A 55,852-nucleotide genomic window follows, 5' to 3' on the forward strand; every position below is an offset into this window, starting at 1 on the left:
AAGTGTATGAAATAAAAAGATAATTGATGTCTGTGGTCGTTTCCGTATAGTACGCGCGACAAGGCGGAGCCCTAAATGACACCGATAGACGACCATCCCCTGCGCTATGCGCTGGCCAATGAACTGCATGCACGACCCTTCCCGGTCGCGTCGATGCCCTGCACGGTTGTCTTTCTGGCGATCAAGAAACCCGAGGCGGCGGTCGCCCGAGATCGCAATGAGGATCTGGCCCACTTGATCAATCTGCTTGATCGACATGGCGCGCAACACCCTCAGCCGGATGCCACGCATTACGCCGGGCAGATCGGGCGCCACTGGTTGAAGTGGGAGCAGCACACCGAGTTCGTGACCTATACGGCAATCGCTCAGAATGTGAGCGATCGTGCCTTCGACCCGGCTGATTTCGAAGTTTTTCCACCTGATTGGCTGATGGCCAGCCCCGGCCAAAGGGTAACGTCTGCAACGGTTCGTGTTGTCGAACGCGACACCGACGACGTGATAAAATCGAAACTGCTGGATTGGTTCGAACCCGAAAGTCTGGCCGTCGCCCGAGTTCTGGACGATGCCGCCATTTGCGCCAGTGATTTTCGCATCGATCCGGCAGGTCATATGCGCTTTGCGTTGTTTGTGGCCGAAGGAACCGGGCGGCGTCGGACGGGGCGGATTGTCCAGCGCCTGTGCGAGATCGAGACCTACAAGGCGATGTCCATGCTGGGTTTTGCCCGCGTCAAGCAGTTGATGCCGCGGATCGGGGAACTGGACGGAAAACTGACCCGGTTGATGGGACAGATGACCGACAACTCGGCTCAGCCCGACGCGCTCTTGCAGGATTTGTTGTCGACGTCGATCGAACTTGAAACTTTGTCGGCCCAGTGTTCGTTCCGGTTCGGAGCAACGGGCGCTTATGAAGCTATTGTGAACCAGCGGATCGAAGTGTTGCGGGAAGAGCGCTTCCAGGGCGGCCAGAATTTTGCTGACTTCATGATGCGCCGGTATGACCCTGCGATCCGGACCGTGAAATCCACCGAACGCCGTCTTCTGGCGCTGTCGGATCGGGCGATCCGGGCCGGAGATCTGCTGAGAACACGTGTAGACGTCGAACGCAGCGCACAGAACCAGGCGCTGCTTGAAAGCATGGACCGTCGTGCCGATCTGGCGCTGCGGTTGCAACACACTGTCGAGGGGCTTTCCGTGGTCGCCATTAGCTATTACGCGGTGTCACTGGTCAGTTATCTTCTCTACCCGCTGACCGCTGCGGGGATCAGCAAGGGGATGCTGACAACTCTCGTGACGGTTCCGGTCGTGCTGGCGGTTTGGTTCGCAATACGAAGAATCCGCAAGCGTCTGGGATAGAGCACATTTGCCAATCGCGAGTTCTCCTGCGATACACGGCTGGTTTGGCAGGCTTCGCAAGAGGGTCACGTGATCAGTGTGTTTTCCGCATGGCGCGCGGTCGCCGCCATGTTCATCCTCAACGGGGCCCTGTTTGGCATCTGGGCCTCGCGCATTCCAGCGGTCCGGGACCATCTCGGCCTTAGCCACGAAGATCTGGGATATGGCCTTTTGTTCATGGCGGCAGGCGCTGTTTGTTCGTTCCCGATTACCGGACGATTGACGGATCGGTTTGGCGCCGTGGCGGTAACCCGGGTGATCGCGGTGCTTTATACGCTGTCGCTGATCCTGCTTGCCTTTGCGGGCAGCTTCTGGGCGTTGGCTGCGTACCTGTTCGTTTTCGGTGCCTTTCACGGGTCGATGGACGTGGCGATGAATGCCTGGGCCGCCGAGGTTGAGCAGTCCTATGAGAAACCTCTGATGTCATCCTTCCACGCGATGTGGAGTTTCGGCGCTGGGGTCGGGGCGCTGAGTGGGTTCGGCGCGGTGCAGTTTGAGTTTACTGTGATGCAGCACTTTCTGCTGGCCGGAGGAGTCGTCGTTGCTCTTGCGCTTGTTTGTTCGTGGGTGCGCTGGACGTCCAGGCGATCTGATCAGAGCGCGGGCAAAGTCTTTGCGTTGCCATCCGGAGCATTGGTTCTGGTTGGGTTCACCGCCCTGTGCGGGGCATTGGGCGAAGGGGCTGTCGCGGATTGGAGTGCGATTTTCCTGCGGGATGTAACAGGTGCCGCCGAAAGCGTGGCGGCTTTGGGATATGCCGTCTTTTCGGTGACGATGGTGGCTTTCCGGCTGGCAGGCGGTGTGGTGATCGCCCGGTTCGGTCCGGTCGCGACGGCGCGGTTTGGGGGCGTTTGTGCCGCACTTGGTGTCTTCGCTGTAGTCTCGGCAGGGCAACCCACGTTGGCGCTGGCGGGCTTTGCGTTGATGGGGGTTGGCTATGCGGTGATCATGCCGCTTGCTTTCAGCCGCGCAGCAAATGATCCAAATGTGCCGCCGGGTCAGGCCATCGCCAGTGTCGCAACCTTGGGATACGGAGGGTTGCTGATCGGACCACCCCTGATCGGGTTTCTGGCCGAGTTGATGACGCTGCGCCTTGCCTTTGCGGTGCTTCTGCCTCTGGCGGTTTTGATCGTCATATGCGCCGGCGCGCTCAAGCGCGCCGACTAAGGTGTTTCAGCGTCCGCGAATGCGCGGATCAAGCGCATCGCGCAAGCCGTCGCCCAGATAGTTGACGCTAAGGACGGTCAACGAAATCGCGAGTCCAGGCCAGAACACGCGTTCGGGGTATTGCTGCAGGTAATCGACACCATCAAACAACAACCGGCCCCATGTCGGGAAATCCGGTGGGAAGCCAAGACCAAGGAACGACAATGCGCTTTCCGTAATGATCGCCGTTGCGATGCCGAGCGTGGCCGACACCATGATTGGCGACAGCACGTTTGGCAGGATGTGTCGCGTGATGATCTGACTGTTGCTGGTGCCGATGGAACGTGCTGCCAGAACGAACTCGCGCTCTTTGATCGCCAGCACATCGCCGCGGACAATCCGAGCGGTGGGCATCCACGAGGTGATGCCGATGGCACAGACGATCAGGATGAATATCCCGCGCTCCAACCCGAACGCAGCCGACAAGGGCTCGCGGAATAGCAGCATCATGACCAGCAGCAGGGGCAGCAGAGGCAAAGCCAGGAACAGGTCCGTCAGGCGCATCAGTGGGCCGTCGAGGCGTTTGAAGAACCCGGCCAGAACGCCAATGAAGGAACCCAGAAACAGCGCCAGCAGCATCGCGGTGATGCCAACCGAAACCGAGGTCTGACCCCCGGACATCATGCGAGCAAGGATGTCGCGGCCCAATTGGTCGGTGCCGAACGGGTGGGCAAGGCTTGGTCCCTGGTTGCGCGATCTGATGTCAATCTGCGTCGGATCAATGGTCCAGATGTATGGCCCAAGGTACACCGCTGCGACGATGAAGATGAACAGGATAGCTCCGATCATCGCGCCTTTGTGAGTCTTAAACTGATCCCAGACATCGCGCCATTGACTGCGAGGCGGGGTTGCCAGTTCTTCCATCACATCGGTGGTGGGCAGAGCTGTCGAAGCGGGTGCAAGGCCTTCGTCAGGGACCAAGGTATCGGTACGATCATGATCAGTCATAGCGAATCCTCGGGTCCAGAATGCCGTAAAGCACGTCTGCAATCAGATTGAACACCACGATCAGCACCGCAAAGATGAAGGTCAGCGTCTGCACCATCGGCAGGTCGTTGGCCTGAATGGCCCCGATCAGCAACTGACCGATGCCGTTCACCTTGAACACCTGCTCGGTGATGATGGCCCCACCGAAGATGGCCGGAATACCCAGCGCAATAACGGTGACCACGGGGATCATCGAGTTGCGCAGGACGTGGACCATCACGACTGTGTATTCGCTCAGCCCCTTGGCGCGCGCGGTGCGGACGTAGTCCTGATTGAGGTTGTCCAGCATTGAGGCGCGCATGAAGCGGCTCAGCTGCGCGGTGATCTGCAACGCCAGAACCATGACCGGCATGATCATCTGCTTGAGCTGTACGACGAAGCTGTCCCAACTGTTGACCACATGGGTGGTGTCATAGATCGACGGGAACCAGCCCAGTTGGACCGAGAAGATCACGATCACCAGCACGCCCGAGAAGAACGGCGGAACCGAGAAGCCGACCATCGACACAAACGTGCCCATCTGGTCGAACCAGGAATACTGGCGATAGGCCGAATAGATGCCGATGGGCAGGGCGATCAGGATGGCGACCACATAGGCGGTGCCGACAACCCACAGGGTCTGCGGGATACGCTGAACGACGATGTCCATGACGGGTGAACGGGTCTGCCACGAAATCACACGCAGGTCACCTTCGGAAAAGGTTGTGCCGAACATGTGGTCGATCAGAACCTGTGGTTCGATCCAGAAGAACTGCACGATCCATTTCCAGAACCGGATATGCATCGGCTGGCCGAGGCCAAGCGCCTCGCGCATCTTCTCTTTGACTTCGGGCGGGACAGTAAGCGGAACCTGCGCCATCGGGTCGCCGGGTGCGAGCTCGAGCAGCAGGAATATGACGAGGCTGATGAACAGCAGTGTTGGAACGGCCAGCACCAGTCGTCTGATGGTAAAGTTGAGCATTAAGAGGCGCCTTTATATGCGTCTTCTTGTTGGAGTGGTGTGCAATTGACCGCGCCCCGATATGGATCGGGGCGCGGCTTTGCAAGATTAAAGCTTAGGAACCGGTCTTGCGGTGCCAGTCCGCAATGTTCCACAGCTCGCTGTCCCAAACGTTCAGGACAACTCCACCCAGAGAGTTTGCGTGCGCCGACAGACGACCACGGTGAACCAGCGGGATCATACCGCCGTTTTCTACCATGATGTCGTTCAGCTTTTTCGCGATTTCAGCACGCGCTTCCAGACCGGCGGTTTCGGCCAGCTGACCATGCAGCTTGTCGAACTCTTCGTTGCAGAAGCGGCTGATGTTCTCACCCTGCCACTGCGTGTCCGGACGCGGGGCCTTGTCGCACAAACCGTTGCCCAGATAGGACTGCGGGTCGGTGCCGTTGAAGGTGTTGGCGTACATCTCAACGTCTGCATAGAACTTCTGGAACGTGTCAGGCGAGCCCGGATCACCACCGAAGAAGACCGAAGCGTTGAGGTTGCGCAGTTCGGATTCGATACCGATCTGGCTCCACCATTCCTTGATCAGCGCCTGAAAGTCCTGACGGACGGCATTTGTCGATGTCTGGTAGACAACTTTCAGCGGTACACCATCTTTTTCGCGCACACCGTCGCCGTCGGTGTCAACGATGCCTGCCTCGTCGAGCAGCGCGTTGGCGCCGTCGATATCCTGCGTGTCACAGGTCATTGAGGTCGAGTTGAACGCAGCGGGGGCGGGAACCCAGTTACAGGTCACTTTGCCTGCCTGGCCATAGCCGATTTCAACCAGCAACGGGCGATCGATGGCCATGGACATCGCTTTGTAAACCGCCGGGTCCTGCAGGAACGGGTGCGGATGGGCAGCTGTCGACCGCTCGCCTTCCGGCAGGTCGGGCGACGGGTTGGTCTGGTTTAGCATGATGCGCTCGACCAGTGGGCCAAAGCCTGCAACCGGCGTACCTTTGCCGCCTTCCTGCATCTGCGCAATCACTTCGGGCGCCAGCTGCAGGTTCCAGGCATAATCGAACTCGCCTGTTTCCATGACAGCACGGCCAGCCGCGGTCGCATCACCACCGCCTTTGAAGGTCACAGTCGCGAATGCAGGCTTGTCCGGATCACGATAGTTGTCGTTGGCCTTGAAGGTGATCACGTCATTCGGCTTGAATTCGGTGACGACAAACGGGCCAGTGCCGATCGGGTTAAAGTTCTGATCGGTGCATTCAGGGGCTTTCGCGCCCACACAATCCGCGAACTGAGCAGCCTGAATGATCGGGCTTTCACCGCCTACAAAGGGTCCGTAGGGGAACGGGGTCGGGGCGTCGAATGTGACCTTGACGGTCAGATCGTCCAACGCCTCAACCGATGTGACACCTTCGAACTTGGTGACCTGTGCGCAGCCGCCTTCGGGGTGCATGCAGTAGTCAGCGGTGAATTTCACATCCGCCGAGGTGAACGGCGTTCCGTCCGACCAGGTGATTCCCGGTGCGATTTTCCAGGTGATCGAGGTCAGATCTTCGCTGACGCCACCATTTTCAACAGTAGGAATCTCTGAGGCCAGATACGGCACCATATTGCCGTCTTGGTCATAGCGGGCGAGGGGCTCGATCACCAGAGACGCTGATTCTACGTCTTTGGTGCCGCCGGACAAGAAGGGGTTCAGGATCGATGGGGCCTGCCAGTAAATGATGCTGACATTGCCGTCCGATCCGCGCTCGGCAAAGGCCATCGGGGCCATCGCCGTGCTTGCAATCGCACCGAGCAAAAGTGTTTTGATCTTCATTATACACTCCCAAATTGGACACGAACGTGTCTCGATTATTTCCGCAATGCCTGCGGACTTGGCGTTGCCGCACTGTGGGTAAATCTCTGACATGCAAAGACAAAGCGGTTCACGTTTCGTGAAACTCGCCCTCTCCCAAAGGCGGTTACGTCGGGTATCGAAACAGAACTTCAAAAAAAAGCAAGTGGTGCCGTCGCGAAATTCAGCAATGGGTTTGACTTTTCCGGCGCTGCCGCCTTAGCGTTTGGCATTCAGAACAAAAAGACGCCAAGGGGAGCGCGCGCGTGCTGGATCAGCCTATTGCCCAGATCAAGAAACTGCGGGTCGAATTTCAGACAAAGGACGGACCGGTTGTCGGCGTCGAGGATGTTTCGTTCGAGGTAAATCCCGGCGAAACCGTTTGTATCGTTGGGGAATCAGGGTCGGGCAAGTCCGTTTCGTCGCTGTCCTTGATGCGTCTGGTCGAGTTCGGCGGGGGCGAGATCGCGGGCGGTGAATTGCTGTTTGATCGTCGCGACGGCGACGAGATGGACCTGTCGAATGCCGATCAGGATCTGATGAAACAGATTCGCGGCAACGAGATCGGAATGATATTTCAGGAGCCGATGACCGCCCTGAACCCCGTTTTCACCGTGGGCCGGCAGCTGACCGAAGGTCTGCGCATTCACAAGAACATGACCAAAGGAGAGGCCGAAGAACGTGCGCTGGAATTGCTGCGTCAGGTCCGCATCCCCGAACCCGAGCGCCGGCTGAAGCAATATCCGCATGAACTGTCAGGCGGTATGCGCCAGCGTGTGGTCATCGCCATGGCGATGGCCTGCGAGCCGCGCCTGCTGATCGCCGATGAACCGACCACTGCTCTGGACGTGACCATTCAGGCCGAGATTTTGGCCTTGATGGACCGGCTCAAGCGGGAAACCGGGACTGCGGTGATGTTCATCACCCATGACATGGCGGTCGTCGCGCAGATGGCCGACCGGGTTGTCGTCATGTTCCGTGGCAACAAGGTCGAAGAGGGCACGGTCAACGAGATCTTCGAGAACCCTCAGCATGACTACACCAAAGCTCTGTTGGCCGCTGTGCCGAAGCTGGGCGAGATGCAGGGTAAATCCGCGCCCGAGCCAATGAAACTGCTGGGTGTCGACGGCCAGACCATCGCTCCGATTCCGGGCACCGAAGAGGTGTTGCTGACGGTCAAGAACCTGACAACGCGGTTCCCGGTCAAAGGTGGGTTGCTACGGCGAACGATTTCGAACGTTCACGCGGTCGAGGATGTGTCTTTCACGCTGAACAAAGGCCAGACGCTAAGTCTTGTGGGCGAATCCGGCTGCGGTAAATCCTCGGCAGGGCGGTCGATCCTGCGACTGGTCGAGCCGCTATTTGGTGAAATCGATCTGGACGGCGTCGATATCATGAAGCTGGACCCTGGCGGTTTGCGTAAGGCGCGGCTGGACATGCAGATGATCTTTCAAGATCCGTTTGCGTCCTTGAACCCGCAGATGCAACTGGTCGATCAGGTTGCGGAGCCGATGCGCAACTACGGCGTGGCGTCCGGGTCCGAGATGCAGGACCGTGTTGCACAACTGTTCGACAAAGTGCAGTTGCCGCGCAGCTTCATGCGCCGGTTCCCGCATGAGATGTCGGGCGGTCAGCGCCAACGCATCGCCATCGCGCGCGCTCTGGCCCTCAATCCCAAACTGATTGTCGCGGATGAGGCGGTCTCGGCGCTGGATGTTTCGGTTCAGGCGCAGGTGCTGAACCTGATGATGGAACTGCAATCCGAACTGGGCCTGTCCTATCTGTTCATCAGCCATGACATGGCCGTGGTCGAACGCGTTAGCCACTATGTCGGTGTCATGTATCTGGGCCGGATTGTCGAGATGGGTCCCCGCGCGCGCGTTTTTGAGAACCCTCAGCACCCCTATACTCAGGCGCTGATGAAGGCGGTGCCGATTGCCGACCCGAACAAGCGCAAATCGGAAAAAGACCTGAATTTCAAGCCAATTCCGTCGCCCATCCACCCGATCGGATATGAGCCCGAGCCGTCAATCTATCGCGAGGTCGAACCGCGCCACTTTGTGCTCGAGACCGATAGCGGTTACTAGGGCGCTATGAAAAAGCAAATTATCTGTATCAACTGGGGCACCAAGTACGGGCCGAATTATATCAACCGGTTGTATGGCATGGTGGCGCGCAACATCACGCCGCCTTTTTCCTTCACCTGCTTCACGGATTCGCGCGAAGGCGTCCGGCCAGAAGTACAGTGCGAGGATTTGCCTGAGGTCGATTATGACATGCCGGTCGGCGTCATCGGAAAATGGCCTAAATCCCGGTTGTGGAGCGAAAAGCTGGGCTCGCTCAGTGGTCCGGTTCTGTTTCTGGATCTCGATATTGTCATCACCGGGTCGCTGGATTTGTTCTTTGAAATCGGTGAAGAAGACGATGTGGTTATGGCCAGAAACCCTACAACCCCGTTCGAGCGTCTGGGCCAGACCTCGTTGTTTCGGTTTCCGGTTGGCAAGCTTGCACCAATGCAGCAGGCCTTTCGCAAGGACCCTCAGAAAATCGCCGAGAAATTCCGGTTCGAACAGCGGTATGTCACCCGGAACGCGCCGGGTGGCGTCAAGTTCTTTCCGCGCTGGGCAGTGCAGCAGTTCAGTCACGACTGCGTCTGGACCTTTCCGCTGAACCTTGTGATGACGCCGCGGCTGCCGAAACGGGCGCGTGTTGTTATCTTCGCTGGTGCCAATGATCCCGAGAACGCCATATTGGGGCGATGGACTCGTCGGCATACCGCTGGTTCGCTCGGCACCTATTGGGCGGCACGACATGAGCGAAAATCGAAGGAAAAGAATGAGTTACGGTATCTTCGCCACTTTATCAAACCGGCGAAGTGGATCGAACAGCATTGGGTGGGCTAGGCCGGAACATGAGATTGTCGCCAAAGGAAATTCTGGATCAGCTTGTTTCGTTTCCAACCGTCAGTCGCGACACCAATCTGCCGTTGGTTGAATGGGTTGCGACCTACCTGAAATCTCACGGGATCGAGCCCCATGTCTGGCCGGACCCCGATCAGCCGCACAAGGCGGCGGTTTTCGCCCATGTCGGACCATGGGAAGAGGGCGCGGTCGTGCTGTCCGGGCACACGGATGTGGTCCCGATAGATGGGCAACCCTGGGACACTGACCCGTTCACCGTTACGCAACGAGACGGCAAATATTTCGGCCGTGGCACTTGCGACATGAAGGGCTTTGACGCCATGGCCATCTGGGCCTTGGTCGAGGCGCAATACGCGAATGTAAAACGCCCTCTGCAGCTGGCGCTGAGCTTCGATGAAGAGGTCGGTTGCACCGGTGCGCCACCGATGATCGAGGCGATGCAAAAAGTGCTGCCAAAGGGGGCCGCCGTCATCGTGGGCGAGCCGTCGATGATGCAGGCAGTCACAGGCCACAAGGGCGGGTTCGGCTACGACACGCATATCGTCGGGTTCGAGGTTCACAGCTCGATCATGCACACCGGCGTCAATGCCGTGATGGAAGCAGCGCCGCTGATCAACTGGGCGAACGAACAGAACGCCCACAACATGGCGGCCAAGCCCAGCGACGTCGCGTCGATGTTCGATCCACCCTGGACCACCGTTCATGTGGGCATGATCGAAGGCGGTACCGCCCACAATATCACCGCGAAAGATTGCCGGTTCATGATGGATTTTCGGACTGTCCCCGGCGAGCAGCAAGCCGATTGGCGCGACGCCTATTTCCAGCAGGTCCGCGACGCTGAGGCGCGCATGCAGGCGGTTCATCCGGAGGCGCGGATCGAGCTTTCCGAACATTTCGCGATCCCGGGTTTGGTACCGGAACAGGATGGCGAGGCCGAGGCGCTTGTACGGGCGCTGACCGGCGACAACGCCACACACGTGGTCAGCTACGGCACCGAAGCAGGCCAGTTTCAGGAGGCCGGGTATTCGGCAGTTATCTGCGGCCCGGGAGATATCGCGCAGGCCCATCAGCCAAACGAATTCATCACGATCGAACAATTCAACGCGGGTCACGCGTTCATGGGGCGATTGGTCGAGCGATTGAAAGTCTGATCGTTCGCCGCGCAGCAAGGGAGATTGCAAATGCCAGTCAAGAACCGTCTTGCGGAAATGCATGAAGAAATCACCAAGTGGCGCCGCCATCTGCATGCCCATCCCGAACTGATGTATGACGTCCACGAAACCGCTGCTTTTGTTCAGGATCGCCTGAAGGCTTTTGGCGTGGACGAGATTACTCCGGGCATTGGCAAGACCGGTGTCGTCGGTGTCATCAAGGGGCGTGAGGATACGCAAGGCCGGGTTATCGGCCTGCGCGCGGATATGGACGCGTTGCCGATTGAAGAGGCAACGGGGCTCGACTATGCCTCGACGGTTTCGGGCAAGATGCATGCTTGCGGGCATGACGGGCATACCTCGATGCTGTTGGGGGCGGCGCAGTACCTTGCTGAGACGCGGAATTTCGATGGCACCGTGGTGCTGATTTTCCAACCGGCTGAAGAAGGCGGCGCGGGTGGGCTTGCCATGTGCCAGGACGGGTTGATGGAGCGTTGGGGCATTCAGGAAGTCTATGGAATGCACAACATGCCCGGAATACCACTCGGCGAATTTGCGATCCGTCCCGGTGCGTTGTTGGCTTCGTCCGATGAGTTCGAAATTCTGGTGACCGGTAAGGGCGGGCATGCGGCCACGCCCCACGACGCGGTCGACACGACGCTGGTCGCATCTCATATTGTTGTTGCCTTGCAGTCGGTTGTGGCGCGTACTGTGGACCCGATCAAACGTGTCGTGCTGACGGTTGGAACATTTGAGACCGACAGCGCCGCCTCGAATGTCATTGCGCACACCGTGCGGATGCAGGGAACAGTTCGGACACTCGACCCCGAATACCGCGGAATCGCCGAAGAACGCGTCCGGCGGATTGCGGAAGATACCGCATCTGCATTTGGGGCGTCGGCGCAGGTCACCTGGAAGCCGGGCTATCCGGTCACCGTGAACTCCGAGGCTGAAACCGGCTATGCGGCCGAGGCTGCGCAAGCAGTGGCAGGCAAGGTTCACGACAACACCGATCCGATCATGCCCTCGGAAGATTTTGCTTACATGCTTGAAGAACGGCCCGGAGCCTACATCTTTATCGGGAACGGGGACACGGCGATGTGCCACCACCCGGAATACAATTTCGACGACGACGCGATTCCCGCCGGGTGCAGCTGGTTTGCTGAACTGGTCGAGCGAAGACTGCCCGTCGGCTGACACACTGCGGAGGACCACATGCCGATCAAGAACCGTCTTGCGGAAATGCATCAAGAGATCACCGCTTGGCGGCGTGATATCCATGCGAATCCTGAAATCCTCTATGACACTCATCGCACCAGCGCGCTGGTTGCGGAAAAGCTGTCCGAGTTTGGTTGCGACGAGGTGGTGACCGGAATTGGCCGAACCGGCGTTGTCGGTGTCATCAAGGGCAAGACCGATACACAGGGGCGTGTGATTGGGCTGCGTGCGGATATGGACGCGTTGCCGATGCAGGAACAGACCGGTCTGGAGTATGCGTCCAAGACCGATGGTGCGATGCATGCCTGCGGACATGATGGCCACACCGCGATGGTTCTGGGGGCTGCCAAATATCTGACCGAGACGCGAAATTTCGACGGCACCGCCATCGTGATCTTCCAGCCTGCCGAAGAAGGCGGCAATGGGGCCGAGGCGATGTGCAAGGACGGGTTGATGGACCGTTTCGGTATTCAGGAAGTTTACGCCATGCACAACGTGCCCGGTGTGCCCGCCGGGCAGTTTGCCATCCGATCTGGCCCGTTGCTGGCGGCGGCGGACGAGTTCGATATCCAGCTCGAAGGTCGCGGTGGGCATGCGGCCAAGCCGCATGAAACTGTCGATACCACGGTGTTGTTGTCGCAAGTTATCGTGGCGTTGCAAACCATCGTATCGCGCAATGCCGATCCGATCTTGCAGGCCGTTCTGTCTGTCACCTCGGTCGAGACCTCTTCGAACGCGTTCAACGTGATCCCTCAGTCGGCGCGGGTGCGTGGAACCGTACGGACCCATGCAAATGAGATGCGGACGCTTATCGAAACACGACTGAATGAGGTCGTGCAGGGCATCGCGCAGACATTCGGGGGCACGGCTTCGGTCAGTTACAAGCGCGGGGTGCCGGTCACGATCAACGCCGAAGAGCAGACCGGATATGCCGCTGACGCTGCCATTTCGGTTGGTGGCAGTTGCGACGAGGCACCGATGGTGATGGGGGGCGAGGATTTCTCGTTCATGCTGGAGGAACGCCCGGGCGCTTTCATCGTTCTGGGCAATGGTGACAGCGCCGGATTGCACCATCCCGAATACAATTTCAACGACGAGATCATCCCGATGGGATGCTCGTGGTTTGCCGAAATGGTCGAGCGCCGGATGCCGGCGGCTTGAGATAGGAGAGAGAAGAGATGCCAGTCAAAAACCGCTTTGCCGAATTGCAGGACGAGATCACCGCGTGGCGACGGGATATTCACGAAAATCCCGAGATCCTGTTCGAAACCCATCGCACAAGCGCGCTGGTTGCGGACAAGCTGAAAGAGTTCGGTTGCGATGAGGTCGTGACCGGAATTGGCCGCACAGGCGTTGTTGGCGTGATCAAGGGCAAGTCCGACAGCAAAGGCAAAGTGATCGGATTGCGCGCCGACATGGACGCCTTGCCGATCCACGAAGCAACCGGGCTGGACTATGCCTCAAAAACCGATGGCGCAATGCATGCATGCGGACATGATGGACACACGGCGATGCTGTTGGGTGCGGCCAAATATCTGTCTGAGACGCGCAATTTCGATGGAACGGTTGTGGTGATCTTCCAGCCGGCCGAAGAAGGCGGTGGCGGCGGCAAGGAGATGTGTGATGACGGTATGATGGATCGCTGGAATATTCAGGAGGTCTATGGGATGCACAATTGGCCGGGCAACCCGGTCGGCAGCTTCTCGATACGTCCGGGATCGTTCTTTGCGGCGACCGACCAGTTCGACATCACCTTTGAAGGGCGCGGCGGGCATGCGGCGAAACCGCACGAGACCGTGGACACGACCGTGATGACGGCGCAGGCGGTTCTGGCATTGCAGACCATCGCCTCGCGCAATGCTGACCCGATCGACCAGATTGTGGTTTCGGTGACGTCGTTCGAAACTTCGTCCAAAGCGTTCAACGTGATCCCGCAAACGGTGCAGATCAAAGGCACGGTACGTACCATGAGCAAGGAAATGCGCGATCTGGCCGAGCAGCGGATCAACGAAATCTGCACCGGTGTCGCTGCGACCTTCGGTGGTACAGCGGTCGTGACTTACATGCGCGGATACCCGGTGATGGTGAACAGCGACGAGCAGACCGATTTCGCTGCCGAAGTTGCCCGTTCGGTATCCGGGGCCTGCGAAGAGGCGCCGCTGGTTATGGGAGGCGAGGATTTTGCCTTTATGCTGAACGAGCGTCCCGGCGCCTATATTCTGGTCGGCAATGGTGATACCGCAAGGGTTCATCATCCCGAGTATAATTTCAACGATGAGGCCATCCCTGCCGGGTGCAGCTGGTGGGCCGAGATCGTGGAACAACGGATGCCGGCGGCTTGAACTAAGTGTTCGTGGGGGCTCTGCCCCCACACCACCGAGATGCTTTTAGCCAGATGAAGCTGGATTCGGGGACGGGTCGAGCCTCAGATGCGTGCACAATGTGTCGATGACAGCTTCAAGAGCACTGTCTTGCTTGTTCACACTCGACCGGATCGCGGCGCGCGCGCCGTCGAGAGCGGTCGCGTCAGACAACCAATTGGCGACCGCACCAGTCAGTTCCGAGGCGCTTCTGATTTCTATCGCAGCGCCGGACCTGATCAGCGGGGCGAAGGTTTCGGCAAAGTTGAAATAGCCCGGGCCGGTGATCACCGCTGCGCCAGCCTGTGCCGGTTCGAACGGATTGTGTCCACCGATTTCCTTGAGCGAGCCGCCCAGAAACACGATTGGACAGAGCGCATACCAGGTTCCGGTTTCGCCCAGCGTGTCTGCAATATAGACCTGCGTTTCGGCAGCGATGGCTTGCCCAGCGCTTCGCAAAGCGTAAGCCAGGCCAGCTTTACTGGCGCATTCTGCAACGTCTCTGCGGCGTTCCGGGTGCCGAGGGATCAACAGCAGCAGCAAGTTGGGCCATTGTTTCAACAACTCAGAATGCGCGGCCAGAACAGTCTCTTCTTCACCTGCATGGGTCGAACTCGCGATCCAGACTGGACGATTTTCCGTCTGTGCCCGAATGTCGTTCAACGTTGCCGTGTCGACCGGCAGCGGGTCTGACATGGCTTTGAGATTGGTGCCCGGTTGTACCCGGTCCCGAGCCGCGCCCATGGCGATCAGATTGGCTGCGGTTTGGTCATTCTGAGTCAGAAACAGGCGAAAGTGATCGAGAATGAAGGCGGCCGTTTTGGGGCGCCTCTTCCAACCGGCGACCGATTTCTCGGACAGCCGTGCGTTGAGCAATGCAAGCGGCGTGCCGCGCCGGGCCGTTTCGACGATCAGCCGCGGCCAGATTTCGCTTTCGACAAAGACCCCCGCATCGGGTTGCCAGTGATCCAGGAACCGCCGGACCGGGCGGGCTGTATCCAGCGGGGGATATTGATGGCGCGTGCGCGGTGGCATACGTTTTTCGATCAGCGCCGCAGAGGTCGGCGTGCCCGAAGTGATCAGAAACTCGGCATCCGGCAGGCGGTTCCCCAACCGTTTGATCAGGCTGAGAACGGACAGGCTTTCGCCGACACTGGCGGCGTGGAACCAAATCAGGCGTCCTTCGGGACGGGGTAGGCTGGCGCGGCCCAGCCTTTCCCGCTGTCTTTCAGGTGCAACACCTGCAGCTTCAAGCTTTTTGCGAACGGTTCGCCAAGCGATTGGAGCCGCGACCGCCGTCAACCCGCAATACAGCCGATAAAGCAGCGTCGGGCGCTCATTCTGCAAGGGCATGTCAGCCGCCTGTATGGCTCATGTGGCGGCTCATCTGACCATCCACAGCCTGACGGGAATAGTCAAAGTCGTGACCCTTGGGCTTGTGGCTGATGGCGGCACGAATGGCGTCTTCCAGCGGTTGATCGGTATCAGGGTGATCACGCAGAGCGCCGCGCAGGTCGGCCATGTCCTCTTGCCCGAGGCACATGTACAACTCACCGGTGCAGGTCAGCCGCACACGGTTGCAGCTTTCGCAGAAATTGTGGCTGAGCGGCGTGATGAATCCGATTTTCTGCCCAGTTTCCTCAAGCCTGACATAGCGCGCGGGACCGCCGGAGCGCTCGGCCAGATCGGTCACGGCGTAGTGGTTTTCGTATTCCCGGCGCACATCCTTTAGGGACCAGTACTGATCCAGCCGGTCTTCGTTGCCGATATCGCCCATCGGCATGACCTCGATCCAGGTCAGATCCATATCGCGTTCGGCGCACCATTCGGTGATCCGTGGCAGTTCCGGTTCGTTGAACCCCTTCAACGCGACGGCGTTGATCTTGATCCGCAAACCGGCCTTTTGTGCCGCATCTATGCCGTTTAGCACCTGTTTCAGCCGACCCCAGCGCGTGACCTTGGCGAACTTGTCATCGTCGAGCGTATCCAATGAGATGTTCACCCGGCGAACCCCGGCCGCATAAAGATCATCGGCAAAGCGATGCAGCTGCGAGCCATTCGTGGTCAACGTCAATTCCTTGAGCGCGCCGCTTTCCAGATGCCGGGTCATGCTGTTGAAGAAGGTCATGATGTTGCGACGGACCAACGGCTCGCCACCAGTGATCCGAAGCTTTTCGACCCCCATGCCCACGAAGGTCGAGCACATGCGGTCCAACTCTTCCAGCGTCAGCAGGTCTTTCTTGGGCAGAAAAGTCATGTTTTCCGACATGCAATAGACGCAGCGGAAATCGCACCGGTCCGTGACGGAAACGCGGAGATAGGTGATGGCGCGGGCAAACGGGTCGATGAGCGGTGCTGTCATGGCCCATAGGTAAAGCGGCAGCAGGGGACCGGCAAGGGTGAACTGCGCTTTGGGCTGGTACTGCCCGGTTTGGCGGGGTAAATTTCCTGTATGAGACTAGCGTTGCTGGGAATTTGCGTTCTTGTCGCCGGGTGCGAAACCGTTCGGTCTACGTCAGACCGGCTTTTTGGCGGTGCCGAGTCGCAGCCGCAGACACAGCCGACAGCGACAGAAGTAGCTCCCGATGCTCCTCCCGTCGCGACACCCGTTGCAGCGGCGGGATGGAACGGTCCACGAAAGACCATTGCGGGATTGGGTGACCCCAGCACGCCCGGTCGCTGGCTTGAAACACCTTTGGTCGATGTCGAAATGACCTGTCGGGTTGTCGTGCCCAGAACGGGGGCGCAAGCTTACATCACTCTGGTTCCGGGTCCCGGGCCCGCAGGCGGCGGCAGTCGGTTGTCGCTGGACGCGATGCGGGCTTTGTTACTGCCTTTTGACGAATTGGTGGAACTGGAGGTCTACTCCAACTAATCGCGCAGGTACTTGCCGGCTTCTTTGCGGGCAAATGGTTTCATATTGTCGCCATGCTGTTCAAGGAAGGCGATGACCCGTTGCGGATCGTGCTTGGACAGCTCTCGCAGCCACCAGGCGATGGCTTTCTGAATGAACCAGGTGCGATCAGGTACATAGCTGGCGGCCCAGCCCAGAATTCGGTCGCGGCGTTGCAAATCATCCGGTTTGGGGTGGTTTTGCTTGGTCCAGGGCAGCGTCGCGACCAACGCCGCGCGGCGGGTCCACATATGGTCAGACCGTGTCCAAAGGGCGACCTGATCCAAGCGGTCGGGATCGGCCGTCAGCCGTTTCTGCATCGCCATGCAGGCATGATCAGCAACTGCCCAGGCATCAAAATCGGGCAGCCAGCTGTACAACAGGTCCCAGACGGCCTGATCCGGTCGGATGCGTGCCTGTGTCAGCAGTTTTGCCGCAGCCAAGCGACCCTCGTGGATGTTGGTTTGCCACAGCGCATCGGCCAGCGCGACACGCTCATCCACGCCCAGCTGCTGCCGCCAGGATTTTGTCAGATCGTTCAGAATCGGGTTCGCAACGCCCAGATGCGGGCGGGCGGCCTTGTGATAAGCCGCCGCCTGTTCGGCGCGGGCGGGGTCGGCATGGGCTCTGATCTGATCCAGATAGAAATCCAGCTCGACCGCGTCGCTCATTCCACCGTCACCGATTTGGCCAGATTGCGCGGTTGATCCACGTCGGTGCCTTTGGCAACCGCCGTGTGATAGGCCAGTAATTGTGCCGGAAGCGCGTACAGGATCGGTGTCAAACTGGGATGCACATGAGGCATTCGGATCATGTTCCAGACCCCGTCCTGTGCCTCGTCAATGCCGTCGTCGTCAGAGACCAGGATGACCTTGCCCTTGCGCGCCATGACCTCTTGCATATTGGATACGGTCTTGTCGAATACAGCATCCTTGGGCGCCATCACAACGACTGGCATATGCTTGTCGATCAGGGCGATCGGACCGTGTTTCAACTCGCCCGAAGCATAGCCTTCGGCATGTATATAGCTGATTTCCTTGAGTTTCAGTGCCCCTTCCATCGCCAGCGGGTACATCAAGCCACGGCCCAGAAACAGCACGTCACGCGCCTCGGACAGGCGCTGCGCCGATGTTCTGATGGCCGGGTTCTGATCCAGCGCGGCATTCAGAACAGAAGGTAGACCGCGCAGCGCGGCGGCGTGGTCGGATATCGCTTCGGCGCTCAGCGTGCCGCGATCGGTTGCGGCCTTCAGTGCCAGCATCAGAAGAACGCTCAACTGGCACGTGAACGCCTTGGTCGAGGCGACGCCGATTTCCACCCCGGCATGGATCGGCAGAGCCACATCGCTTTCGCGCGCGATCGAGCTTTCGGGGACATTGACGACCGAGACAATCTTGTCCGCCTTGCCTTCGCAATAGCGCAGCGCGGCGAGCGTGTCGGCGGTTTCACCCGATTGGCTGACGAACAGGGCCAGTGTCCGATCCGAAATGGGCGGTTCGCGATAGCGGAACTCGCTGGCGATATCGACCTCTACCGGCATTCCTGCCAGTTGCTCGAACCAGTATTTGGCCGTCAGACAGGCATAAAATGCCGTGCCGCAGGCGACCATGGTCAGACGGTCCAGCTTGGTGAAGTCGATGCCTGCGCCGGGCAGAACCACCTGATCACCCCCGCTGGGCAGGTATGACCTGATCGCTTCGGCCACCACTACGGGTTGCTCGGCGATTTCCTTGGCCATGAAATGCTTGTGCTCGCCCTTGTCGGCACGCGCATGGTCCAGCTTGATCTGGCGGGTTTCGCGGTTGGCAAGCTCACCAGCCTCGTTGCGGATTTCAAGCGATGTGCGGGTCAGGACTGCCCGGTCGCCTTCTTCCAGATAGGTTATCCGATCGGTCAGCGGGGCCAGCGCGATGGCGTCCGAGCCCACATACATCTCGCCATCCCCGTGCCCGATAGCAAGAGGAGAACCCTTGCGCGCAGCAACAATCAGATCGTTTTCGCCGTCGAACAGAAAGGCCAGCGCAAAAGCACCTTCGAGCCGGTCGATGGTCTTGAAAGCGGCTTCGGTCGGGGTCATGCCGCTATTCATGTGGTGCTCGGTCAAAAGCGCGACAGTTTCGGTGTCGGTCTCGGTTTCGAACCCAACACCATGTTCGGCAAGTTCGGCCCTCAGGTCGCGGTAATTCTCGACGATGCCGTTGTGCACAACAGCGACGGGCCCGGCCTTGTGAGGGTGCGCGTTTGTAATCGTAGGCGCACCGTGGGTGGCCCAGCGAGTATGACCGATCCCGGATTTGCCGGGCAGGGGTTCATGCACCAGTAGATCGCTGAGATTGACCAGCTTGCCAACCGCGCGGCGACGGCCCAATGTGCCGTCGTTGACGGTCGCGATCCCGGCGCTGTCATAGCCGCGATATTCAAGGCGTTTCAGCGCCTCGACCAGAATGGGGGCGGCTTCATGCGAGCCCAGAACACCAACAATTCCACACATAAATCAGGCTCCTTTGTCGCGGCGAGCCTTTTTCGCCTTCAGCATCTCAAAAAGTTTGCGCGCATGACCGGGCTTGTTTTCCTGTCGTGCGCGAGCAACGGCAAGCGCGTCGGGTTCTACATCCTTGGTCACAACAGTACCGGTCGCCGTCATCGCGTTGTCGCCCACTGTGACCGGGGCAACCAGCATGGTATTCGATCCGACAAACACGTTTTCACCAATAGTGGTCTTGTGTTTCATAACCCCGTCATAGTTGCAGGTGATCGTACCTGCGCCGATGTTCGAGGCCGCACCCACAGATGCATCACCGATATAGCTAAGATGATTGACCTTGGCGCCCTCGGCAATCTCGGCGTTCTTGATTTCTACGAAATTGCCGATCCGCGTATTCTCGGCCAGTTCGGCCCCTGGGCGCAGACGGGCATAGGGGCCGACTACGGAGCCGCGACTGACATGACAGCCCTCCAGATGCGAAAACGCCCGGATTGTCGCACCAGTTTCGACGGTGACGCCGGGGCCGAAAACGACGTTGGGCTCGATCACCGTGTCGCGGCCAATCACCGTATCCGCGGACAGATAGACCGTGTCGGGAGCCATCAGTGTCACCCCGTCCTGCAATAGCGCGTCGCGCGCACGGGCCTGATATTCGGCATCCGCAGCGGCCAGATCGGCGCGCGAATCCACACCCAGCGTTTCGGCCTCGTCACATTTGATCGCGGTGGCTTTCAGCCCGCGCGCATTGGCCAGCGCCGCCAGTTCCGTCAGATAATACTCGCCCGATGCGTTTTCGTTACTGACCTGATCGATCAGGTCGAACAGCAGTTCGGCATCACAGGCCAACAATCCGCTGTTGGTAAAGCGGATGGCGCGCTGTTCTTCCGTGGCGTCCTTGTATTCGACAATCTCGACCAGCCGGTCCCCATCCATGATCAGCCGCCCATAGCGGGGCTGAACTTCGGCAATGTCAAAGCCCAACATGACCAGATCAAAAGATTTGCGGGCTTCGATCATCCGTTCAAGGGTGGCAGGGTCGATAAAGGGCGTGTCGCCGTAAAGGACGATGACGTCGCCTTTGAAATCGGCCAATGCCTCGCGCGCCTGCGCAACCGCGTGTGCGGTGCCCAGCTGTTCTTTCTGAACGGCGATCCGGGCAGTTTCATCTTCTGCCCTGGCCGCTTTTTCAACGGCTTCGGAACCGTGCCCGGTGACAATCACGGTGCGCTCGGGGGATAGAACGGCACCGGCGCGCATGGCATGAACCAACATTGGGGTCTGTGCAATTGGGTGCAGGACTTTGGGAGTGTCTGAATTCATCCTCGTGCCTTTTCCGGCGGCAAGGATGACAAGGGCGGTGCTCATAAAATCGTTTTCTCTTTTGTTTTGTCGCGGTCCGTTTTATCCGCTGAGGGCAAAGGCGCAAGCGGTTCGGCCATCAAAGAAGATTGCCGATTGCAACACGGTATGGCGGAAAACTGCCGAACGAGGGGATAAAATGCGGACGGTGATCTTTGATCTGGATGGAACTTTGGCGGATACATCCGGCGATTTGCTGGCGGCTGCCAACCATTGTTTTCGCCAGATGGGACATGGGGATGTGCTGGTCCAGGACCAGGACGCGGCGGTTGCATTGCGTGGCGGGCGGATGATGTTGACGCATGGTTTGAAACGGGTCGGAGCCTATCAGGACGACACCGTCGCCGCCTATTACCCTGTTCTGCTCGAGGCATATGAGCAGGCCATCGACAACCATACGCTATTCTATCCCGGCGCGCTCGAGGCGGTGGATGCGCTGAGAACCGCAGGTTATGGTGTCGGCATCTGCACCAACAAGCCCGAAGCTCTGGCCGATCTGTTGTTGACCCGTCTTGGCGTGCGCGACCAGTTCGCGTCTTTGGTGGGGGCCGACACGCTGCCGGTTCGTAAGCCTGACCCCGAACCCCTGCGCGAAGCAGCGCGGCGGGCAGGCGGGCATCCTGACCTGTGCGTGCTGATCGGGGATTCGGATACCGACCGGAACACCGCGCGCGCGGCGGGGGTGCCTTCGGTTCTGGTAACGTTCGGCCCCGCTGGCGACGACATGGCCGCGCTCGAACCCGAGGCGCTGCTGCATCATTTCAATGACTTGCCCGGTTTGGTGCCCGATCTGATCGGTGCGGTGACCTGATACCTTGACGCAAGGCGATTGCGGCACCAGAACAAACCCATGAGAGAAATTTTTACTGGCAGCTTTACGCAGCAGGAACCCATCCCCGAAGACGCGATTGACGCCGCTCTGGCGGTGCTGCGCCATGGCCGGTTGCATCGCTACAATGTAGCACCCGGCGAATTGGGCGAGACAGCGTTGCTGGAACAGGAATTCGCCGCACAGACAGGAGCGAAGTTCTGTTTGGCGGTGTCCTCCGGGGGTTACGCTTTGGCAACGGCCCTGCGGGCGGTTGGGGTCCGGCCCGGAGATCCTGTGCTGACAAACGCCTTCACCCTTGCCCCGGTTCCAGGCGCAATCGCATCGGTCGGAGCGGTGCCTGTGTTTGTTGGTGTGACCGAAGATTTGACCATTGATCTGGACGATCTGGCAGCGAAACTCGACAGAGCGCGGGTACTGATGCTGAGCCATATGCGCGGTCATCTGTGTGATATGGATCGGCTGATGCAAATGTGCGATGCCGCAGGTGTCATCGTCATCGAAGATTGCGCGCACACGATGGGGGCCGCTTGGCGCGGGCAGCTTTCGGGTCGGCAAGGTGCAATTGGGTGCTATTCCTGCCAGACCTACAAGCATGTGAACTCGGGCGAGGGCGGCCTATTGGTCACCGATGACGAAGAGCTTGCGGCCAAAGCGACGATGCTTTCGGGTTCGTATATGCTCTATGAGCGTCATCTGGCGGCGCCGGGGCCGGAGGTGTTCGAGCGGATCAAGTACACGACCCCTAATGTTTCGGGACGGATGGACAATCTGCGCGCCGCGATCCTGCGCCCGCAGCTGCGCGATCTCGACCGGCAGGTCGAACGGTGGAACGTCCGATACAAAGTCATCGAAGATAGGCTGCGCGGAACGCCCGGTTTGACGGTTGTCGACCGGCCGGAAGCAGAGACATTTGTCGGGTCTTCCATCCAGTTCCTGCTGCTCGACTGGCATCCCGAGCGCATAGCCGAAGTGATCCGGCGTTGCGCGGACCGAGGGGTGGAGTTGAAATGGTTCGGTGGTTCTGAACCGACCGGCTTTACCTCGCGCTACGACAGTTGGCGCTATGCAGAAAGTGAACGGATGCCCGAGACGGACCGGATTCTGACCGGGATCATGGACATGCGGGTGCCGCTGACCTTCTCGCTGGAGGATTGTGCTTTGATCGCGCGCATCATCCGGGCCGAGGTTGGTGCTGTCTATCAGTCCTGATCCAGCGGAGTGCGCCAAAGGCGCACGCTTGATCCTTTGAAAACGCCGCCTGTTGGGCGGCGTTTTGCGTGCGGTCGCTGGCGTGCGTCTGAAGATTGACCGCATGGGAAATCGCTGCTATCCATTTATTGAACATTTGTTCATTAACGCGAGGAGAGGAGCGCGCATGTTCACGGCCACGATGAAATTTGATCTGGGAGAAGACGTGAATGCCCTGCGCGAAATGGTGCATCGCTGGGCGCAGGATCGGGTCAAACCGATGGCGGCCGAGATCGATGCATCCAACAGTTTTCCGAACGACCTGTGGAAAGAGATGGGCGATCTTGGGCTTTTGGGCGTGACCGTGCCCGAGGAATATGGCGGCGCGGGCATGTCATATTTGGCGCATACGGTTGCGGTCGAGGAGATTGCGCGGGCCTCAGCCTCGGTTTCCTTGTCTTACGGCGCACATTCCAACCTGTGCGTGAACCAGATCAAACTGAACGGGAGCGGCGAGCAAAAGCAGAAATATCTGCCCCGCCTGATCTCGGGCGATCATGTGGGGGCTTTGGCGATGTCGGAGCCCTCGGCTGGATCGGATGTTGTGTCGATGAAACTGCGCGCCGAAAAGCGCAACGACCATTATCGGCTGAATGGCAACAAATATTGGATCACCAACGGACCGGATGCGGATACGCTGGTGGTGTATGCCAAAACCGACCCGGATGCCGGATCAAAAGGCATCACCGCTTTTCTGATTGAAAAAGAAATGACGGGATTTTCAACCTCGCCCCATTTCGACAAGCTGGGTATGCGGGGGTCGAACACGGCCGAGCTGATCTTTGAGGACGTTGAGGTTCCCTTTGAAAATGTGCTGGGCGAAGAGGGCAGAGGTGTCGCCGTTCTGATGTCAGGCTTGGATTACGAACGCGTGGTTCTGGCAGGGATCGGAACCGGGATCATGGCCTCCTGTCTGGACGAAGTTATGCCCTATCTGGCCGAGCGCAAGCAATTCGGCCAACCCATCGGCAGCTTTCAACTGATGCAGGGCAAAATCGCGGATATGTATACCGCAATGAACTCGGCCCGGGCTTACGTGTACGAAGTTGCAAAAGCCTGTGACCGGGGCGATGTAACCCGACAGGATGCGGCGGCGTGCTGTCTCTATGCCTCGGAGCAGGCGATGGTTCAGGCGCATCAGGCGGTGCAGGCCATGGGCGGCGCCGGGTTCCTGTCGGATGCGCCAGTCAGCCGAATTTTCCGTGATGCCAAGTTGATGGAGATCGGCGCGGGAACCAGCGAAATTCGCCGGATGCTGATCGGGCGCGAAATGATGAGCGAGATGGTCTGAAAAGCGCCTTGCAGATGCGGCTCTGCAAGGCGCGCGTGATCAAAGGATCAGAAGCGATGAACGTAGGACAGGCCAACCAGAATGGGGTCGATCTCGGCTTTGCCGATCTTCGTTCCATCCAGCTTGACGTCCGAGTCGATGTCGAACCAGCGCACGTTCAATCGCACCGCACCCCGTTCCGTGACCATATAGTCCAGACCGGCCTGCACCGAGATGCCGAACGAGTTGTCGACCTTCAGATCGCCCAGCGGCGAGTCCTCGTCGAAGAAGATCGTGTAGTTCAAACCAGCGCCGACATAGGGTTTCCACGCGCTGTTGGTGGGGAAGTGGTAGTTCAGCGACAGGGTCGGCGGCAGGTGTTTGACGCTGCCAGCGTCGACCGAGCCACCAAGCGTGACATCGTGTCTGAACGGCGTCGCCGCCAGAAGTTCGATGCCCAGATTGTCGCGGATAAAATACTCGGCGGTGAAGATCGGCCGCGTGTCCGAGTCGATATCGGCGTCGAGCCCGGCCAGCGTTCCGTTGTCGGATTTGGGGTTCAGGTAACCGACACCAAAGCCGACGGTCCAATCCCCCTGCGATTGAGCGAGGGCGGGTCCAGCCAGCGCGGCAAGTGCGGTCGAAAGGGTCAAAGCGGCGAGTTTGTTGGTCATTTTCGTGCCTTTGGTTTTGTTGACCTCGCAGCAATGGCAACACCTGCGGCGACTGCCTCTGATCTGCATCAAATTGCTGCGAGGAATTCCCTGCGGTTGAGGGGTTCAAGCGGCAGTAAAATAAGGGAAAAACACCTTGTCAGACGCTAGGCGCATACCGGGTTTGCGCCCTGCGGGAGGCTGGGATTTGCCCGAACGGTTGAACATGGCCCAGCAGTGTCTGAGCCATGCGCCGCAGAAGGTCGCGCTGATCGACCTGAGCGGGCAGCAAGAGGCCCGGATAACCTTCGGGCAACTGGCCAACATGGTGGACGGCCTGGCACGCGCGCTTTTGAAGAAGGTGCAGCCGGGCGACCGGGTGGGGGTTCTGTTGGGTCAGTCGCCCTGGTGCGCAGCGGCGCATCTGGCGATCTGGAAGATCGGCGCGGTCTCGGTGCCGCTATTCAAGCTGTTCAAGCACGACGCGTTGCGGTCTCGGATCGACGATGCCGGCGCGCAGCTTGTTCTGACTGATGCGGAAGGGGCAAGGTTGCTTGCCGCTCTGGCCAAACCGCTGCTGGTGGATCAGATCGGGCAGGCAGGCGGTCCGGTCAGCTTTGCCGATACCGGCCCCGAAGACCCCGCGGTACTGATTTACACTTCAGGGACCACGGGCAGCCCCAAAGGCGCGCTGCATGGGCACCGGCTTTTGACCGGCCATCTGCCCGGCGTATCGATCAGCCACAACCATCTGCGTGACGGAGATTGTTTGTGGACACCCGCCGATTGGGCGTGGATCGGCGGCCTGTTCGATGTGCTGATGCCGGGGCTTGCACTGGGCATCCCGGTGGTCGCGGCGAGATCGGAAAAGTTCGCGCCCGACGCATGTGCCGACGTGATCGCCCGCGCAGGGGTTCGGAACGTGTTTTTCCCTCCCACGGCGCTGCGGATGCTGAAGGCGGCAGGTCAAGCCATTCCGGGCCTGCGCTCGGTTGCATCGGGTGGCGAGCCGCTGGGCCCTGAGATGCTGGCCTGGGGGCAGCAGGCGTTTGGCCTGACGATCAACGAATTCTATGGCCAGACCGAGTGCAACATGGTCGTATCTTCCTGCGCCGAGGATTTTCCTGTGCGACCCGGCTGTATCGGCAAGCCGGTGCCCGGGCATGAGGTGGCAGTGATTGATGAGGATGGCACCCCCACAAGCGAAGAGGGTGACGTGGCCATCAGGCGCGGCTCGGCTTCAATGCTGCTTGAGTACTGGAACAATCCTCAAGCAACCGCCGAGAAATTTCGCGGCAACTGGCTGATCACCGGAGACCGCGGCGTGTCGGAGGGCGACTATCTGCGCTTTGTCGGCCGTGAGGATGACGTGATCACCTCGGCCGGATACCGTATTGGCCCGGCGGAAATCGAGGATTGCCTGCTGACCCACCCGGCGGTGGCGACGGTGGGTGTTGTCGGCAAGCCCGATCCTTTGCGGACCGAGATCGTAAAGGCTTATGTGGTCTTGAAACCGGGGGTTGAGGCCTCGCAGGACGAGTTACAGGAATGGGTCAAGTCCCGTCTGGCGCAGTATTCTTATCCGCGTGAGGTGGCGTTTCTGGCGGAATTGCCGATGACTGTAACCGGAAAGGTGATCCGTAAGGAGTTGAAGGCGCGGGCCGTGCAGGAGTTGATCGAATGATGCGAATGACCATTGCCGCAATGCTGTTCCCGTCACTTGTATCCGCTCAAAACGCTTGGGTGGACCAAAACTATATTCAATGGTGCTTCTCTCAAGCGCTGCCGGGTGGCGCGCTGTCGTCCTGTCTGGGCAAAGCTGCGGGCGCGTGCCAAACCGCACCGGGGAACGGTACCACGATCGGGATATCCCAGTGCATTCAGGCTGAGGCGCAGGTTTGGGACAATTTGCTGAATGAGCAGTATCAGCTTCGCAGGGCCGATTTCGCCGAACGCCCCAAACTAGCGGATCAATTGCGCGACGCTCAGCGTGCCTGGATTGGTTTTCGCGACGCTGAGTGTGGATTGGCTTACAGCATCTGGTCCGATGGGACCATACGCACGATCGTCGCAGCAAATTGCATACTGACCGAAACCGCTGAACGTGCTGTGGAATTGCGCGACTTGGGGAAACTGGAATGAAACTGAAGTCCAAAGCTATAACAACCTCCGAGGGTTTCAACGCAAACCGCACGGCCCATCTTGACGCGCTTGCCCAGATCTCTGTCGTTGCCGAAGCGGCGCGTATGGGCGGTGGCGAGAAGTCCCGCGCGCGGCACATCTCGCGGGGCAAGATGCTCCCCCGCCGTCGGGTGGCGAACCTGCTGGATGCGGGGTCTTCGTTTCTGGAGATCGGCGCAACCGCCGCACATGGGATGTATGGCGATGCCGCGCCCTGCGCCGGGGTCATTGCCGGGATTGGCCGGGTGCAGGGGCGCGAGGTTATGGTGGTGTGCAATGATGCCACGGTGAAGGGCGGCACCTACTATCCGATGTCGGTCAAAAAGCACCTGCGCGCACAGGAAATTGCCGAGGAAAACCACCTCCCTTGCATCTATCTGGTCGACAGTGGCGGAGCGAACCTGCCCAATCAGGATGAGGTTTTTCCCGATCGCGATCATTTTGGTCGCATCTTCTACAATCAGGCGCGGATGAGTGCGAAAGGGATCCCTCAGATCGCCGTCGTGATGGGGTCTTGTACCGCAGGAGGGGCATACGTGCCCGCGATGTCGGATGTGACGATCATCGTGCGCGATCAGGGCACGATATTTCTGGCCGGGCCACCTCTGGTCAAGGCGGCAACAGGCGAGGTCGTCAGCGCCGAGGATCTGGGTGGCGGCGATGTTCATACGCGGCTGTCCGGTGTCGCGGACTATCTGGCCGAGGATGATTCGCATGCGCTGGCCCTGGCACGGCGGGCCGTGGGATCGCTGGGAGGTGCCGGGCTGAAGCCCGGACTACAGTATGAAGCGCCCGAAGAACCTGCTTACGACCCCGAGGAAATTCTGGGCGTAGTCCCCGCTGATCTGCGCACACCCTATGACATCCGCGAGGTGATTGCGCGTCTGGTCGACGGCTCTCGGTTCGATGAGTTCAAGCCCCGGTTCGGTGAGACGCTGGTCACGGGTTTTGCCCATGTCAAAGGCTGCCCGGTTGGCATCATCGCCAACAATGGCGTGCTTTTTTCCGAAGCCGCACAGAAAGGCGCGCATTTTGTCGAGCTGTGTTCGCAGCGCAAAACGCCGCTGGTCTTCCTGCAGAACATCACCGGGTTTATGGTCGGTCGGAAATACGAGAACGAGGGCATCGCGCGGCACGGCGCCAAGATGGTGACGGCGGTTGCGACAACCTCGGTGCCCAAGATCACGATGCTGGTGGGTGGCTCATTCGGGGCCGGGAATTACGGCATGGCGGGCCGCGCCTATCAGCCTCGGTTCCTGTGGACATGGCCAAACTCGCGCATTTCCGTGATGGGTGGCGAGCAGGCGGCGGGTGTTCTGGCCACCGTCAAGCGCGACGGGATCGAACGGCAAGGCGGAACCTGGTCAGCCGAGGAAGAGGTCGACTTCAAGCGCCCGACGCTGGAGATGTTCGAGGAACAATCGCACCCGCTCTATGCCTCGGCGCGCCTGTGGGATGACGGCATCATCGACCCCCGTAAAAGCCGCGATGTGCTGGCGCTGTCACTGAGCGCCGCGCTGAACGCCCCGATTGAGGAGACACGCTTCGGCGTGTTCAGGATGTAGACATGGGCGGTCTAGTGAGGTCTGTTTCCAGAAAAACGAATGGCGCTTCCGTGGACATAAATTCTTGTTTCCATGTTAAGCCCCACGGTTGCCAAAGCATCCGCAACCGTGTCGCCGCGGCCAAAGTTGCGGGTGTAGGCACCTATCATGGAGAAATCTTGGGCGCCGTTCAAAAAGAGCCTCTCAATCTGAGGCAAGACGCCGTCCAGATAAAGGCGGTAGAGCGGCCGCAACGACCACCCCACCGGGTCGGTGGCTTCAATCAAAGAAAACGGTGCGCCGGGTTTGAGTATGCGGCGCAATTGTTGGGCAAAAATCAAATGCTGCTCTGCGTTGAACGTCTTGAGGCCAAATGTGGAGATTGCAAAATCGGCGCTTTCGCTGGGAAGATCGGTCGTCAGCATATTAGCGCAAAGATGTGCGACCCGGTCCTCTCGACCCTTATGCAGCCGATCCATGGCCTGACGATGCATTTCGGGACTTATGTCGATGGCAGTAACTTTCGTGATCTTCGGGAATTGGGCAAACAAATGTGGCCAAGCCTCTCCCGTTCCGGCCATCAGATCGACGCCGGAAGCAAGCGTGTCAGGGGGCAGAGCGAGGCCATTGATACATGCCTTTCGCCAAGCTCGTACAAAACCAAAGGACGCTACAGCGCTCCAGTTTCGATACGCACCGGAACATCTGTCGAATACACCTGCCACAAACTCGGGATCGTAAATGTCTTGAGCCATGTTGCGCACCCTGAGGTTGTGATGCGAGAAAAGCAAGGATTTGCCGATGTTCAATAAAATCCTGATTGCCAATCGTGGCGAGATTGCCTGCCGGGTCATCGAGACCGCTCAGAAGATGGGCGTGTCCTGCGTGGCTGTCTATTCCGATGCGGATGCCTCGGCCAAGCATGTGCAGATGGCAGATGAGGCAGTGCATATCGGTGGAGCGGCCCCTGCAGAGAGTTATCTGAAAGGTGATGTGATCATCCAGGCAGCAATGGACACCGGCGCTCAGGCAATTCATCCGGGCTATGGATTTTTATCCGAAAACCCTGATTTCGTGGATGCGGTCGAGGCTGCAGGGCTGACCTTCATCGGGCCATCTGCGGATGCGATCCGCAAAATGGGCCTCAAGGATGCGGCCAAGGCGCTTATGGAACAGGCTGGGGTGCCGGTCGTGCCGGGCTATCACGGTGACAATCAGGACCCCGAGCACCTGTCGGGGGCAGCCGATACGATCGGCTATCCGGTTCTGATCAAGGCGGTCGCGGGTGGCGGTGGCAAGGGCATGCGCCTTGTCGAACGGCCCGAAGAATTCGCCGCCGCGCTGGACAGTGCGCGCGGTGAGGCCCGGACCGCCTTTGGCAACGATGCGGTCCTGATCGAAAAATTCGTCACTAAGCCCCGCCATATCGAGGTGCAGGTTTTTGGCGACGGCACCCGTGCGGTACATTTGTTCGAACGCGACTGTTCGTTACAGCGGCGGCATCAGAAGGTAATCGAAGAGGCACCAGCGCCCGGAATGACGCCCGAGATGCGCAAGGCGATGGGGCAGGCAGCCGTGCGCGCGGCCGAAGCCATAGGGTACAAGGGGGCCGGGACGGTCGAGTTCATCGTAGATGCCTCGGACGGGCTGCGCCCCGATCGGTTCTGGTTCATGGAGATGAACACGCGCCTGCAGGTGGAACATCCCGTGACCGAGGCGATCACCGGCGTCGATCTGGTCGAGTGGCAATTGCGTGTGGCTGCAGGGGAGGCTTTGCCAAAACAGCAGGCCGAACTGTCGATCAGCGGCCACGCTTTTGAGGCGCGTCTCTATGCTGAAGACGTCCCAAAGGGGTTCCTGCCAGCGACCGGAACACTGACCCACCTGTCATTCCCGGACACCTGCCGGGCCGACAGCGGCGTCCGCGCCGGGGACACGATCAGCCCGTGGTACGATCCGATGATTGCCAAGATCATCACCTATGGCCCGACACGCGCTGTCGCTTTGCAATCGCTGAGCCGTGCGCTTGAACGCACCGAAGTTGCAGGAACCGTGACCAATCTGGCGTTTCTGGGGGCGCTGGCGCGTCATTCCGGCTTCGCGGCAGGCGACGTCGATACGGGCCTGATCGGGCGAGAGATTGACGCGCTGGTTCAGGAAACCGCCTCTGCTGCTCCGACCTACGTTGCAGCCGCCATGACCGCGCTGGATCTGGTCGATCCCGAGGCGGAGGCTGGCTTTACCTTGTGGGCACCTCTGCACAGGGCTGTGCAACTGAAGGCGGATGACGAACAGATCGATCTGGATGTTCAGGTTCTCGGCCCGAACCGGCAACTTTGGCAATTGGGCGACCAGGTAATTGAGGCGCAGCGCATTTCAGGCAAGTGGCTGATCGCGGGGCAACCGATGCCGCAGGTCTCGGCCGCCGGTTCCCGCATCACCGTGTTTCAGGACTATGGCCGCGGTTTTGATTTGGTCGACCCGCTTGACCGCGATTCTGGTGCCGCGGGTGACACGAACGTGGTCGAAGCGCCGATGCCCGGGTTGGTCAAGGCGGTCTTTGCCGAACCGGGGCAGGTTGTGCAGGAAGGTGACCGGCTGGCCATACTCGAGGCCATGAAGATGGAGCATTCTCTGCTGGCGGCGCGTGACGGCGTGGTGGCCGAAGTTCTGGTGGGCGCGGGTGCTCAGGTCGAGGCTGGCGCGGCGCTGGTCCGGCTGGAAGAGACGTGATCTGTCCCGCCGAAGCTGATTGTGGCAGGGTCGGGTGGTCCGCAGCTGAAACTAAAAGAAATTGGAAGGGGTGTTGAGATGGGCGAACGGGTCGAGATTTTCGAGGTTGGTCCGCGCGACGGTTTGCAAAGCGAGGCGCGCGATATTCCGGTGTCGGAAAAGATCGCTTTGATCGACTGTTTGTCTCGCGCGGGTTTCAACCGGATCGAGGTGGCGAGTTTCGTATCCCCGAAACGAGTGCCGCAGATGGCAGGCAGCGCCGAAGTTCTGGCCGGAATCACACGCGCGGACAACCTGCGATACGCCGCTCTGACGCCGAATATGCGCGGGTACGAGGATGCGCTGGCAGCCAAAGCGGACGAGATCGCGGTGTTTGCCTCGGCCTCGGAAGGGTTTTCGCAGGCAAACGTCAATGCCTCGATCTCTGAATCCATCGCGCGGTTTCAGCCCATCCTCGAAGCCGCGCGCCACATTGATCTGCCGGTTCGCGGATATGTTTCATGCGTCACGGATTGCCCTTATGACGGCCCGACCGATCCTCAAAAGGTGGCCGAGGTCGCCGACGAGCTGTTTGCTCTGGGCTGCTATGAGATTTCGTTGGGCGATACGATCGGTCAGGGCACTCCGGATACGATTGCGCATATGTTGCTTGCAGTACGCGAGAGAGTGCCAGCGACGCGATTGGCGGGACACTTTCACAACACCAACGACAAGGCGTTGGACAACATTGATGTCGCGCTGTCGTTGGGCGTGCGCGTGTTCGACGCGGCAGTGGGCGGTTTGGGCGGATGCCCGTTTGCGCCCGGTGCCGCAGGTAACGTCGCGACCGAAGACGTCGCCGCACATCTTGAGCGTCTGGGGTATGACACCGGGCTGGATGCCACGGTTCTGGCAGAAGCCGCGCAGATGGCCCGTGCCATGCGTGGCGAATGAGGGCTTCGACATGTTCGACACGATCTCACTGACCACGGACGAACGCGGTGTCGCCACACTGACGCTCAACCGCCCCGAGAAACACAATGCCATGTCGGCGCAGATGATCGCAGAGCTGACAAAGGCGGCGGATCGGTTGGCTTCAGACCCGAAGGTGCGCGTGGTGGTTCTGACCGGCGCGGGCAAGAGTTTTTGCGCTGGTGCTGATCTGGGGTGGATGCAGGCCCAGATGGCGGCTGATCAGCAAACAAGATTTGTCGAGGCGCGCAAGCTGGCCGAGATGTTGTCGGCGCTGAATGCGCTTCCGAAACCTCTGATCGGGGTTTTGCAGGGCAACGCCTTTGGCGGTGGGGTCGGGCTGGCCGCAGTCTGCGATGTGGCGATTGGCGTGGGCACCATGAAAATGGCGCTGACCGAAACCCGGCTTGGACTTATCCCTGCGACCATCGGTCCCTATGTGATTGCGCGCATGGGTGCGGCGAGGGCACGGCGGGTGTTCATGTCGGCACGCCCGTTTGATGCGGCAGAGGCTGTCGATCTGGGCCTGCTGTCGCGTGTTGTCGCTGCCGAAGCTGTTCCTGATGCGGTTGAGGCCGAGGTTCTGCCTTACCTCTCGTGCGCGCCGGGGGCCGTCGCCTCTGCCAAGGCATTGGTTCATTCTCTGGGGCCGCAAATTGACGATGATGTGATCGATAACACAATCTCGGAATTGGTCGCCCGTTGGCAGACAGCCGAGGCGCAGGAGGGGATCGCGGCATTCTTTGAAAAGCGAATACCTGATTGGAATAATACGGTTTAGCGAAGGCGACCGAATTCGGTGCCGCACAACCGCCTAGGGCGTTGTTTGGTCTGATCAAACGCAGATTCCATCACCTGCGCGCTTGTGTTCGGTTGACCCTCTGACGCGGCGCGGATACAGAATGTCCCGTCAACACGCCAATTGACGGCGCATCCTTTTCGGGGCTTGCGCGGGAAAGGAGCTATACGTGGAAGACCTGCTGCGGGAGTACCTCCCGATTCTGGTGTTTCTGGCTGTTGCCGTGGGGCTTGGAATCGTTCTGATTCTGGCTGCTGTGGTGCTTGCGGTACGCAATCCCGACCCGGAAAAGGTCAGCGCATATGAATGTGGATTCAATGCATTCGATGATGCGCGGATGAAGTTCGATGTGCGATTCTATCTGGTCGCGATCCTGTTCATCATCTTCGATCTGGAAATCGCATTTCTGTTTCCGTGGGCCGTCGGTTTCAAAGACATCAGCGATGTGGGCTTTTGGTCCATGATGGTATTTCTGGCCGTTCTGACCATCGGCTTTGCCTATGAATGGAAAAAAGGGGCGCTGGAATGGGAGTGATGACCGGTGCAAACACCGCTGGCGTCGATAAAGAAGTCGCCACCCAGGCCCTGAATGCCGAATTGCAGGACAAAGGGTTCCTGCTGACCTCGACCGAAGACATCATCAACTGGGCGCGTACCGGTTCGCTGCACTGGATGACCTTTGGTTTGGCCTGCTGCGCGGTCGAGATGATGCATACCTCGATGCCGCGTTATGACGCGGAGCGGTTTGGCATCGCGCCCCGCGCGTCCCCACGCCAGTCCGATGTGATGATCGTGGCCGGAACGTTGACCAACAAGATGGCCCCGGCGCTGCGCAAGGTTTACGATCAGATGCCCGAGCCGCGCTATGTAATCTCGATGGGCTCCTGCGCGAATGGTGGTGGCTATTACCACTATTCCTATTCGGTGGTGCGTGGCTGTGACCGGATTGTGCCGGTGGACATTTATGTCCCGGGCTGCCCGCCAACGGCTGAGGCGCTGCTGTATGGGCTTATGCAGTTGCAACGCAAAATCCGCCGCACCGGCACCATTGTACGCTGAGGAGAGGGCAGATGAGCGACGCACTCAAGGAACTTGGCACGCATATTGAAATCAAGCGGCCGGATTGTGTGCTGGCTTGGGATGTCACCCATGACGAGCTGAATGTCGATGTGGCCCCATCGAACCTGGTTGAATTCATCGAATACCTTCGGACCGACCGCAACTGCCAGTTTTCAACTCTTGTCGACATCACCGGCGTGGATTACCCGGAACGGCCCAAGCGCTTCGATGTGGTCTATCACTTCCTGTCGATGTACCAAAACCAGCGCATCCGCCTGCGGGTGTCGATCCGCGAAGAGGACATGGTGCCTTCGATCGTTGACGTCCACCCCTCGGCCAACTGGTTCGAGCGTGAGGTGTTCGACATGTTCGGCATCCTGTTCTCGGGCCATCCTGACCTGCGGCGCATCCTGACAGACTATGGCTTTCGCGGCCATCCGCTGCGCAAGGACTTTCCGACCACCGGCTATACCGAGGTGCGCTATGACGAGGCGCAAAAGCGCGTGGTCTACGAACCCGTCTCGCTGGTGCAGGAATACCGCCAGTTCGATTTCATGAGCCCGTGGGAGGGTGCGAACTACATCCTGCCGGGGGATGAAAAGCAGGAGGCTGAGTGATGGGTGGTATCTGGTGGCTGATCCTTTCTGCGCTCACCATTATCCCGATGGTAAAAATTCTGCCATTCTTCGGGATCAACAAATACTGGTGCCTGCTGTGCCTGGTGCCGTTCGGAACCATCGCGCTGCTGTGGTGGGTCGGACTGAAGTTACAGGAATTGGAGCGCCGCTAAGATGCTGATGCTGCTGGGGGAACTGATCGCATTGGGGGCATTGGGTGTCCTGCTGGCCGGGGCTGCGGCCAAGGCAACTGAGGCTGAGAAAGTCCGCGTCAGGGTTGAGGCCAAGAAGAAGCGGGGACAGCGGTAATGGACGGCTCAAGATATGATGACGGCAGCACCGATGCCCTAAGCGGCGAACAGAAGATCCGCAACTTCAACATCAACTTCGGCCCGCAACACCCTGCCGCGCATGGTGTTTTGCGCCTTGTACTTGAGCTGGACGGCGAGATTGTCGAACGTTGTGATCCGCATATCGGCCTGCTGCACCGTGGCACCGAAAAGCTGATGGAAAGCCGGACGTATCTGCAGAACCTGCCGTATTTCGACCGTCTGGATTACGTGGCGCCAATGAACCAGGAACATGCCTGGTGTCTGGCGATCGAAAAGCTGACAGGCGTCGAGGTGCCGCGCCGCGGCTCTCTGATCCGGGTTCTGTATTCCGAGATCGGACGCGTTCTGAACCACCTGCTGAACGTGACCACTCAGGCGATGGATGTCGGCGCGCTGACGCCGCCTCTGTGGGGGTTCGAGGAACGCGAAAAGCTGATGGTGTTCTATGAGCGCGCTTGCGGTGCCCGCCTGCACGCCGCCTATTTCCGCCCCGGTGGCGTCCACCAGGACCTGCCGCCAGAACTACTGGACGATATCGAGACATGGAGCCACGAATTCCCCGCCGTTCTGGACGATATTGACGGGCTGCTGACCGAAAACCGCATCTTCAAACAGCGCAACGCCGATATCGGTGTCGTGACCGAGGATGACATTCAGAAATACGGCTTCTCGGGCGTGATGGTGCGCGGGTCAGGTCTGGCGTGGGATCTGCGTCGCGCGCAGCCCTATGAATGCTATGACGAGTTCGAGTTTCAGATCCCCGTCGGCAAGAATGGCGACTGCTATGACCGCTATCTGGTCCGCATGGAAGAGATGCGCCAGTCGCTGTCGATCATCCAGCAAGCCATCGCCAAAATACGCGACTGTCCCGGAGATGTTCTGGCACGCGGCAAGATCACCCCGCCGAAACGCTCGGACATGAAAACCTCGATGGAAAGCCTGATCCATCACTTCAAGCTCTATACTGAAGGCTTCCACGTCCCCGCAGGCGAAGTTTACGCTGCTGTCGAGGCCCCCAAGGGCGAATTCGGCGTCTATCTGGTCGCCGACGGTACCAATAAGCCTTACCGCGCCAAGCTGCGCGCGCCGGGCTTCCTGCATCTGCAAGCCATGGATCACGTTGCGGGGGGGCATCAGTTGGCTGACGTCGCCGCCATTATCGGCACCATGGACGTCGTATTTGGAGAGATTGACCGCTAATGCTCCGCCGCCTCCACCCCGAACAACCCGAAAGCTTTGCCTTCACCGCTGCAAACCAGCAATGGGCCGAAGCGCAGGTTACCAAGTACCCCGAGGGCCGTCAGGCCAGTGCGGTGATCCCTCTGCTTTGGCGTGCGCAAGAGCAGGAGGGGTGGCTGACCCGTCCGGCGATTGAATCTGTTGCCGATATGCTGGGCATGGCCGATATCCGCGTGCTTGAGGTGGCCTCGTTCTACTTCATGTTCCAACTGCAACCGGTTGGCTCGGTGGCGCATATTCAGGTCTGCGGCACGACCTCCTGCTTGATCTGCGGGGCCGAAGACCTGATCGCGGTTTGCAAGGAAAAGATCGCGGCCAAGCCGCATGAGCTATCCGCCGATGGCAAACTGAGCTGGGAAGAGGTCGAATGCCTGGGCTCCTGCGCCAATGCGCCGATGGCGCAGATCGGCAAGGACTATTACGAGGACCTGACCACCGAAAGCTTCGGCAAAATCCTCGATGATCTGATCGCGGGCAAGGTGCCGGTGCCCGGCCCCCAGAATGGACGTTACGCAGCCGAGCCGCTGAGCGGATTGTCCAGCCTGAACGAGTATGATGCGGGGAAACCTCAATACAATGCCAGTGTCGCGTTGGCGACTGAACTGGGCGATACTGTCAAGCGGATCGATGGGACCGAGGTGCCGATCCTGACACCTTGGTTGGGCAAGGACGGAAAGCAGGCCGGCGCGAGCGCGGCAGCCAAACCTCCCAAAGTGCCTGAACCACCCAAACCGGCTGTCAAACAGGCCGAGGAGGCGAAAAAGGAACAGCCCGCAGAAGACGCGCCAGAGGTTTTGGAAGGTGCGCGGGATGGCAAGCCGGATGATCTGAAACTACTCAAGGGCGTCGGGCCTAAACTGGAACAGACGCTGAATGAGCTGGGGTTCTATCACTTCGATCAGATTGCCGCCTGGACCCCGCTGCAGATTGCCTGGGTCGATGCACGGCTAAAATTCAAGGGCCGGATCGAGCGCGACGGCTGGATCGAACAGGCGGCCAAGCTGGCGGCTGGGGAAGAAACCGAATTCTCCAAACGCGCCAGAAAAGTCGGCAAGGACAAGGACTAAGCATGCCCCCAGCGGCATCAGAGTGAGATGGACAGAGACACAGAACAAGCCATAGCCCGCAAGGGCAGACATATCGGGGTGGTCATCGCTGTGACCATGGTCGTTTGGCTGGGCATGTCGCTGTTCATCGGCCCTGCGATCGGGTTGCCGGGGCGTTATGCGCTGCTGTTTGATTTCGCCGCTCTGGCGGGGTTCATCTACGCGGGCGTGAACATTTATCAACTCTGGCGCATGCGCCAGGATAGCCAAGGGTAAGCGAACGATGCTGAAGGATCAGGACCGGATCTTTACCAACATCTACGGGATGCACGAGCGCACGTTGCGCGGTGCACAGGCCCGAGGGCATTGGGACGGCACGGCTGGCCTGATCAAGAACGGGCGTGATTGGATCATCCAGACGATGAAAGACTCAGGTCTGCGCGGGCGCGGAGGTGCGGGTTTCCCGACCGGATTGAAATGGTCGTTCATGCCCAAGGAAAGCGACGGTCGCCCGGCTTATCTGGTTGTGAACGCAGACGAATCCGAACCCGGCACCTGCAAGGACCGCGAGATTATGCGCCATGATCCGCACACGCTGATCGAAGGCTGCCTGATCGCGTCTTTCGCGATGAATGCCCATACCTGCTATATCTACCTGCGCGGTGAGTATATTCGCGAACGCGAGGCCTTGCAGGCCGCGATTGACGAGGCTTACGACGCCGGGTTGTTGGGCCAGAACGCTGCGGGCTCGGGCTGGGATTTCGATCTGTTCCTGCATCATGGCGCCGGGGCCTATATCTGCGGCGAAGAAACGGCACTGCTGGAAAGCCTTGAGGGCAAGAAGGGCATGCCGCGGATGAAACCTCCGTTCCCGGCGGGTGCGGGGCTCTATGGCTGCCCGACCACCGTGAACAACGTGGAATCCATTGCAGTGGTGCCGACCATCCTGCGGCGCGGGGCCGACTGGTTCGCGGGCTTTGGCCGTCAGAACAACGCGGGCACCAAGCTGTTCGCAATCTCGGGCCACGTGAACAACCCCTGCGTCGTCGAAGAGGCGATGTCGATCCCCTTTGAGCAGCTGATCGAAACCCATTGCGGCGGTATTCGCGGCGGCTGGGACAACTTGCTTGCGGTAATCCCCGGCGGCTCATCGGTTCCTTGTGTGCGCGGCGAGAACATGCGCGATGCGATCATGGATTTTGATCATCTGCGCAACGACCTAGGGTCCGGTCTTGGAACAGCTGCAGTGATCGTGATGGACAAGTCCACCGACATCATCAAGGCGATCTGGCGTCTGTCGAAATTCTATAAACACGAGAGCTGCGGACAGTGTACGCCCTGCCGCGAGGGCACCGGCTGGATGATGCGCGTGATGGATCGTTTGGTGCGCGGTGAGGCCGAGCTGGAAGAGATCGACATGCTGTTCGACGTGACCAAGCAGGTCGAAGGCCATACGATCTGCGCCCTGGGCGATGCGGCGGCATGGCCGATCCAGGGCCTGATCCGCAACTTCCGGGAAGAGATCGAAGACCGCATCAAGGCTCAGAAATCGGGCCGTATGGGTGCGATGGCAGCGGAGTAGACGAAATGGAAGCATATGCAGACTATTCACACGCAATCGCGTCTTTGGTGATCTTCACGCTGATTGTTCTGTTCATGTCGCCGTTTTCGGCATTGGCCAAAGCGGGCAAGGGTCTGGCACCGGGCGCAACGCCTGATCAGGATTATTCGGACAGGGCCTATCGCCTGAACCGGGCCTATCTGAACGGGACCGAGACGCTGCCGGCTTTTCTGACTGTCACAATCGCTGCAATCCTGTTGGGGGTAGGACCGTTTTGGGTCAACTTGTTTGCCTCGGTGGCGCTTGTTTCTCGGGTCATTATGCTGGTGATCCACCTGCGCGGTGTTGGCAGTCCACACAGCGGCCCGCGGTCGATATTCTATGTGGTCGCCTGGGTCTGCATGTTCATTCTCGGGCTCATGGCCCTGATCGCGGCCTTCTGATGTCGGCCCTGACAACACGACGAAATCCTGTTCCGCGCGCTGGCGCGGGAAACTGCATGGAAACAACTGACGTATGACAAGAGTTCTGCTTACAATTCTGCTGCTGATCACCGTGTCGGCCTGCGCCGTCAGGTCTTCCAGCGACCGCATACTGTTTGACGGAAAGTACTTTCGGGCGAATGCGCGTTCGGTCGACAAAAAGAAGTCGCCTGCGGATTTTACAGTTACGGTCAATGGGGTTTCGGCGTCTCTGGATGGCGCGCGCGAGGCGGGGCGGTACGAGGGGACTCGGTTCTGTGTCCAGAATTTCGGGTCGTCGAGGATCGATTGGAAAGTCGGACCTGATTCCGAGCCGCAGACTTTGCGGATCGAGAATGACAAACTGACATTTGCTGGAAGGTGCCAGCGACCATGATTTTTCAACGCCGAAATACAGGAGTGTTCGGGCGGGTGTTATTGCATAGCACGCCATCTGGCCGTCGTTCTGGCAAGACCAGAACGAAAGGAAAAACAATGTCTATTGTGAAAACGCTCATGTTGGTTGGCGCTGTGTCTGTTCCTGCGATTGCTGAGGCCAAGCCACCTTTGCGCGATGTCAAAGAGATCGACAATGAACTCTACTATATCGCCATTGCAAACGAGATATCGGAATACTGCCCCTCGATCAGCGGGCGGCGGTTGAAGGCGATAAGCGTGATGTGGGGGCTGAGGTCCAAGGCCAACGATCTTGGATATTCGGACAAGGAAATCCGCGCCTACGTGGAATCGGACGCTGAAAAGGACCGGATGCGCGCCAAGGGCGAGGCCTATCTGGCGCAAAACGGTGTTTCGTACAAGAAACCAGCTTCGTTCTGCGCGTTGGGACAGAAAGAGATCCAAAGAAACAGCGCCATTGGCGTGTATTTGAGGGCGAATTGACGGATGGGTTTAAGAACTCTTACTTCTGGCGCAATTATGATCGCAGGTCTGCTTGCGCTTTCGGCGTGCGAGACGACAACGGAAGCCAGCGATGAGTCTGCCGTATCGCGCGCCGAGTTCAGGAAAGAGCTTCCACCGGAACTGTACGACTTCGCCATGTCGGCGGCATTGGCAGAAGGTATTGCGGAGAATTGCCGGTCGATCAATTTCAACAGATCGGCGGCGAACGCTCGGATGCAGGCGCTCGACAGCGATTTGAAGGCAAAAGGCTATATCGATAGCGATATTCGCCACTTGTCCGACAATTTACCGTACAAACGAGTGCAGGATGATTTCATGAAATACATCCAGCAAAACGACATCGTCGTGAACCAGCCCAGTACATTCTGTGCGGCTGGCCAACGTGAGATAGCCAACGGCACCCGGATCGGTGCATTGCTGAAAGGCTAAGGTGACCATGTCTGACCTCCGCAAGATCAATATCGACGGACAGGAAATCGAAGTCGACGGTGCAATGACCCTGATCCAGGCCTGCGAAGAGGCCGGGGTCGAGGTGCCGCGCTTTTGCTATCACGAGCGTTTGTCGATCGCCGGGAACTGCCGGATGTGTCTGGTCGAGGTTGTGGGCGGTCCGCCGAAACCCGCAGCGTCCTGTGCGATGCAGGTCCGCGATCTGCGCCCGGGGCCGGAAGGCCAGGCGCCGCAGGTCAAAACCAACTCGCCCATGGTCAAGAAGGCCCGCGAAGGGGTGATGGAGTTCCTGCTGATCAACCATCCGCTGGACTGTCCGATCTGCGATCAAGGCGGCGAGTGTGATTTGCAGGATCAGGCGATGGCCTATGGCGTTTCGGGCTCACGCTTCAAGGAAGCCAAGCGCGCGGTCGACGATCTGGATCTGGGGCCGCTGGTTGGCACGGCAATGACCCGTTGCATAAGCTGTACCCGCTGCGTGCGCTTTACCACCGAGGTCGCCGGAATCACTCAGATGGGTCAAACGGGCCGTGGTGAAGATGCCGAGATCACCTCGTATCTAAACGAAACGCTGCAATCGAACCTGCAGGGCAATATCATCGATCTGTGCCCGGTAGGCGCGCTGACCTCGAAACCCTATGCCTTTACCGCACGGCCTTGGGAACTGACCAAGACCGAAAGCATCGATGTGATGGACGCCTTGGGATCTAACATCCGTGTGGATACCAAGGGGCGTGAAGTGATGCGTTTCCTGCCGCGAAACCATGACGGCGTGAACGAAGAGTGGATCAGCGACAAGACCCGGTTCGTCTGGGATGGCCTGCGCCGCCAGCGTCTCGACCGGCCTTATGTGCGCGAAAATGGTAAGCTGCGCCCTGCAACCTGGCCCGAAGCGCTGGGCAAAGCCGCTGAGGCGCTGAAAGGCGCTGAGAAACCGGCCGGGATCGTCGGCGATCTTGCCCCGGTCGAAGCTGCGTTTGCACTGAAACAGATGATCGAGGGGCAGGGCGGTGTCGTCGAATGCCGCACCGATGGGGCCAAGCTGCCAGCGGGCAACCGTGGGGCCTATGCGGGCACAGCCGCGATTGAAGACATCGACACGGCAGAGCGTATCCTGCTGATCGGTACCAACCCGCGCGACGAAGCTCCGGTATTGAACGCCCGTCTTCGCAGGGCGTGGGCGCACGGGGCCGAGGTTGCACTGGTTGGGCCTGCCGTCGATCTGACGTTCGACTATCATCACGTTGGTGACGACCGGGCCGCGTTGCAAAACGTCGTCGACATGGGTGGCGATGACGAAATCAAGGGCAAGGCATCACTGGTCATCGTCGGGCAGGGAGCTTTGCAAGAGGCGGATGGTGCCGCCGTCCTCGCAGCAGCGCAAACCGTTGCCGCCAACACCAAAAGCGGGCTGATTGTTCTGCACACGGCGGCGTCGCGCGTGGGTGCGATGGATGTGGATGCCACCAACGAGGGTGGCATGGACGCAATCAACGCGGCCGACGTGATCTACAACCTCGGCGCCGATGAGGTTGAAATCGGCGAGGGCGCATTTGTTATCTATCAGGGCAGCCATGGCGACCGGGGTGCACACCGCGCCGACGTGATCCTGCCGGGCGCGGCCTATACCGAGGAAAACGGTCTGTTCGTCAACACCGAAGGCCGCCCACAACTGGCCATGCGTGCAGGTTTTGCTCCGGGTGAGGCCAAGGAAAACTGGGCTATCCTTCGGGCGCTTTCGGCGGAACTGGCCGCGACCCTGCCGTACGACTCGCTGGCCCAATTGCGCACTGCGCTTGTCGAGGCGGTGCCGCATCTGGCGCGTATTGACGAAGTAACCGAGAACGAGGTGCAACCTCTTGCGGCAGGCGCACTGGGCCAGGCGACGTTCCGCAACGCGGTCAAGGATTTCTACCTGACCAACCCAATCGCCCGTGCCTCGCAACTGATGGCCGAGCTTTCGGCGCAGGCGAAGGCCCTGAAAACCGACAGGATTGCCGCAGAATGATCCGAACCGCTGACATATCCCCGACGACCCACGGTGCGAGAACCAATGGCTGATTTCTTTAACACGCCGGGCGGCATAGCCCTGATCATTCTGGCCCAGGTGCTTGCGGTTGTGGCCTTTGTGATGATCTCACTGCTGTTCCTTGTCTATGGCGACCGCAAGATCTGGGCGGCGGTTCAGATGCGTCGCGGACCAAACGTTGTCGGCGTTTATGGCCTGCTGCAATCGGTTGCCGACGCGCTGAAATATGTGGTCAAAGAGGTGGTCATTCCCGCCGGGGCCGACCGCACGGTGTTCATACTTGCTCCGCTGACCTCATTCGTATTGGCGATGATCGCTTGGGCTGTGATCCCGTTCAACGATGGCTGGGTTCTGTCCGATATCAACGTCGCGATCCTGTACGTCTTCGCCGTATCCTCATTGGAAGTTTATGGCGTGATCATGGGCGGTTGGGCGTCGAACTCAAAGTACCCGTTCCTTGGATCGCTGCGCTCTGCCGCGCAGATGATTTCCTACGAAGTCTCGATCGGCCTGATCATCATCGGCATCATCATCTCGACCGGCTCGATGAACTTTGGCGACATCGTCCATGCGCAGGATGGGCGCTTCGGTTTCTTCAGCTGGTACTGGCTGCCGCACCTCCCGATGGTCTTCCTGTTCTTCATCTCGGCGCTGGCGGAAACCAACCGACCGCCCTTCGATCTGCCCGAAGCGGAATCGGAACTGGTCGCCGGTTATCAGGTCGAATATTCGGCCACACCCTTCCTGCTGTTCATGGCTGGTGAATACATCGCCATCTTCCTGATGTGCGCCCTGACCACGCTGCTGTTTTTTGGCGGCTGGCTGTCGCCGATCCCCGGCCTGCCGGACGGCGTGCTGTGGATGGTCGCCAAGATGGCGTTCTTCTTCTTCCTCTTCGCGATGGTCAAGGCCATCACGCCCCGCTACCGCTATGACCAGCTGATGCGTTTGGGCTGGAAAGTGTTCCTGCCGTTCTCGCTGGTCTGGGTGGTCTTTGTGGCCTTCGCGGCGAAATTCGACTGGTTCTGGGGCGCGTTTGCGCGTTGGAGCGTAGGAGGCTGATATGACCCAAATCGACTACACCCGCGCTGCCAAGTATTTCCTGCTGCAAGACTTTTGGGTCGGCTTCAAACTGGGGCTGAAATACTTCTTCGCCCCCAAGGCCACCGTGAATTATCCGCACGAAAAGGGCCCTCTGTCCCCACGGTTCCGAGGGGAGCACGCCCTGCGCCGTTATCCGAACGGCGAGGAGCGCTGCATCGCCTGCAAACTCTGTGAGGCGATCTGCCCGGCCCAAGCCATTACCATCGACGCCGAACCGCGCGAAGACGGCAGCCGCCGCACCACACGCTATGACATCGACATGACCAAGTGCATCTATTGCGGCTTCTGCCAAGAGGCCTGCCCGGTCGATGCCATCGTCGAAGGCCCGAACTTTGAGTTCGCCACCGAAACCCGGGAAGAGCTGTTCTACGACAAGCAAAAACTGCTGGATAACGGCGAACGCTGGGAAGCCGAGATCGCCCGCAATCTGGAAATGGACGCGCCGTACCGATGAGTGACACGCCGACAAACCCTTTTGAGCTGATGATGAAGCAGGCTCAAGACATGGCCAAGGCGATGAACCCGGCGATGGAGAATTTCTCGCCCAAAGGGTTCGAGGCGCTGTGGCCCACCATGCCCAAAGAGGTCATGGAGATGATGTTCGGCAACACCGTCAACAAGGACGGGTTGGATGCCAAGACCCGCCTGCTGCTGACGCTGGCCGGGCTGACCTGTCAGGGCGCTCAGGCGGACGCAGCCGTGCGGCAGACCGTGCGCCACGCGCTGGAGGCCGGGGCTAGGAAACAAGAGATCGTGGAAACGATCGGTCAGATGTCGGTCTTTGCCGGCATCCCGGCCATGACCCGCGCGCTGGATCTGGCGCAAGAGGTTCTGGGCGATAACGAGGATGAGGATCAATGACCGTCTTTGCCTTCTACCTGTTTGCCATCAGCGCCATCACCGGCGGGCTGTTCACGGTAATCAGCCGCCAGCCGGTGCACTCGGTGCTGTGGCTGATCCTTTCTTTCCTGTCCTCGGCTGGGCTGTTCGTGCTGCTGGGGGCCGAGTTCGTGGCGATGTTGCTGATCATCGTCTACGTTGGCGCGGTCGCGGTGCTGTTCCTGTTCGTCGTGATGATGCTGGACGTGGACTTTGCCGAGCTCAAGGCCGAGATGGCGCGCTATATGCCGCTGGCCCTGCTGATCGGTCTGGTCATCCTGATGCAGTTCGTCATGGCCTTCGGCGCTTGGGACAGCGCGCAGGGCGCCGCCGCCAATCTGGCGCAACCGGTCCCGACCGACCGCCACAACACCGAGGCGTTGGGTATCATCCTCTACGATCAATACTTCCTTCTGTTCCAACTGGCGGGTCTAATCCTGCTGGTGGCCATGATCGGCGCTATCGTGCTGACCCTGCGCCACCGTCAGGACATCAAGCGTCAGGACATCATCGGCCAGATGATGCGCGACCCGGCCAAGGCGATGGAGTTGAAGGACGTGAAACCGGGGCAAGGGTTGTGATGCGACGGCTAATTTTTGCGATTACCGCTCTTGCATTTTCAGGTGCTGCACTTGCTGGTTCTGAACTCGCTGGCACCCTAAAATGGACGGAAGAAATTCAAGGTCCGGCTTTACCTGGGCTTCATCAGCACGTTTATCAGTTTAGGATTGGCGGAGGCTATAGTGCTGACGTTTGCTCCGAAGTGCCGCAGCACTTGCAGCCACTTTGCAAATACCGTTGGGCCGGCGGATACTTGAGGAACGGGAACCAATGATCGGACTTGAACACTATCTTACGGTCGCGGCGACGCTGTTCGTCATCGGTATCTTCGGTCTCTTCCTGAACCGCAAGAACGTCATAATCCTGCTGATGAGCATCGAACTGATGCTGCTGGCGGTGAATATCAACCTCGTGGCGTTTTCCAGCTTCCTCGGCGATCTGGTCGGGCAAGTATTTACGCTGTTCGTGCTGACCGTTGCGGCGGCTGAGGCGGCGATTGGTCTGGCCATTCTGGTCTGCTTCTTCCGCAACCGTGGCACCATCGCGGTTGAAGACGTTAATATGATGAAGGGCTAAGAGAACTATGGAAACCACCATCCTCTTTGCCCCGCTGGTGGGCGCGCTGCTCTGCGGATTTGGCTGGCGCTTTATCGGTGAGAAAGCGGCCATGTGGACCGCAACGGGCCTGCTGTTTCTGGCCTGTCTGCTGTCGTGGATCGTGTTCCTGTCCTTCGACGGGCAAACCCAGCAAATCGAGATCATGCGCTGGATCGAGAGCGGCTCGCTGTCGACAAGCTGGGCCATTCGCCTGGACCGGCTGACGGCTATCATGCTGATTGTGGTGACGACCGTCTCGGCGCTGGTTCACCTCTATTCTTTCGGCTACATGGATCACGACCCGCAATGGCGCGAGGGCGAGAGCTATAAGCCGCGCTTCTTTGCCTATTTGTCTTTCTTCACCTTCGCGATGCTGATGCTGGTGACGGCGGACAACCTGGTTCAGATGTTCTTTGGCTGGGAAGGCGTGGGCGTGGCGTCTTATCTGCTGATCGGGTTCTACTATCGCAAACCTTCGGCCAACGCGGCAGCGATGAAAGCGTTTATCGTCAACCGAGTGGGTGACTTTGGCTTTGCACTTGGCATCTTCGCGCTGTTCTTCCTGACGGACAGCATCAACTTTTCCGACATCTTCGCATCGGCTCCAGCGCTGGCAGAAGAAAAGCTGCACTTCCTCTGGGGTGAGTGGACTGCCATCGAAGTGATCTGCGTCCTTCTATTCATCGGCGCGATGGGTAAGTCGGCGCAGTTGATCCTGCACACATGGTTGCCCGATGCGATGGAAGGCCCGACGCCGGTGTCGGCGCTGATCCACGCTGCGACCATGGTGACTGCAGGTGTATTCCTGGTCTGCCGCATGTCGCCGCTGATGGAGTTCGCGCCGGGTGCGACCGGGTTCATCACCTTCCTTGGCGCCTCGACCGCCTTCTTTGCCGCAACCGTGGGTCTGGTGCAGACCGACATCAAACGCGTCATCGCTTATTCGACCTGTTCTCAGCTTGGATACATGTTCGTGGCGGCCGGCGTCGGTATGTACTCGGCGGCGATGTTCCACCTGCTGACACATGCGTTTTTCAAGGCGCTGCTGTTCCTGGGCGCAGGCTCGGTGATCAATGCGATGCATCACGAGCAGGAAATGACCGAATACGGTGGTCTGCGAAAGAAGATCCCCTACACGTTCTGGGCGATGATGATCGGAACGTTGGCCATTACCGGCGTTGGTATCCCGCTGACCACCTTTGGGTTTGCTGGCTTCCTGTCCAAGGATGCCATCATCGAAAGCGCCTTTGCAGGCGGAACGGGCTATGCCTTCTGGATGCTGGTGATCGCGGCGATGTTTACGTCGTTCTATAGCTGGCGGCTGATCTTCCTGACCTTCTATGGCGAGCCGCGCGGGGACAAGCATACCCACGATCATGCGCATGAAAGCCCGATGACCATGCTGGTGCCGCTGGGCGTTCTATCGCTGGGCGCGGTGTTCTCGGGGATGGTGTGGTACAGCAGCTTCTTTGGCCACGCAGATAAGGTCGGTAAGTTCTACGGCATTCCGGTCGCTGAGGCGCATGCGGATGGGCACGATGCCGCCACCCATGCAGAGCATGTGGCCGATGGCACAGCAGAAGCTCATCACGGTGAGGAAGGGCATGGCGACGAAGCCCATGCCGATACATCCCATGCAGATGATGGACACGCAGAAAAACCCGCGCATGGAGAGAAAGACGCTCATGGTGGCGACCACCACTATGTCTTTGCCGGTCAACCCGGTGAGGGCGCTCTGTATATGGCACCGAACAACCATGTGTTGGATGACGCACATGCGGCCCCGAAATGGGTCAAGGTCTCGCCATTCGTGGCGATGTTGCTTGGGTTCATCGTGGCCTATTGGTTCTACATCGTGAACACCTCGCTGCCCGCGCGGTTGGCGGCGAACCAGCGTCCGCTTTACTTGTTCTTGCTGAACAAATGGTACTTTGACGAGATCTACGACGCGATCTTCGTCAAACCTACTGTCGCGATTGGCCGGTTCCTGTGGAAACGCGGTGATGGAAACACCATCGATGGCTTCCTGAACGGGGTCGCGATGGGTGTGGTTCCCTTCTTCACCCGCCTCGCTGGCAAGGCGCAGACGGGTTACATCTTTACTTACGCCTTCTGGATGGTTCTGGGGATCGCAGCCCTGGTCACCTGGATGTCAATCGGCGGAGGCGCGCACTAATGGACAATATCCTATCCATTGTCACCTTCATCCCCGCCATTTCGGCCGGTCTTATGGCCGTGTTCCTTTATGGTGAGGACGCTGCCGCACAGCGCAACGCCAAGTGGATCGCGCTGTTGGCGACAACCGTGACCTTCTTGGTGTCGATCGGCATCTATACCGGCTTTGACCCCTCGAACACTGGCTTCCAGATGGTGGAAGAGGGCCAGTGGCTGCTGGGACTGAAATACAAGATGGGCGTGGACGGCATCAGCGTGCTGTTCGTGCTGCTGACCACCTTCATCATGCCATTGACCATTCTGGCCAGCTGGAACGTCACCAGCCGCGTCAAGGAATACATGATCGCTTTCCTGCTGTTGGAAACACTCATGCTGGGCGTGTTCATGGCGCTGGATCTGGTGCTGTTCTACCTGTTCTTCGAAGCGGGCTTGATCCCGATGTTCCTGATCATCGGCATCTGGGGTGGCAAAGACCGTATCTACGCAAGCTTCAAGTTCTTCCTCTATACCTTCCTCGGCTCGGTGCTGATGCTGGTGGCCATGGTCGCGATGTATGCGGATGCGGGCACCACGGATATCGAGGCGCTGATGAGCCATCACTTTGCCTCGGACAGCTTTAGCGTGCTGGGTGTCCATATCGTCGGCGGCATGCAGACACTAATGTTCCTGGCCTTCTTCGCCTCGTTTGCGGTGAAGATGCCGATGTGGCCCGTTCACACCTGGTTGCCGGATGCGCACGTGCAGGCCCCGACCGCCGGGTCGGTCGTGCTGGCGGCGATCCTGTTGAAAATGGGTGGCTATGGCTTTTTGCGGTTCAGCCTGCCGATGTTCCCGGTGGGCTCGGCGGTGATGACGGATCTGGTTCTGTGGATGTCAGCGATTGCGGTGGTCTACACTTCACTGATTGCGCTGGTGCAGGAGGATATGAAAAAGCTGATCGCCTATTCCTCGGTGGCGCATATGGGCTTCGTAACCATGGGGATCTTTGCGGCAAACCAGCAGGGCATCGATGGCGCGATCTTCCAGATGCTCAGCCACGGCTTCATCTCGGCCGCGCTGTTCCTGTGTGTCGGCGTGATCTATGACCGGATGCATACCCGCGATATCGAGGCTTACGGAGGGCTTGTTACCCGCATGCCCGCCTACGCGCTTGTGTTCATGCTGTTCACGATGGCGAATGTAGGCCTGCCTGGCACGTCAGGATTTATCGGAGAATTCCTGACCCTGATGGGCGCATTCCAGGTCAACACATGGGTGACGGCAGTGGCCGCGACCGGGGTGATCTTCTCGGCGGGATATGCGCTTTGGCTGTATCGCCGGGTGGTGTTTGGCGATCTGATCAAGGAAAGCCTCAAATCCATCACCGATATGAGCGCACGCGAAAGGCTGGTTTTCGCGCCCTTGATCATCATGACCATTCTGCTGGGGGTCTACCCGTCGCTGGTGACGGATGTGATCGGCGACTCGACCGCCGCGTTGATTTCGAACTATGACATGGCACTGGCAGCGGCAGAGGCCGCGACCCAGACTGCCGCATCGCACTAAGGGAGCTTTGGAGACATGATCCAAGCTGATCTGACAATAATCCTGCCAGAGATCATTCTGGCGATCTATGCGATGGCGGCATTGATCGGGGCTGTCTACACAACCAAGGACGGGCTGGCACCTGTTCTTGTCTGGTCAACGGCGGGGCTGATGGCTGTGCTGGCGATCTGGATCGCGGTGAATGGCGATGGCACGAATGTGGCTTTCAACGGGATGTTCGTTGACGATGCATTTGCGCGTTTCGCAAAGGTCGCGATCCTGCTTTCTGCTGCGGCTGTCCTGATGATGAGCCAGGACTACATGGCCCGTCGCGACCTGCTGCGATTTGAGTACCCCTTGCTGGTCGCCTTGGCCGCTGTGGGCATGATGATGATGGTCAGCGCCGGGGACCTCATGTCATTGTACATGGGACTCGAATTGCAATCGCTGTCGCTTTATGTCGTGGCCGCCCTGCGGCGGGACAGTGCTAAATCGACCGAGGCGGGCTTGAAGTATTTCGTGCTGGGCGCGCTCAGTTCTGGCCTTTTGCTGTATGGCGCGTCTCTGGTCTATGGATTTACCGGCACCACTCTGTTTTCCGGTATCATCCAGACGGTCCACCATGGCGACGTCTCGTTGGGCTTGCTGTTTGGCCTGATCTTCCTGATCTCGGGGCTGGCCTTCAAGGTCTCGGCTGTGCCGTTCCACATGTGGACGCCGGATGTGTACGAAGGCTCGCCCACGCCGATCACAGCTTTCTTTGCCACCGCGCCGAAAGTGGCAGCAATGGCGTTGTTCGCCCGGCTGATGCATGACGCGTTCGGCGGTATCGTGAAAGACTGGCAACAGGTGATCGTGCTGCTGTCGGTACTGTCGATGCTGCTGGGCGCGGTTGCCGCGATTGGTCAGCGCGACATAAAACGTCTGATGGCGTTCTCGTCGATTGCGCATATGGGCTATGCCCTGATCGGTCTGGCGGCGGGAACCGAATTGGGCATCAAGGCGATGCTCATGTATCTGGCGATCTACGTGACGATGAATATCGGCACCTTCGCCTTTATTCTTATGATGGAGCGGGACGGAAAACCCGTCACCGATATCGACGCGCTGCGCCAGTTTGCCAAGCGCGATCCCGGCAAGGCGCTTGCCGTGTTGATCCTGATGTTCAGCCTGGCCGGTGTGCCGCCGATGTTGGGCTTTTTCGCCAAGTTCGGCGTCTGGCAGGCTGGTATTGAGGCCGGGTTGACCGGTCTGGTGATCGTCTCTGCCATCGCCTCGGTGATCGGCGCGTTCTATTATCTGCGGATCGTGTTCTACATGTATTTCGGTGACGAGAACGAAGACCCGATCGAGACCCGGTCCTCTCCGATCTTGTGGGGGGCTTTGATGGGTTCGGCTGCGTTGATGCTGGTCGGCGTGGTCTATCAATTTGGTGTCGAGGGCGCAGCTGCGGCTGCGGCGGCAACGCTTGTTCAATAAACCGAAGGCCAAGGCTGCCAAGGGGTGCGGCCTTGCGGGCCGGACTGTCCGCGTATGAGCAATTGGCCCGAGGGATACGGCCTGCACGTGGTGCAAGAGGTCGACAGCACCCTGAACGAAGCAGCGCGGATCGCGCCCGCGGCGCAAGGTCCGGTCTGGATCATGGCGCATCACCAGACAGCGGCGCGCGGCAGGCGGGGTCGGGCCTGGGCGAACCCAAAGGGAAATCTTGCAGCAACCTTGTTGCTGCGCCCCGATGGCACCCCGGAAAAGGCCGCATTGCGCAGCTTTGTCGCCGCCCTTGCGTTGTTTGACGCCTGCGTTGCGGTGACCGGCCGGGCGGCAGGACTCTCGCTGAAATGGCCAAATGACGTGCTGCTGAACGGCGGCAAACTGGCAGGGATATTGCTGGAAAGCACAGGGCAGGGGCAGGGCGTGTCTCATCTGGCAATCGGTATCGGCGTAAATCTGTCCGAAGCCCCCGATGCCGCCATGGTCGAACAAGGTGCTGTACGCCCGGTATCGCTGTTGTCCGAGACCGGTGCTTCCGTCACGCCCGAGGATTTTCTGACCGAACTTGCCGCAGCCTATGCAGCATACGAGACCCAGTTTCGCACCTATGGATTTGAACCGATCCGAACGGCTTGGCTGTCTCGGGCCGCGCGTTTGGGCGAGGTCATCACTGCGCGAACCATCACATCGGAAATGTCGGGGACCTTTGAATCGGTGGACGCAGGGGGCAACCTTGTCCTAAACACCGCCAAAGGCCGCGTCAGCATACCTGCGGCGGATGTCTTTTTTGAAGGGGGCGCACATGCTTCTGGCGATTGATTGCGGGAACACCAACACCGTGTTCTCAATCTGGGATGGCGAAACCTTTCTGTGCACGCTGCGTACCTCGACCCACCATTCGCGGACAGCGGACGCTTACTTTACCTGGTACTCGACCCTGGTGAAACACTACGGGATTGAGGCCGACATCAGCGACGTCATCATCGCCTCGACAGTGCCGCGCGTGGTGTTCAATCTGCGTATCTTTGCGGACCGCTTTTTTGGCTGTCGTCCTTTGGTAGTTGGCAAACCCGAATGTCTATTGCCTGTCGCGCCGCGTATCGACGAAGGCACAATTCCGGGGCCGGACCGGTTGGCCAATGCGGTCGGAGCGTTCGACCGCCATGGCGGTGATGTGGTGGTTGTCGACTTTGGAACGGCCACGAATTTCGACGTGGTTGCATCAGATGGCGCTTATGTCGGCGGGATCATTGCGCCTGGTGTGAACCTGAGCCTCGAAGCGCTGCATCAAGGTGCCGCAGCGTTGCCGCATATCGACATCACCCGCCCGGAAAAAGTGATCGGAACAAATACGGTTGGCTGTATCCAGTCCGGCGTGTATTGGGGGTATTCCGGGCTGATCGAAGGGTTGATCGCGCGCATTAAGGCCGAATACGGAATGCCGATGAAAGTAGTCGGAACCGGCGGCCTTGCGCCATTGTTCGATCAGGCGGATGTGGGCTTTGACGCCATCGAGGACGATTTGACGATGCACGGCCTGACCGTGCTTCATCGCTATAACAAGGACAACGGCTCGACATGAGCAGTGAGAGATTGATCTATCTGCCGCTTGGCGGCGCAGGCGAAATTGGTATGAACGCCTATGTCTACGGCTACGGCAAGCCGGGGCAGGAACGCTTGATCCTGGTGGATCTGGGCGTGGCCTTTCCTGACATGGACACCTCGCCCGGGGTGGATCTGATCTTTGCCGACATCACCTGGCTTAAGGAACGGGCCGACCGGCTCGAGGCGATTTTCGTCACCCACGCGCATGAGGATCACGTGGGCGCAGTCGCCCATTGCTATGCGGATCTGGGCGCGCCGATTTATGCCCGTGCCTTCACCGCGAACATCGCGCGCCGCAAGATGGAGGATCAGGGCCACCCGACCGAGGCGGTGCAAACCGCGTCCGCCTGGCCTGAACAGATCAAAGCGGGTCCGTTCCAGGTTGGTTTCTTGCCGGTCTCGCACTCAATTCCCGAAAGCGCGGGTTTGGTGATCGAAACACCCGCCGGGCGCATCGTGCATTCCGGCGATTTCAAACTGGACGCCGATCCGGTCGTCGGTGAAGCGTTCGACCCCGACCTGTGGACCGACGTGGCTAAACCGGGTGTCAAAGCGCTGGTCTGTGACAGTACCAACGTTTTCTCGACCCATCCCGGTCGCTCGGAGTCCGAAGTCGGGCCGGAAATCACCAAACTGGTGCAAGAGGCCTCGGGCATGGTAATCGCAACCACCTTTGCCTCGAACGTGGCGCGGGTGAAAACGCTGGCCGAAGCGGGACAGCGCGCCGGGCGTTCTGTCGTCCTGTTGGGGCGGGCGATGCGGCGGATGATCGAAGCCGCGACCGAGACCGGCATCCTGTCGGATTTCCCGCGCGTCATCAGTGCCGAAGAAGCCGTGGATGTCCCAAGGCAGAACCTGATGCTTATCGTGACCGGCAGCCAGGGTGAACGCCGCGCCGCCAGCGCGCAACTGGCGCGGGGCAAATATCGCGGGTTGGAAGTCAAAGAGGGCGACCTGTTTTTGTTTTCCTCGAAAACCATTCCCGGCAACGAAAGGGGTGTGATCCGCATCATCAACCAGTTCAGCGAAAAAGGCGTGGATGTGGTTGATGATAGTTCGGGGCTTTATCACGTCTCGGGCCACGCCAACCGCCCTGATCTTGAGAAGGTGCATGCTCTGATTGATCCGCAGATGGTAATCCCGATGCACGGCGAACACCGGCATTTGCGGGAACACGCCAAACTGGCCGAGGCGGGCGGGCGCACTGGTATTCTGGCGGTAAACGGCACCATGCTGGACCTTACGGGGAACGCACCAACCATCGTGGATTATGTCGAAACGGGTCGAACCTATCTGGACGGCACGGTAAAGATTGGCGCGTTGGACGGCGTCGTGCGTGACCGTATTCGCATGGCGCTGAACGGCCACGTGACCGTGACTGTCATTCTGGATGAAGAGGATGAGCCTCTGGGCGAACCCTGGTGCGACGCAATTGGTCTGCCGGAAACCGGTGCCTCGAACGCGGGTCTGATCGAAGTGCTCGAGGAGGACCTGAACCAGTTCCTCATGCGTGCCGATGCCAAGACCCTGCGGGACGATGACAAGCTGGAAGAGGCGCTCAGGCGGATCGTGCGTCAAACAACCAAGGTGGAGTTGGGCAAGAAGCCCGAAGTGACCGTGGTTATCAGCCGAATGCGTTGACCTCGGTTAGTCCGCCTGCGGCATCGGGTATCCCTTGAGTTGCAGGAACAGGCTTTCTTCCTCGCTATTGAGGAAGAAAGGAACGCTTTCTGGCGGCGTTTGGAGCGTGGCACGCGTGGCGATTTCTGCCAGAACAACCTCGGTGATGAACGGCAGGTCGAACTTGCGCGCCTGCCGAATTTTCACCCATTGCAAATGCTGCAATTCGTCGGAGGCGTGGGTGAAATCGTCAAGGTCCCCCTGAATTTCTGCGGCATCTACCAAAAAGAAGCGGGCATCAAATCTGCGCGGCCGACCGGGTGGGGTCACCGCGCGAAAGACGAATTGAAGCGCCTCGGCCGACGGCACAAAGCCCATTTCGGCAAAGGCGTCCCAATCTGCGGGCGGTGTTACGGCCCAAGCGCCGGGCTTGCCAAGAATAAGGCCGGTTTCTTCCCACAACTCGCGAATGGCGGCGGCGGCCAGAGCATTTTCCAGCCCCGGGTCGGCCTGCTCTGACAGCCTTTGAAAGCAAATTTCGGGTAAAGGTTCAGCCAACGAGACACTCGAATCCGCAGGATCGACCGCGCCGCCGGGAAACACGAATTTGTTCGGCATGAACGCGGCGGAGGCACCGCGCTGACCCATCAGGATCGACGGGTCATCAAATCGGTCACGCAGAACAATGACCGTCGCGGCATTTCGAATTGCGGTTTTGTCGACGTTCATGCAGCAGACTTGCCGAAACCGTGCATCCTGCGGGCCCATTGATAGGCGACCACTGCCCCTTTGAGCCGCGGCAACAGATACAAGGACAAGGCCACACACGCCACCGAGAAGCCAATTGCCATGGTCCAGGGGTCCGGACGCCAATGCACATAGGATACGTGCAGGGCCGGAGCCAGCAGGTGCCCCACAATCAGAATTGTCAGATACGCGGGACCGTCATCCGCGCGGTGATGAAACAGTTCCTGGCCGCAATGTCCGCATGTATCATTCACTTTCAGGTAGCTGTGCAACAGCTTGCCTTCGCCGCAGTTGGGGCATTTGCCGCGAAACCCACGGATCAGCGCCGGCTTCGTAGGGCGGTTTTCCTCAACAGGCGTGGCGATGGTTTGATCGGTCATGATGTTACTCGCGCGTTCCGGTGCCCGTGATATTGCGCATTAAACGCCATTTGTAAAAGGGGGTGCGTCGCTTTGCGGCGGCTACCGATGACGAACAGTTCCGGGCAACAAACGGATCTCGATCAAAAAAAGTCGACGGATGGGCGACGGAATTCCGCTTGTGCCGCGTTTTAACAAGTATCAGCAGCGGCGCAGGGCCGCGCGTAAAAGGGAAATCTGATATGAAATCTACAGGCTTTATTTCCGCGATTGTTCTCGCCGCCGTGGCCGTCACCGGCACGACTGCTTTGGCCAAGGGGCCGAAAGATCGGCAGCCCCCAACGTTTCAGGAATTGGATGCCGACGGTGACGGACAGGTCACGCAGGCCGAGATCGAAGCGCATCGCACGCAGCGTTTCACCGATGCAGACGCGGATGGTGACGGGCAGTTGAGCCTTGAAGAAATGCAGGCTGCGGCGCAGACCAAAGCCAACGAGCGGGTCCAGAAAATG

56 protein-coding genes (1 of these 56 running past the window's edge) are annotated in these 55,852 nt (G+C 59.3%); 44 read left to right on the plus strand and 12 right to left on the minus strand.

What is annotated here, in order from left to right; translation table 11 throughout:
* Positions 1 to 75: 75 nt before the first annotated feature.
* Complete coding sequence (locus ACR0LX_RS15425) at positions 76 to 1,353, plus strand: DUF3422 family protein (protein ID WP_480784472.1); 1,278 nt, start codon at positions 76 to 78, stop codon at positions 1,351 to 1,353.
* A gap of 69 nt (positions 1,354 to 1,422) precedes the next feature.
* Positions 1,423 to 2,559 (plus strand): MFS transporter, encoded by a 1,137-nt coding sequence (locus ACR0LX_RS15430; RefSeq protein WP_480784473.1) that lies wholly within the window; start codon positions 1,423 to 1,425, stop codon positions 2,557 to 2,559.
* 6 nt (positions 2,560 to 2,565) lie between these two features.
* Here the strand turns inward: ACR0LX_RS15430 and ACR0LX_RS15435 are convergent, their stop codons facing one another.
* From ACR0LX_RS15435 to ACR0LX_RS15445, 3 genes are all read right to left on the minus strand, one after another.
* Positions 2,566 to 3,546, minus strand: coding sequence for an ABC transporter permease (locus ACR0LX_RS15435; protein WP_480573157.1), 981 nt, complete (start codon positions 3,544 to 3,546; stop codon positions 2,566 to 2,568).
* Positions 3,539 to 4,546, minus strand: a complete 1,008-nt coding sequence (locus tag ACR0LX_RS15440) for an ABC transporter permease (RefSeq protein ID WP_480784474.1) — start codon at positions 4,544 to 4,546, stop codon at positions 3,539 to 3,541. Before ACR0LX_RS15440 ends, ACR0LX_RS15435 begins: the two co-directional genes overlap by 8 nt.
* A 94-nt stretch (positions 4,547 to 4,640) precedes the next feature.
* Complete coding sequence (locus ACR0LX_RS15445) at positions 4,641 to 6,347, minus strand: peptide ABC transporter substrate-binding protein (RefSeq protein ID WP_480784475.1); 1,707 nt, start codon at positions 6,345 to 6,347, stop codon at positions 4,641 to 4,643.
* Between the two features lie 284 nt (positions 6,348 to 6,631).
* Here ACR0LX_RS15445 and ACR0LX_RS15450 point away from each other — a divergent pair, with 284 nt between their 5' ends.
* The 6 genes from ACR0LX_RS15450 to ACR0LX_RS15475 are packed head-to-tail and all read left to right on the plus strand — an operon-like array spanning position 6,632 to position 13,997.
* Positions 6,632 to 8,452 carry an ABC transporter ATP-binding protein gene (locus ACR0LX_RS15450; RefSeq protein WP_480784476.1) on the plus strand — a complete coding sequence of 607 codons (1,821 nt, stop codon included), beginning with the start codon at positions 6,632 to 6,634 and terminating at the stop codon, positions 8,450 to 8,452.
* Between the two features lie 6 nt (positions 8,453 to 8,458).
* Complete coding sequence (locus ACR0LX_RS15455) at positions 8,459 to 9,268, plus strand: glycosyl transferase (RefSeq protein ID WP_480573166.1); 810 nt, start codon at positions 8,459 to 8,461, stop codon at positions 9,266 to 9,268.
* 8 nt (positions 9,269 to 9,276) lie between these two features.
* Positions 9,277 to 10,437, plus strand: coding sequence for an acetylornithine deacetylase (argE, locus tag ACR0LX_RS15460; protein ID WP_480784477.1), 1,161 nt, complete (start codon positions 9,277 to 9,279; stop codon positions 10,435 to 10,437).
* Between the two features lie 30 nt (positions 10,438 to 10,467).
* Positions 10,468 to 11,634 (plus strand): M20 aminoacylase family protein, encoded by a 1,167-nt coding sequence (locus tag ACR0LX_RS15465; RefSeq protein ID WP_480573171.1) that lies wholly within the window; start codon positions 10,468 to 10,470, stop codon positions 11,632 to 11,634.
* An 18-nt stretch (positions 11,635 to 11,652) separates the two neighbouring features.
* The gene (locus tag ACR0LX_RS15470; RefSeq protein ID WP_480784478.1) at positions 11,653 to 12,816 is read left to right on the plus strand and encodes a M20 aminoacylase family protein; all 1,164 of its coding nucleotides are present in this window, start codon (positions 11,653 to 11,655) and stop codon (positions 12,814 to 12,816) included.
* Positions 12,817 to 12,833: 17 nt separating this feature from the next.
* Entirely contained in the window at positions 12,834 to 13,997 is a 1,164-nt protein-coding gene (locus ACR0LX_RS15475; RefSeq protein ID WP_480784479.1) for a M20 aminoacylase family protein, read from the plus strand.
* 45 nt (positions 13,998 to 14,042) lie between these two features.
* Here ACR0LX_RS15475 and ACR0LX_RS15480 read toward each other — a convergent pair whose 3' ends face one another.
* Entirely contained in the window at positions 14,043 to 15,368 is a 1,326-nt protein-coding gene (locus ACR0LX_RS15480) for a 3-deoxy-D-manno-octulosonic acid transferase (protein ID WP_480784480.1), read from the minus strand.
* A 1-nt stretch (position 15,369) separates the two neighbouring features.
* Positions 15,370 to 16,377 carry a GTP 3',8-cyclase MoaA gene (gene moaA / locus ACR0LX_RS15485; RefSeq protein WP_480573183.1) on the minus strand — a complete coding sequence of 336 codons (1,008 nt, stop codon included), beginning with the start codon at positions 16,375 to 16,377 and terminating at the stop codon, positions 15,370 to 15,372.
* Between the two features lie 102 nt (positions 16,378 to 16,479).
* On the opposite strand from moaA, the gene ACR0LX_RS15490 reads away from it, so the two are divergent.
* A complete protein-coding gene (locus ACR0LX_RS15490) occupies positions 16,480 to 16,890 on the plus strand; it encodes a hypothetical protein (protein WP_480784481.1) in 411 nt (136 codons plus the stop codon).
* Here ACR0LX_RS15490 and ACR0LX_RS15495 read toward each other — a convergent pair.
* The 3 genes from ACR0LX_RS15495 to glmU are packed head-to-tail and all read right to left on the minus strand — an operon-like array spanning position 16,887 to position 20,758.
* Positions 16,887 to 17,579, minus strand: a complete 693-nt coding sequence (locus ACR0LX_RS15495) for a DNA alkylation repair protein (protein ID WP_480784482.1) — start codon at positions 17,577 to 17,579, stop codon at positions 16,887 to 16,889. The two genes, ACR0LX_RS15490 and ACR0LX_RS15495, sit on opposite strands and share 4 nt — an antisense overlap.
* The gene (glmS, locus tag ACR0LX_RS15500; RefSeq protein ID WP_480784483.1) at positions 17,576 to 19,399 is read right to left on the minus strand and encodes a glutamine--fructose-6-phosphate transaminase (isomerizing); all 1,824 of its coding nucleotides are present in this window, start codon (positions 19,397 to 19,399) and stop codon (positions 17,576 to 17,578) included. The genes ACR0LX_RS15495 and glmS overlap by 4 nt, the downstream gene beginning before the upstream one ends.
* Before the next feature lie 3 nt (positions 19,400 to 19,402).
* Positions 19,403 to 20,758, minus strand: coding sequence for a bifunctional UDP-N-acetylglucosamine diphosphorylase/glucosamine-1-phosphate N-acetyltransferase GlmU (gene glmU / locus ACR0LX_RS15505; protein WP_480784484.1), 1,356 nt, complete (start codon positions 20,756 to 20,758; stop codon positions 19,403 to 19,405).
* A gap of 133 nt (positions 20,759 to 20,891) precedes the next feature.
* Between glmU and ACR0LX_RS15510 the strand changes: the two genes are divergently transcribed.
* The 3 genes from ACR0LX_RS15510 (at position 20,892) to ACR0LX_RS15520 (ending at position 24,123) form a co-directional block, all read left to right on the plus strand.
* Entirely contained in the window at positions 20,892 to 21,563 is a 672-nt protein-coding gene (locus ACR0LX_RS15510; protein WP_480784485.1) for an HAD-IA family hydrolase, read from the plus strand.
* A 39-nt stretch (positions 21,564 to 21,602) separates the two neighbouring features.
* Complete coding sequence (locus tag ACR0LX_RS15515; RefSeq protein ID WP_480784486.1) at positions 21,603 to 22,793, plus strand: DegT/DnrJ/EryC1/StrS family aminotransferase; 1,191 nt, start codon at positions 21,603 to 21,605, stop codon at positions 22,791 to 22,793.
* Between the two features lie 166 nt (positions 22,794 to 22,959).
* Complete coding sequence (locus ACR0LX_RS15520) at positions 22,960 to 24,123, plus strand: isovaleryl-CoA dehydrogenase (RefSeq protein WP_480784487.1); 1,164 nt, start codon at positions 22,960 to 22,962, stop codon at positions 24,121 to 24,123.
* Positions 24,124 to 24,170: 47 nt separating this feature from the next.
* Here the strand turns inward: ACR0LX_RS15520 and ACR0LX_RS15525 are convergent, their stop codons facing one another.
* Complete coding sequence (locus tag ACR0LX_RS15525) at positions 24,171 to 24,776, minus strand: OmpW/AlkL family protein (protein WP_480784488.1); 606 nt, start codon at positions 24,774 to 24,776, stop codon at positions 24,171 to 24,173.
* A 136-nt stretch (positions 24,777 to 24,912) separates the two neighbouring features.
* On the opposite strand from ACR0LX_RS15525, the gene ACR0LX_RS15530 reads away from it, so the two are divergent.
* Genes ACR0LX_RS15530 through ACR0LX_RS15540 form a run of 3 tightly spaced genes read left to right on the plus strand, consistent with a single transcriptional unit; the run spans position 24,913 to position 28,501 of the window.
* Complete coding sequence (locus ACR0LX_RS15530; RefSeq protein ID WP_480784489.1) at positions 24,913 to 26,439, plus strand: AMP-binding protein; 1,527 nt, start codon at positions 24,913 to 24,915, stop codon at positions 26,437 to 26,439.
* A complete protein-coding gene (locus ACR0LX_RS15535) occupies positions 26,436 to 26,897 on the plus strand; it encodes a lysozyme inhibitor LprI family protein (RefSeq protein WP_480784490.1) in 462 nt (153 codons plus the stop codon). The genes ACR0LX_RS15530 and ACR0LX_RS15535 overlap by 4 nt, the downstream gene beginning before the upstream one ends.
* The gene (locus tag ACR0LX_RS15540; protein WP_480784491.1) at positions 26,894 to 28,501 is read left to right on the plus strand and encodes a carboxyl transferase domain-containing protein; all 1,608 of its coding nucleotides are present in this window, start codon (positions 26,894 to 26,896) and stop codon (positions 28,499 to 28,501) included. Before ACR0LX_RS15535 ends, ACR0LX_RS15540 begins: the two co-directional genes overlap by 4 nt.
* An 11-nt stretch (positions 28,502 to 28,512) precedes the next feature.
* On the opposite strand, the gene ACR0LX_RS15545 is transcribed toward ACR0LX_RS15540, so the two are convergent.
* Entirely contained in the window at positions 28,513 to 29,289 is a 777-nt protein-coding gene (locus ACR0LX_RS15545) for a class I SAM-dependent methyltransferase (RefSeq protein ID WP_480784492.1), read from the minus strand.
* Between ACR0LX_RS15545 and ACR0LX_RS15550 the strand changes: the two genes are divergently transcribed.
* The 28 genes from ACR0LX_RS15550 (at position 29,282) to ACR0LX_RS15685 (ending at position 54,255) form a co-directional block, all read left to right on the plus strand.
* Complete coding sequence (locus tag ACR0LX_RS15550) at positions 29,282 to 31,213, plus strand: acetyl/propionyl/methylcrotonyl-CoA carboxylase subunit alpha (protein WP_480784493.1); 1,932 nt, start codon at positions 29,282 to 29,284, stop codon at positions 31,211 to 31,213. The genes ACR0LX_RS15545 and ACR0LX_RS15550 overlap by 8 nt on opposite strands.
* A gap of 78 nt (positions 31,214 to 31,291) precedes the next feature.
* Complete coding sequence (locus ACR0LX_RS15555) at positions 31,292 to 32,146, plus strand: hydroxymethylglutaryl-CoA lyase (protein WP_480573223.1); 855 nt, start codon at positions 31,292 to 31,294, stop codon at positions 32,144 to 32,146.
* A 10-nt stretch (positions 32,147 to 32,156) separates the two neighbouring features.
* Positions 32,157 to 32,945: a crotonase/enoyl-CoA hydratase family protein gene (locus tag ACR0LX_RS15560; protein WP_480784494.1), complete on the plus strand. Its 789-nt coding sequence runs from the start codon at positions 32,157 to 32,159 to the stop codon at positions 32,943 to 32,945.
* A 187-nt stretch (positions 32,946 to 33,132) separates the two neighbouring features.
* Complete coding sequence (locus tag ACR0LX_RS15565; RefSeq protein WP_010442778.1) at positions 33,133 to 33,498, plus strand: NADH-quinone oxidoreductase subunit A; 366 nt, start codon at positions 33,133 to 33,135, stop codon at positions 33,496 to 33,498.
* Positions 33,489 to 34,022 carry a NuoB/complex I 20 kDa subunit family protein gene (locus tag ACR0LX_RS15570; RefSeq protein WP_037307875.1) on the plus strand — a complete coding sequence of 178 codons (534 nt, stop codon included), beginning with the start codon at positions 33,489 to 33,491 and terminating at the stop codon, positions 34,020 to 34,022. The genes ACR0LX_RS15565 and ACR0LX_RS15570 overlap by 10 nt, the downstream gene beginning before the upstream one ends.
* Positions 34,023 to 34,033: 11 nt before the next feature.
* Complete coding sequence (locus ACR0LX_RS15575; protein WP_480573232.1) at positions 34,034 to 34,639, plus strand: NADH-quinone oxidoreductase subunit C; 606 nt, start codon at positions 34,034 to 34,036, stop codon at positions 34,637 to 34,639.
* Entirely contained in the window at positions 34,639 to 34,812 is a 174-nt protein-coding gene (locus ACR0LX_RS15580) for a hypothetical protein (protein WP_010442775.1), read from the plus strand. Before ACR0LX_RS15575 ends, ACR0LX_RS15580 begins: the two co-directional genes overlap by 1 nt.
* A 1-nt stretch (position 34,813) precedes the next feature.
* Positions 34,814 to 34,948 (plus strand): hypothetical protein, encoded by a 135-nt coding sequence (locus ACR0LX_RS15585; protein WP_480784495.1) that lies wholly within the window; start codon positions 34,814 to 34,816, stop codon positions 34,946 to 34,948.
* Positions 34,948 to 36,171: an NADH-quinone oxidoreductase subunit D gene (locus ACR0LX_RS15590; protein ID WP_480784496.1), complete on the plus strand. Its 1,224-nt coding sequence runs from the start codon at positions 34,948 to 34,950 to the stop codon at positions 36,169 to 36,171. The genes ACR0LX_RS15585 and ACR0LX_RS15590 overlap by 1 nt, the downstream gene beginning before the upstream one ends.
* Positions 36,171 to 37,277, plus strand: a complete 1,107-nt coding sequence (gene nuoE, locus ACR0LX_RS15595; RefSeq protein WP_480784497.1) for an NADH-quinone oxidoreductase subunit NuoE — start codon at positions 36,171 to 36,173, stop codon at positions 37,275 to 37,277. Before ACR0LX_RS15590 ends, nuoE begins: the two co-directional genes overlap by 1 nt.
* Positions 37,278 to 37,304: 27 nt before the next feature.
* Complete coding sequence (locus tag ACR0LX_RS15600; RefSeq protein WP_480573244.1) at positions 37,305 to 37,532, plus strand: DUF5337 domain-containing protein; 228 nt, start codon at positions 37,305 to 37,307, stop codon at positions 37,530 to 37,532.
* Between the two features lie 7 nt (positions 37,533 to 37,539).
* A complete protein-coding gene (gene nuoF, locus ACR0LX_RS15605) occupies positions 37,540 to 38,838 on the plus strand; it encodes an NADH-quinone oxidoreductase subunit NuoF (RefSeq protein ID WP_480784498.1) in 1,299 nt (432 codons plus the stop codon).
* 5 nt (positions 38,839 to 38,843) lie between these two features.
* Positions 38,844 to 39,260: an MAPEG family protein gene (locus ACR0LX_RS15610; protein ID WP_480784499.1), complete on the plus strand. Its 417-nt coding sequence runs from the start codon at positions 38,844 to 38,846 to the stop codon at positions 39,258 to 39,260.
* 73 nt (positions 39,261 to 39,333) lie between these two features.
* Positions 39,334 to 39,675 (plus strand): hypothetical protein, encoded by a 342-nt coding sequence (locus ACR0LX_RS15615; protein ID WP_480573253.1) that lies wholly within the window; start codon positions 39,334 to 39,336, stop codon positions 39,673 to 39,675.
* A gap of 98 nt (positions 39,676 to 39,773) precedes the next feature.
* Positions 39,774 to 40,178, plus strand: a complete 405-nt coding sequence (locus ACR0LX_RS15620; RefSeq protein WP_480573255.1) for a DUF5333 domain-containing protein — start codon at positions 39,774 to 39,776, stop codon at positions 40,176 to 40,178.
* Between the two features lie 36 nt (positions 40,179 to 40,214).
* Entirely contained in the window at positions 40,215 to 40,628 is a 414-nt protein-coding gene (locus ACR0LX_RS15625) for a DUF5333 family protein (protein WP_480784500.1), read from the plus strand.
* Positions 40,629 to 40,635: 7 nt separating this feature from the next.
* Positions 40,636 to 42,657, plus strand: a complete 2,022-nt coding sequence (nuoG, locus tag ACR0LX_RS15630) for an NADH-quinone oxidoreductase subunit NuoG (protein WP_480784501.1) — start codon at positions 40,636 to 40,638, stop codon at positions 42,655 to 42,657.
* A gap of 45 nt (positions 42,658 to 42,702) precedes the next feature.
* Positions 42,703 to 43,740: an NADH-quinone oxidoreductase subunit NuoH gene (nuoH, locus tag ACR0LX_RS15635; RefSeq protein WP_480784502.1), complete on the plus strand. Its 1,038-nt coding sequence runs from the start codon at positions 42,703 to 42,705 to the stop codon at positions 43,738 to 43,740.
* 1 nt (position 43,741) lies between these two features.
* Positions 43,742 to 44,236 (plus strand): NADH-quinone oxidoreductase subunit NuoI, encoded by a 495-nt coding sequence (gene nuoI / locus ACR0LX_RS15640; protein WP_480784503.1) that lies wholly within the window; start codon positions 43,742 to 43,744, stop codon positions 44,234 to 44,236.
* Positions 44,233 to 44,643: a carboxymuconolactone decarboxylase family protein gene (locus ACR0LX_RS15645; protein WP_480784504.1), complete on the plus strand. Its 411-nt coding sequence runs from the start codon at positions 44,233 to 44,235 to the stop codon at positions 44,641 to 44,643. The genes nuoI and ACR0LX_RS15645 overlap by 4 nt, the downstream gene beginning before the upstream one ends.
* Positions 44,640 to 45,242 (plus strand): NADH-quinone oxidoreductase subunit J, encoded by a 603-nt coding sequence (locus ACR0LX_RS15650; protein WP_480784505.1) that lies wholly within the window; start codon positions 44,640 to 44,642, stop codon positions 45,240 to 45,242. Before ACR0LX_RS15645 ends, ACR0LX_RS15650 begins: the two co-directional genes overlap by 4 nt.
* Before the next feature lie 250 nt (positions 45,243 to 45,492).
* Positions 45,493 to 45,798 carry an NADH-quinone oxidoreductase subunit NuoK gene (nuoK, locus tag ACR0LX_RS15655; protein ID WP_005984024.1) on the plus strand — a complete coding sequence of 102 codons (306 nt, stop codon included), beginning with the start codon at positions 45,493 to 45,495 and terminating at the stop codon, positions 45,796 to 45,798.
* 7 nt (positions 45,799 to 45,805) lie between these two features.
* Complete coding sequence (gene nuoL, locus ACR0LX_RS15660) at positions 45,806 to 47,995, plus strand: NADH-quinone oxidoreductase subunit L (protein ID WP_480784506.1); 2,190 nt, start codon at positions 45,806 to 45,808, stop codon at positions 47,993 to 47,995.
* Entirely contained in the window at positions 47,995 to 49,539 is a 1,545-nt protein-coding gene (locus tag ACR0LX_RS15665; RefSeq protein ID WP_480784507.1) for an NADH-quinone oxidoreductase subunit M, read from the plus strand. The genes nuoL and ACR0LX_RS15665 overlap by 1 nt, the downstream gene beginning before the upstream one ends.
* Before the next feature lie 15 nt (positions 49,540 to 49,554).
* Positions 49,555 to 50,997, plus strand: coding sequence for an NADH-quinone oxidoreductase subunit NuoN (gene nuoN / locus ACR0LX_RS15670; RefSeq protein WP_480784508.1), 1,443 nt, complete (start codon positions 49,555 to 49,557; stop codon positions 50,995 to 50,997).
* A gap of 54 nt (positions 50,998 to 51,051) precedes the next feature.
* Positions 51,052 to 51,828, plus strand: coding sequence for a biotin--[acetyl-CoA-carboxylase] ligase (locus tag ACR0LX_RS15675; protein WP_480784509.1), 777 nt, complete (start codon positions 51,052 to 51,054; stop codon positions 51,826 to 51,828).
* Complete coding sequence (locus tag ACR0LX_RS15680) at positions 51,812 to 52,591, plus strand: type III pantothenate kinase (RefSeq protein WP_480784510.1); 780 nt, start codon at positions 51,812 to 51,814, stop codon at positions 52,589 to 52,591. Before ACR0LX_RS15675 ends, ACR0LX_RS15680 begins: the two co-directional genes overlap by 17 nt.
* Positions 52,588 to 54,255: a ribonuclease J gene (locus ACR0LX_RS15685; RefSeq protein ID WP_480784511.1), complete on the plus strand. Its 1,668-nt coding sequence runs from the start codon at positions 52,588 to 52,590 to the stop codon at positions 54,253 to 54,255. Before ACR0LX_RS15680 ends, ACR0LX_RS15685 begins: the two co-directional genes overlap by 4 nt.
* Before the next feature lie 6 nt (positions 54,256 to 54,261).
* On the opposite strand, the gene ACR0LX_RS15690 is transcribed toward ACR0LX_RS15685, so the two are convergent.
* Both ACR0LX_RS15690 and ACR0LX_RS15695 read right to left on the minus strand, forming a co-directional pair.
* Positions 54,262 to 54,963, minus strand: coding sequence for an NUDIX hydrolase (locus ACR0LX_RS15690; RefSeq protein ID WP_480784512.1), 702 nt, complete (start codon positions 54,961 to 54,963; stop codon positions 54,262 to 54,264).
* Positions 54,960 to 55,361 (minus strand): DUF983 domain-containing protein, encoded by a 402-nt coding sequence (locus ACR0LX_RS15695; RefSeq protein WP_480784513.1) that lies wholly within the window; start codon positions 55,359 to 55,361, stop codon positions 54,960 to 54,962. The genes ACR0LX_RS15690 and ACR0LX_RS15695 overlap by 4 nt, the downstream gene beginning before the upstream one ends.
* Positions 55,362 to 55,582: 221 nt before the next feature.
* On the opposite strand from ACR0LX_RS15695, the gene ACR0LX_RS15700 reads away from it, so the two are divergent.
* Positions 55,583 to 55,852, plus strand: partial view of an EF-hand domain-containing protein gene (locus ACR0LX_RS15700; RefSeq protein ID WP_480784514.1) — the 5' portion only. The gene runs 198 nt beyond the window's last position; the window shows 270 of its 468 coding nt (coding positions 1-270); the start codon lies at positions 55,583 to 55,585; its stop codon lies off the right edge, out of view.

Source organism: Ruegeria sp. CH11 (genome assembly GCF_056537105.1).

Excerpts from the sequence above, each read along its gene's own strand:
- ACR0LX_RS15425 (WP_480784472.1), top strand. The coding sequence starts at position 76 with ATGACACCGATAGACGACCATCCCCTGCGCTATGCGCTGGCCAATGAA.
- ACR0LX_RS15435 (WP_480573157.1), bottom strand. The coding sequence starts at position 3,546 with ATGACTGATCATGATCGTACCGATACCTTGGTCCCTGACGAAGGCCTT.
- ACR0LX_RS15440 (WP_480784474.1), bottom strand. The coding sequence starts at position 4,546 with ATGCTCAACTTTACCATCAGACGACTGGTGCTGGCCGTTCCAACACTG.
- ACR0LX_RS15445 (WP_480784475.1), bottom strand. The coding sequence starts at position 6,347 with ATGAAGATCAAAACACTTTTGCTCGGTGCGATTGCAAGCACGGCGATG.
- ACR0LX_RS15455 (WP_480573166.1), top strand. The coding sequence starts at position 8,459 with ATGAAAAAGCAAATTATCTGTATCAACTGGGGCACCAAGTACGGGCCG.
- argE (WP_480784477.1), top strand. The coding sequence starts at position 9,277 with ATGAGATTGTCGCCAAAGGAAATTCTGGATCAGCTTGTTTCGTTTCCA.
- ACR0LX_RS15465 (WP_480573171.1), top strand. The coding sequence starts at position 10,468 with ATGCCAGTCAAGAACCGTCTTGCGGAAATGCATGAAGAAATCACCAAG.
- ACR0LX_RS15470 (WP_480784478.1), top strand. The coding sequence starts at position 11,653 with ATGCCGATCAAGAACCGTCTTGCGGAAATGCATCAAGAGATCACCGCT.
- ACR0LX_RS15475 (WP_480784479.1), top strand. The coding sequence starts at position 12,834 with ATGCCAGTCAAAAACCGCTTTGCCGAATTGCAGGACGAGATCACCGCG.
- ACR0LX_RS15480 (WP_480784480.1), bottom strand. The coding sequence starts at position 15,368 with ATGCCCTTGCAGAATGAGCGCCCGACGCTGCTTTATCGGCTGTATTGC.
- moaA (WP_480573183.1), bottom strand. The coding sequence starts at position 16,377 with ATGACAGCACCGCTCATCGACCCGTTTGCCCGCGCCATCACCTATCTC.
- ACR0LX_RS15495 (WP_480784482.1), bottom strand. The coding sequence starts at position 17,579 with ATGAGCGACGCGGTCGAGCTGGATTTCTATCTGGATCAGATCAGAGCC.
- glmS (WP_480784483.1), bottom strand. The coding sequence starts at position 19,399 with ATGTGTGGAATTGTTGGTGTTCTGGGCTCGCATGAAGCCGCCCCCATT.
- glmU (WP_480784484.1), bottom strand. The coding sequence starts at position 20,758 with ATGAGCACCGCCCTTGTCATCCTTGCCGCCGGAAAAGGCACGAGGATG.
- ACR0LX_RS15510 (WP_480784485.1), top strand. The coding sequence starts at position 20,892 with ATGCGGACGGTGATCTTTGATCTGGATGGAACTTTGGCGGATACATCC.
- ACR0LX_RS15515 (WP_480784486.1), top strand. The coding sequence starts at position 21,603 with ATGAGAGAAATTTTTACTGGCAGCTTTACGCAGCAGGAACCCATCCCC.
- ACR0LX_RS15520 (WP_480784487.1), top strand. The coding sequence starts at position 22,960 with ATGTTCACGGCCACGATGAAATTTGATCTGGGAGAAGACGTGAATGCC.
- ACR0LX_RS15525 (WP_480784488.1), bottom strand. The coding sequence starts at position 24,776 with ATGACCAACAAACTCGCCGCTTTGACCCTTTCGACCGCACTTGCCGCG.
- ACR0LX_RS15535 (WP_480784490.1), top strand. The coding sequence starts at position 26,436 with ATGATGCGAATGACCATTGCCGCAATGCTGTTCCCGTCACTTGTATCC.
- ACR0LX_RS15540 (WP_480784491.1), top strand. The coding sequence starts at position 26,894 with ATGAAACTGAAGTCCAAAGCTATAACAACCTCCGAGGGTTTCAACGCA.
- ACR0LX_RS15550 (WP_480784493.1), top strand. The coding sequence starts at position 29,282 with ATGTTCAATAAAATCCTGATTGCCAATCGTGGCGAGATTGCCTGCCGG.
- ACR0LX_RS15555 (WP_480573223.1), top strand. The coding sequence starts at position 31,292 with ATGGGCGAACGGGTCGAGATTTTCGAGGTTGGTCCGCGCGACGGTTTG.
- ACR0LX_RS15560 (WP_480784494.1), top strand. The coding sequence starts at position 32,157 with ATGTTCGACACGATCTCACTGACCACGGACGAACGCGGTGTCGCCACA.
- ACR0LX_RS15570 (WP_037307875.1), top strand. The coding sequence starts at position 33,489 with ATGGGAGTGATGACCGGTGCAAACACCGCTGGCGTCGATAAAGAAGTC.
- ACR0LX_RS15575 (WP_480573232.1), top strand. The coding sequence starts at position 34,034 with ATGAGCGACGCACTCAAGGAACTTGGCACGCATATTGAAATCAAGCGG.
- ACR0LX_RS15580 (WP_010442775.1), top strand. The coding sequence starts at position 34,639 with ATGGGTGGTATCTGGTGGCTGATCCTTTCTGCGCTCACCATTATCCCG.
- ACR0LX_RS15585 (WP_480784495.1), top strand. The coding sequence starts at position 34,814 with ATGCTGATGCTGCTGGGGGAACTGATCGCATTGGGGGCATTGGGTGTC.
- ACR0LX_RS15590 (WP_480784496.1), top strand. The coding sequence starts at position 34,948 with ATGGACGGCTCAAGATATGATGACGGCAGCACCGATGCCCTAAGCGGC.
- nuoE (WP_480784497.1), top strand. The coding sequence starts at position 36,171 with ATGCTCCGCCGCCTCCACCCCGAACAACCCGAAAGCTTTGCCTTCACC.
- ACR0LX_RS15600 (WP_480573244.1), top strand. The coding sequence starts at position 37,305 with ATGGACAGAGACACAGAACAAGCCATAGCCCGCAAGGGCAGACATATC.
- nuoF (WP_480784498.1), top strand. The coding sequence starts at position 37,540 with ATGCTGAAGGATCAGGACCGGATCTTTACCAACATCTACGGGATGCAC.
- ACR0LX_RS15610 (WP_480784499.1), top strand. The coding sequence starts at position 38,844 with ATGGAAGCATATGCAGACTATTCACACGCAATCGCGTCTTTGGTGATC.
- ACR0LX_RS15615 (WP_480573253.1), top strand. The coding sequence starts at position 39,334 with ATGACAAGAGTTCTGCTTACAATTCTGCTGCTGATCACCGTGTCGGCC.
- ACR0LX_RS15620 (WP_480573255.1), top strand. The coding sequence starts at position 39,774 with ATGTCTATTGTGAAAACGCTCATGTTGGTTGGCGCTGTGTCTGTTCCT.
- ACR0LX_RS15625 (WP_480784500.1), top strand. The coding sequence starts at position 40,215 with ATGATCGCAGGTCTGCTTGCGCTTTCGGCGTGCGAGACGACAACGGAA.
- nuoG (WP_480784501.1), top strand. The coding sequence starts at position 40,636 with ATGTCTGACCTCCGCAAGATCAATATCGACGGACAGGAAATCGAAGTC.
- nuoH (WP_480784502.1), top strand. The coding sequence starts at position 42,703 with ATGGCTGATTTCTTTAACACGCCGGGCGGCATAGCCCTGATCATTCTG.
- nuoI (WP_480784503.1), top strand. The coding sequence starts at position 43,742 with ATGACCCAAATCGACTACACCCGCGCTGCCAAGTATTTCCTGCTGCAA.
- ACR0LX_RS15645 (WP_480784504.1), top strand. The coding sequence starts at position 44,233 with ATGAGTGACACGCCGACAAACCCTTTTGAGCTGATGATGAAGCAGGCT.
- ACR0LX_RS15650 (WP_480784505.1), top strand. The coding sequence starts at position 44,640 with ATGACCGTCTTTGCCTTCTACCTGTTTGCCATCAGCGCCATCACCGGC.
- nuoK (WP_005984024.1), top strand. The coding sequence starts at position 45,493 with ATGATCGGACTTGAACACTATCTTACGGTCGCGGCGACGCTGTTCGTC.
- nuoL (WP_480784506.1), top strand. The coding sequence starts at position 45,806 with ATGGAAACCACCATCCTCTTTGCCCCGCTGGTGGGCGCGCTGCTCTGC.
- ACR0LX_RS15665 (WP_480784507.1), top strand. The coding sequence starts at position 47,995 with ATGGACAATATCCTATCCATTGTCACCTTCATCCCCGCCATTTCGGCC.
- nuoN (WP_480784508.1), top strand. The coding sequence starts at position 49,555 with ATGATCCAAGCTGATCTGACAATAATCCTGCCAGAGATCATTCTGGCG.
- ACR0LX_RS15675 (WP_480784509.1), top strand. The coding sequence starts at position 51,052 with ATGAGCAATTGGCCCGAGGGATACGGCCTGCACGTGGTGCAAGAGGTC.
- ACR0LX_RS15680 (WP_480784510.1), top strand. The coding sequence starts at position 51,812 with ATGCTTCTGGCGATTGATTGCGGGAACACCAACACCGTGTTCTCAATC.
- ACR0LX_RS15685 (WP_480784511.1), top strand. The coding sequence starts at position 52,588 with ATGAGCAGTGAGAGATTGATCTATCTGCCGCTTGGCGGCGCAGGCGAA.
- ACR0LX_RS15690 (WP_480784512.1), bottom strand. The coding sequence starts at position 54,963 with ATGAACGTCGACAAAACCGCAATTCGAAATGCCGCGACGGTCATTGTT.
- ACR0LX_RS15695 (WP_480784513.1), bottom strand. The coding sequence starts at position 55,361 with ATGACCGATCAAACCATCGCCACGCCTGTTGAGGAAAACCGCCCTACG.